Source organism: Nostoc sp. (genome assembly GCF_036916985.1).
In the GTDB taxonomy this organism is placed as follows: domain Bacteria; phylum Cyanobacteriota; class Cyanobacteriia; order Cyanobacteriales; family Nostocaceae; genus Nostoc.
In genome coordinates, this window is record NZ_JBALFD010000016.1 from 115,344 (window position 1) to 173,014 (window position 57,671).

Below are 57,671 nucleotides of genomic sequence, written 5' to 3' on the forward strand. Positions count from 1 at the left end.
ATTAGTGTCAGTCAGAATGCTATCCCATAAATCCTCTGCAAGTTGTATTCGTTCGGATACGCTTAATTGGGAAATATCAACGTTTAATAGGGGATGCATAGTTATTTACTATTGTTGACTAAACATCTACAATTTTAAGTCATTGCTCGATCAGATCCCCAGATCCCCGACTTTTTTGAAAAGTCGGGGATCTTGTCGCTTACGATAAATTTTCTCTTCTTTTTTAATTTATTTTTAGAAATGATCTTAAAACTCCTATAGTCCTATTAGAATATGACTATAGTCATGACTATGGTTATTATGAAATCAATTTCTAAAAGTAAACTCAAATCTCAACTTCTTGAGTTCTTACGACTTGTAGAGTCAGAAGGAGAAGAAATTGTAGTTACTGATCGCGGTAAGCCAGTCGTGAAAATTTCCAAATACGCACAAACACCTTCAACAGAAGAGTTATTTGGGGAGATGCGCGGGAAAGTGAAGTACTTTGAGGATTTAACTACACCAACCACTGAGGAATGGACGCAATTGTGAAGATAGTCCTTGACACTTGTGCCCTAATCTGGTGGAGTTTAGATCCAGTCAACCTTTCTGAACAAGCTAAAGAAGCGTGCAACCAGATGGAAAGGGATAAAAATGGTCTTGTCCCTTCCATAGCTATATGGGAAATTGCGATAAAAATCAAAAATAAAAAACTAGATTTAGGAGTCAATCTTAACGAGTACGTAGTAAGGCTGAAAAAGTCTAGTGTCGTTCAGATTGTACCCATTGATGAAAATATTTGGATGGAAAGTGTCAATTTAGAATGGGATCATCGAGATCCAGTAGATCGAGTTGTTGTTGCACTAGCGAGAAGTAATCAAGCTGCAATAATTACATCTGATAAGGAAATAGCAAATTTCTACTCAGAAGTGATTTGGTAGAAGTAAAAAAGATTACTCACTCCATCGCCTTAATTTGCTGATTAGCTTCATTCTCTGCTTTTACCATTGCCTGCTTTAATGGCTGTTGCCCCAGCAAAGCGCTAACAAACTGGTTATCAAAATTATTGACGATCACCCCTGGATATTTCCCCACCTGCCACGGTGTAGCATAATCAACACCTGCAACTAATGGCGATCGCAATGGGTCTTGGTCATAGCCCAAATTCTTTGCCACTGATTTACGTGTTGGCAAAGCAAACCCTGTTCCTGTCCACTTCTGCATCCCTTCTTTACCTGTGAGATAAGAAATCAACTCCCAGGCTTCGGCTTTGTGTTGTGCTTGCTTATTCATGACGTAGGCAACGGTAAAGACAATCGTGCCTTTTTTGTCATTAATAGTAGGCACTTGTGCGGTAGCAAACTCTACTTGGGGAAAGGTTTCAGTTAGATAGGGAATTGCCCAATTACCTTCAATCACCATTGCTACTTTACTTTGACCAAACATTTCACTACCTGAGTTTGTCCCCACATCAGATTTTTGTGCTGAGGAGCGGTCTTTTTGATACTGGTTTACTACCAACTCTAAACCCTGTAAACCCGTCTCACTAGCAAAGGTAGCATAACCATTTTGATCGATGAGTTGTCCACCAAAGGCTTTAATCTTATAAGCTTGACGCGCTAATTCTGGAATTTCCCCAAAGCCATATTTGTTAAGTTTGCCTGTCAATCGTTTCGAGTAGTTACGTAATTCATCCCAAGTCGCTGGCGGACTACTCAAATTTGCGGCGGCGAAGGCTTTTTTGTTATAAAACAGAGCCAGGGTGGAATAGTCTTTGGGAAATCCATAAATCTGGTTCTGATATTTAAAACTGTCGAGTAGGTTATCCTCAAAGTCTGCTAGGTCAAATTTGGGGGTGATATAAGCATCTAACGGTTCTAAGACATTTTGACTCATCAAGAAAGGAGCTTCCAGCGCATCCAGATAAAAGACATCAGGCGCGGCTTCTCCAACCAAACGAGTTTTAATTACATCCATGTATTGGTCGGAAATTACCTCATATTTGACCTTAATCGTTGGATGTTGTGCTTCAAAGTCTTGCAATACTTGTCTCAAGAGTTTTTGCTCAACGGGAGAGCCTCCCCAACCACTGAGTTTGATGGTGACTGCGGTAGATGCTAACGGTTTGGTTGGCAATTGTAGATTTTGACAAGCAATAATAGCGATCGCTATTACCAATCCCCAAAAATTAAATAATCTTTTCTTGCTCACAGATAGCTCGCAATCTCTTTCTTATTACTTATACCTTCTGTTGCTAAGGAGTGAGATTTTACTTATTTAAAATTCTTGTTTAGAATTGCAAGCTAAAATAACGAAAAATTATCAGCAACGCTAATTAATTCCTCTGCAACCGGATTTATCCAGGGTACTTCACCCATAAGCATAGATTATGGATTCTGTTCAGGTTGAAACAACTGCGCCACTGACTCTAGAAATTGCCCAGATTGCCTCACCACCAATAGCAATCTTTCCAAATTCTCGAATTCCCAAGGATAGTATTCGCACTAGTTTAAAAGCATCCACTGCGGATTCTGTCTTAGCATCGGTTTATTCTCTTGGAACTAGTGGCATTTTACTCAGCAATTTATTGGTGGAATTGGGTGCTAGTCCAGTGGTATTTGGGATGTTGTCTTCTATCCCGATGTTGGTCAATCTTATTCAGCCTTTGGGTGCTTACTTGTCTGAACGCAGCACCAGCCGTTTTCAATATTCGCTTCGGACGCACGGAATTGGTCGGCTGTTATGGTTGGTTTTAGTAATTGGGATTGTCAGCATCAATTGGGGACTAATTGATACTCAGCAGTTAGTAATATTGACACTCTTAATTGTTCTATTCAGCAATCTTTTAGGAGGATTAGGAACTGCATCGTGGCTAAGTTGGGTGGCAATGATAGTTCCCCGGCGATTGCGAGGCAGGTATTTTGGAACACGCAATAGTGCTGCTAACCTCACCACTTTGATTTGTGTACCAATGGCTGGACTAGTTGTATCACATTGGTATGGGGGATCTCTACAAGGTTATGGGATAGTCTTACTGGTAAGCATTGTTTTTGGAATTATAGGATTGGGGTGTCAATATTTCCAGGTGGATATAAATCCCCAATCGCAAAACACTTATTATGGCAAGTCAGCACAAACAAGTGAGATTCAATCAGACACTACAAAAGATGAATCTTCTGAAATCACTCAATCAACAGACTTATTACTTCTGCCTTCAAATTCAATTCATTTGCCACAAGACCAGTTAACTAACAGTATTTGGAAAAATTCTAACTTTTTGATATTTCTGCTGTATTTTAGCTTCTGGAATCTTGCTGTTAATCTCAGCAGTCCTTTTTTTAACCTCTACATGCTGGACACGCTGGATTTGGATGTGAGTTACGTGACTGTCTACAACAGCCTTCAGGCGGGGGCGACTTTGCTAATGCTTATTCTGTGGGGAAAATTAGCAGATAAGATTGGTAATCGTCCCATCCTCATCTGTATTGGGATTTTGGTTGGAGTCACACCACTCCTCTGGCTAGGAATTGGTGCTAATCGCCTTGATATCTGGTTGTGGCTACCTCTATTACACATCTTAGCTGGAGGTACTTGGGCGGCCATTGACTTGTGCAGCAATAATATACAATTGGCGATCGCACCAATTAAAAATCAGTCTATCTATTTTGCGATCGCAGCTGCCGTTGCTGGAGTGAGTGGTGCTTTGGGCACAACTATAGGCAGCTTTCTCGTCCAATTTGCTCAATCTGGAGGCTTACTGGGCTTGTTTGCCCTCTCTGGTCTATTCCGACTAGTAGCGCTTGTTCCACTGATGTTTCTTCAAGAGCCAAGGAGAGGGTGAGGGATTGGGGACTGGGGACTGGGGACTGGGGAGAAGCAAGGGAGCAGGGAGAAGAATTTTCCCCTCCGCCCCCCGCACCCTGCCCCTCTGCCTCTTTTCAATGCCCAATACAATACTTCAGTCTACGGCAGTAGAAGTCAAAGACATTGTTTCCCACAAAACCATGTGAGGTGTTGTTAGTACAGGCTGGTGTAGAGCAATCAGCTGGGCTAGGGTGTTCTTTAATTGAGTACGGGGTACAATATCATCGACAAAACCGTGCTGGAGTAAATCTTCAGCAGTTTGAAAATTTTCGGGTAGTTTTTCCCGCAGGGTTTGCTCAATCACTCGCCGACCTGCAAAACCAATGGTTGCCTTGGGTTCTGCCAAGATAATATCACCCAACATTGCAAAACTAGCGGTAACCCCGCCTGTTGTGGGGTTGGTCAAAACGGGAATATATAATAGTCGGGCATCTTTATGACGCTGTAGGGCTGCGGAGATTTTCGCCATCTGCATCAAGGAGAGCATTCCTTCTTGCATTCTCGCGCCGCCGGAGGTGCAGATGATCACTACAGGATATCGCCGTTGAGTGGCTTGCTCAATCATGCGGGTGAGTTTTTCTCCCACAACTGAACCCATACTACCGCCCATGAAGCGGAAGTCCATAACTCCAAGGGCAATGGGCAAACCATTGATTTGACCTAAACCAGTGTTAACCGCGTCTATTAAGCCAATTTTATCTTGTGTTTCTCGTAGGCGATCGCTGTAGAGTTTGCGATCGCGAAATTCCAGCGGATCGGTTGGACGCAAATGCTCGTCCATCGGTTTCCAGGTATTGTGATCTATCAATTGACGGATGCGTTCATCGCTGTCTACCCGATTGTGATGACCACATTCAACACAAACCATCTGATTGGCTTTCAGGTCTTTTGTATATGCCAAAACGCCACACTTAGAGCATTTATGCCAAAGTCCATCAGCAATTTCACGCTCTTGACGTTCGAGGCTGATAGATCCTGACTTCTTTCGATTTGCAAACCAATCAAATAGAGACTTTAAACCACGTGATTCTTCGTTGTTAGCCATTTTTTATTTTATTTTAAGTGGGTATGAGGTCGAAAACATGTCAAATCGTATTGGGTTGTCCTTAATCATTAGTCACTTGTCTTTGCTAATAGACTAATGACTACATCGTTAAACTACGCTTTTAAGCAATTCAGACCTTAATTTTCATCTTTGGTTGCCAGCTTAACGAAAATACTTATACCAATACAAGTCTCTTGCTCTTTTTTTCAGCAGACTTAATTATATGGACGTACTGACAAAGCTATGAGAATACCAACCTCCAAATAAGATGCTCTCTCCCTCCCACCCAAATCAATTGATTCGTATTTCTAGGTTGTGAACAAGCGGCATCTGTTGCACTAGTTGTACTTGCCAACGGTTAATCGTCGTTAAGAGGGTAATACAAGTCACAAGCTGAATATTATCAAAATGTGAAGGGCAGATGGGGTAATGTTGGTTACAGTCACGAATTTTGAAGAAGAATTCAGAAGTCAGAATTCAGAATTCAGAATCAAGACGCCCAATAGCGACACGCAAAACGAATCCTTGAGCGTCTGACTCGCTCTAGGAGCATTGAAAAGAGGCAGAGGGGCAGGGTGCGGGGGGCGGAGGGGAAAATTCTTCTCCCTGCTGCCCTGCTCCCTGCTCCCTGCTCCCTTCTTCCCCTACTCCCTATTCCCCACTCCCCACTCCCTTTAGTTCTAGTTCTAGTTCTAGTTCTAATTGTTCTTCCTTCTGGCTGGTGGAAAGTATTTGCGGAAGTTGTTCGATTTGGAAATACTGATGAAATTTTGGGGTTATTTGCAATGAGTAGGAACGAGAATCACTGTCTCGGCGCTTGCGGATGAAACCAAGTTCTACGAGTTCTGGAACGTGTTGATATACCCCTGAACCGCGCAGGTTAATCAAGTCGCTCTGGAGTATAGGACTATTAAGAGCGATCGCAGCTAAAGTCCGCAATGCACCTACACCCAATTCCACTGGTATCATAGTTTGCACTAAATCATGAAAGTCAGACCGTAGTTGCAAACTGTAACCATCTGGGGTTTCTATTACCTCTAGGGCGCTATCTCTGTGGGCATAATTGTCCATTAGTTCAATTATGCCTTCCTTGACAGTGGCGCGATCGCACGCGGCATACTCGGCGATTTCGCCGAGCGACAAGGGTTTACCCTTTAAATAGAGAATTGCTTCTATCTTCGTCGCTGTGGCTGTAATCATTTAGTCATTAGTCATTAGTCATTAGTCATTAGCAGATGACAACTAACAATCAACAATGTGTATAGGATTGTATCTTAATAACATAAGTCGAAGAATATTTTGACACTCTCCAATTAAAAACTGAGTATTGAGCATTGGGAACACACTTTTTTGTCCCCCCAATCCCCAATCCCTAATCCCCAATCCCTCTACTTGTGAGAATAAATTCTGCGATCGCTAAATCTTGTGGAGTGGTCACTTTTAAATTTGTCTCCTCTCCCTCGACAATTCGGACTTCGATGCCGCACTTTTCAAATAAAGCGGCGTCGTCAGTTACTTCCCAACCTTGACGGACACCTTCAGCATGACACTGTTTCAACAACTTGACATCAAATCCTTGGGGAGTTTGTGCCGCCCATAGTTGTCGTCTATCGGGTGTTTCTTGAATTATTCCTTGTTCATCGACAACTTTGATGGTGTCTTTGACTGGCACACCAGCAATCAAACCGGGACAATGGCGAATCGCCTCGGCACAAGAGTTAAATAAATCTGGTGTAGCCAAGCATCTAGCGCCATCATGAATCAACACTTGCTCTGCGTCTACTGGCAGAGATTGCAAACCATTGTAAACAGATTCTTGCCGGGTGGAACCGCCTTGAATCAATTCTACTGGTTTGGTCAGCTTCAGATCGGCGATAATTGCATTGAACTCTGGCCAATCGGTAGACTGAGAAATAATCCCGATCCAACTGATGCTACTGGCGGCTTCTGCGGCTAATAGAGTCCAAGCAATAATTGGTTGCGATCGCACTTTCAGTAGGAGTTTATTACGGTTACTCCCCATTCTTTTTCCGATTCCCGCAGCTGGAATTAGTAAATACACAGAATTCCTCAATCTTTAAGCTATATATTTTCCCCTAAAATAGGGAGCGAGTAAGCGTCAATAAATATTATGCGAGTAGTAGCCCTTGTACCTGGCGGAATTGGCGACCAAATTCTCTTCTTTCCGACTCTAGATGACCTGAAGCGCCATTACCCTAACGCTCAAATAGATGTCGTTGTTGAACCCCGGTCAAAGGCTGCCTACCAAGTGAGCAAGTCGGTTCACGAGGTACTGAACTTTGATTTTCAAGACCGTAATAGTCTGGCAGATTGGGGTAATTTGGTCGGCAGCATTCGCGATCGCGAATACGATGTTGCCATTGCTGTTAAGCAAAATTGGTTGGTGGGTCTTTTACTCTGGTTGACGGGAATTCCGATACGTATTGGCTACCAAGGCAAAGGATCGGGTTTTCTTACCCATACTGTGCCGTTCAAACCATCCCAGTATGCGGCAGCATTATACCACGACTTGCTGCAACCATTGGAAATAAATAGCCCCGTCCCAGAGTTAGCCGTAAATGTGCCAAAACCAAATATTGAGTGGGCACAAAAGGAACAAAAACGTTTAGGGGTGAATGAAACAGGCTATATCTTGATTAATGGCAGTTCTGGCCAGTTATCTAAGTCTAAAGAACTGGATAAAATCTACCCTGTTGAAAGTTGGCATCAAATTATTCATGGCTTCCAAGACAAGCAGCCGGATCTGCCTGTGTTGGTCGTTAAGGGGACTGATGATGAGCAATTTGTGCGATCGCTTCTGGAGTCTTCTCCAGATATCAAAGTAACTGCTCCAGATGATATTGGCAAGTTAACTGCCATAATTGCCGGCGCAAATTTGCTGCTGTCTACTGATAGTGAGGCATTACAACTGAGTGTTGCTGTCCAAACCTATACCATTGCCCTATTTGGTCCCACCGATCCGGTTAAGTTGCTGCCGAAAAATGATAAATTTCTGGCCATTGAATCCCCCACGGGAAAAACGGCGGATATTTCACCAAACGCAGTTTTAGAGAAGATTTGGGGCGGCTAAACCAGTCGTTTTTTGAAGAATTCAGAAGTCAGAACAAGAAAGGAAACGGGCGGTTAGAAACCGCGTCTATACAAACAAAACCCACCCCTGTGGGTTTCAAAGCCTTAATTTGACTTTAGTCCGCCTCCGCGGACTTTGCCTGTATAGCCGCGAATTCTATTCGCCAGGTCTTAATTTGACTGAATTATTTCTGATTTAAAATATCCCAAAAAAAGCATCATCTAATTCATAGCCCAGCATTTGGGCCATAGACTTCAGCCGCGATAGGCTGGGGATGTCCTGCTGTTTGAGCCAATCACCTAAGATAAAGATTTTGTGCATCAAAAATATCTCTAGGGCTTCGGGATTGTACTGAATACCTTCTTGGGAACTAAACTGGTGTGGTACAAGCATGGCGGCATAACGAGCAAATTCTCCAGCTTTCCAATCTAGTAAAAATGGCAACCAGGGATATTTGGCATCTAGGCGCACAAACCACAGCCGCACCTCTGGAATTTCTGATAGTTCCCGTGGATCGCCAGGTTCGAGATCGTAATTGATATCAAAACGTAGCTGCTGTTCATGGGATGTAACCCCATCTTGCAGCAGTTTTTCAATCACCGTTGACGCAGGCGACAGATCCAGATTGTTAATGAAGTCATTATTGAGTGCGATCGCAATTGTTATTGATTCAGCAGCCACTTTCTTGATGCTCAACTGTAGGATCGACAATATACAGTAGCAGCTTTCAGCGATTGACGCTACATTGACCTTTAAAAATCAATTAGTATTTACTGATACTTTTTTGCTGATAATTTGGTCAACCTACACAAGGTTTAGACACAAGTCTGACCTGCTCAAATTTATTTGATACTTTTGCTTAATTTTCGCTGGTTATCACAAAGATACATCTAGTTGCTAGCCTTGATATTATCTGTTGGCGATGCCTGCGGGGGCTACACCTACGCCACTCACTTCACTGATTTTTACTAAAATTAAATCTTGCTTTTATCGTTGCTATAATTACTCACACCTAACTAAATAATTACTACACGATTAATATGGTATGCCATGAGAATTAGCCTACTTGGGTAAGGCAATGCCTGCCCCAAGGTGGACATTTACAGCAATTTTAAGTTAAAGTTGTAATGAGTTTGTTTTAGATTAAGGTCTGACAAAGTAGCCGTCATACAAGCCAAAAAAAATCATTATCGCCATCTGTTACTTCCGCAGCATCAAAAGCCAAAACATAAGTACAGGTAAAACAGCGGTGTGCAATATCATTGCATATATTAAATAACCAATAAACATTTAGATGGGAAAATTCCCTCAACAGTTAACAAGCTGTAATATGCAAAAACAAACAATTACTACAAAACCAATTCGTTCCTTAGAAGATGCGCTTGAGCGCTGTCAAATCCTGGGTATGCGCGTCAGTCGTCAGCGTCGTTTTATTCTGGAACTACTTTGGCAAGCAAATGAACATCTTGCAGCACGAGAGATTTACGATCGCTTAAACCTACAAGGCAAAGAGATCGGTCATACTTCTGTTTATCAAAACTTAGAAGCATTATCAAGTCAAGGCATCATTGAGTGTATTGAACGCTGTGATGGGCGTTTGTACGGTAATATCAGTGACTCTCACAGTCATGTTAACTGTATAGATACAAATCAAATTCTTGATGTTCATGTAGAACTGCCAGAAGATTTTATCCGCAAAATTGAAGAACAAACAGGAGTGCGGATTACTGACTACAGTATTAACTTTTTTGGCTATCGTAATTCGCAGGGGGGATAGGGACTGGGGATTGGGGACTGGGGGACATGAGGGAGCAAGGGAGAAGAGTTTTCCCCTCCGCCCCCCGCACCCCGCCCCTCTGCCTCTTTCCAATCCCCTATTCCCCAATAGAATTATTGCCAAAAACTGTTTCATCATCGGCATCATCATCATATAAATCTACTGGCAAAATTGCGCCTTCGCAGCTTTCAATTTGTCCGATCGCAGGGGGATTTTTCCAATTCACATCAATGTTTGGGGTGATTTGGACGGTGTTTAAGAAAGGCTGCTGCGATCGCAAATGTTTCAGTCTTTGAAACGACTCTTTAGAGAACAAAGCACCATTATCAGCAGCAAATTTTTTCTCAGTATCAGTGAGAATTGCATCAAATAAACAGGCATTGGTGAGATTGGCAGAATTAAGATTTGTCCCCCTTAAATTCGCCTGTTGGAGGTTTGCGCCTGTAAGATTTGCCTGTTGCAGGTTTGCGCCTGCAAGGTTTGCGCCTACAAGGTTCGCACCTGTGAGGTTCGCCTGTTGCAAATTGGCTCCAGCTAAATTTGCCCCCATTAACTCCGCATTGGATAAGTTTGTTTGCTCAAGATTTACCCCAGTTAACGTCACTTGTAATAAAGAGGCTCCCGATAAATTGAGTCCAGCCAGAGACTTGATTCGGGTTGCGAAAGCACTTTTATGCAAAACTGTTGTCCTTGCAATTAGCACACTCAGCGCCTCTGGGTTGAATTCTGTCAAATTAACTGGATTCCCACAAAGCCAAAAAGGAATTTTTGTTTCTCGGTAGCAAGCACAAAGCAATAACAAGACATTCAGTCCCACCGCAGCATTCACCTGTTCAACATTCACAGGGTTTTGTAGTGCGTGAAAATTAGTTAAAGCGTTGTGGGCTATCCCCTCATCTAACCAACGTCCTTGACAGTAAGCACGCCAGAAATATAAAAGACGTTGAAACAAGACTTCAAATGAAAACTTGTGCTTTTGCTGGCGGCGTAATCCAGCGATCGCCAGTTCTTCAATTTCTTGGCTAAGTATGCCGTAACCTAGTAAATTATAAATATACTGTGCTGCGCTACTGGGAGAATCAAGCACAAAAGTTGGTGTACCATAAACCTCATCTTGGTACTGAGTCAGAAATTTAAGTTGGGCAGCAATAGCATCTGCACAAAGAAATTCTCCTAACTTGATGTATGAAAACTCAATTAAACTACTTTGTGCTGCGCTTTCGCCTGAGCTTTCTACATCCCGAATTTTAAAATAAAACCCTGGTAGAGTATTAAAATCACCAGCGACATTAATTTGATGACGTTGTGAGTGTAAAATTTTAAGAGCGATCGCTTGCATCTGCTCAAGTAAATCTTGAGGATGACGACCAGCAAGTAAATTAGCGATCGCTTCTGGAGTGCGGTGGATATGAGCCGATCCTGAACGCAATAGCATCGTCTTAATGCCACCACTTAGCGGATATCCCAATAACCATCGACTCAGACGATGATGAATCTCCCATAACAGAAAAGACTTTTGGGTATTAGCAGCTAACTGTAATAGTTCATCATCTAGCAATCCGTCGCGGTGCAAAATGCCCAACAAATGTAGCATTAGAGGTTGACGAACAAGTACAGATAATTCTCTTAATTTGGACTGGCTAGCAAATACCCCTGACTGTTTTAGCAATGTAAATAAATTTTGAGCAATGGGTAATGATTGCACTTTTGCCCACTGCTGAAACCATTGTTTAAGTTCGTCTACATCTAATGGCTGGATAATAATTCGCTTCAACAATAGCGGTAGTTCCGAGACAATTTCTGGTAAGGTTATGGAACGACTAGTCAACACAATTTTGTGTCGATGCTGAGATTGAAAGTTCAATAATTGCTGAAGAAAAATTGCTTGCGCCCTGATACCCTGAGCAGAATGGGGTAGTTCATCCAAACCATCCAGCAACAAGAGACAAGGGATATTTTCTTGCTCTAACCAAGTTGACAGATTAACACCAAAGGCAGAATTTAAGGTTTCGATGAAAGTTTTGCCGTATTTTACATCTCGTAACCGAATTACTATCGGCATCCAAGTCGGGTATAATTCTTGTGCAACTTGCGCCGCCCAAAGTTGGCAAAAACTAGTTTTTCCATAACCAGGTTCCGACTCGATTACAGCGATCGTTTCTAAATCAGTTAGCTGTTGCTCTGCCCATGTCTTTAAATCAACTGGTTTAACAGTTTTTTTATCCTGCTCAGAAATATTTTCCTCTATTGGTAAGCCTTTTTGTGGCACATAGATATCCTTGAGAGCAAAGGATTCCATCAGCAAAGGCTGACTGAGGTTTTGAATCAAACTTGCACGGTAATGTTCTCGGTGCAAATCAATTTTCTCACCGACTGTAGAACCAACTTCTGGGGCGACGAAGCTGGGAGATAATGAAATCCCCAATCGGAAAAATTTTTGTAGTTGGGCTAAAGGTGCAGCATTTTCGGTGACAACTACCAGCATATCACCCGGAAGTGAGTTGACCAAACGCTGTGTTAGGAGTTTAGCTTCAATTTCCTCTGTACCATTGGCAACTAACCAAGCGATGACAGCGCTATTTATTTGTTGCACTAGCAATGAATCTGCAACCAAAGATAGTGCTTGTTCAGCTTGAGTATCAGTCAATTTACCTGGAGTGAGAGTTTTCAGTAATCCTTGTAGTTGCGGATCTTGAAGGATGAATTTACCCACATCCTCTATCAATATGTGTGGCTGGACAGGTATACTTGCTCGGTCTAGCCACGGTCTTTGCAGCCTTGACTCCTGCTCTAAAATTGCTTGCAAAGCCTGGAGATAGGCAATCTGAAACGCTAGCCAGGTCCCTTCATTACGTTTTAATGGTTTTTTTTGGCTGAGGCTACGCAACAGGTTTTCTGTCAACCGGGAAATGACACTGATTTCTTCCCAAACAATATTTAAGGGCAGTTCTAAAACCTCTACCAAGGTACAGATATCAAAAGGTACAAGGCTTTTGACTTCCATATCCTGAACAATACGGTAGGCAATACCTGCCAACTGCCCCGCTGAAAACCCTTTGATTTGATTGATTGCGATATGGCGTTCTGCCAACCAGTGCCGAATACTCAGGTTCATTTAATTACATAATCAAGGCTGCATGAGGCAATTATGATCGATTTATCAGTTTGCGAAAACAGGTAACAATGATAAAGACTAAGTTTTGTATCAAAGTTGTTTTTTGATTGGTAAAAACACTGCTTGTGTATTGAGTGGATTATGAGCGATCGCCCGATAAAATTATTGTTAATCGACCAAGATCCCATTTTTCGTCTGGGATTACAGGTAGCTCTGGAAGCAATTCCTAACCTGGTAGCGATCGCATCAGTAGAAACTGATACCGTTGCCTTGCAGATTTTAGCAGAAATTGCCCAAAAAGACCCTAACCAGTTAAATTTGGTAGTTTTGGAGTTCGGTAATGGTCGCTCTACCACCAGTCAACAGCTAGGTTTACAATTCTGTCGCCAACTCAGAGCCTCATATCCCAACCTCCCAATTTTGCTCCTCAGTTCTGTCCAAGAACAAGGACTGCTATTAGCAGCAAAATCTATTGGTGTAAATGGCTACTGCCCCAAAGGTACACCACTTGCTGAGTTAGTCGCTGCTATCCAAGAGGTTGCAAATGGGGGTTCTTACTGGTTTGGCGATGCGGAAGCAATCATCACTCCTAATTCCCCACTCCCTAGTACAGACGCGATTAATCGCGTCTCTCCCCACTCCCCATTCCCCTTTTCTAAACTCAGAAATAATTTCCGTTTGTCAGGGAACACTAACATTGATGCCACCCTAGCCGCAGTAACAGCACAATTACAAGTTCCCGGATTACCAGTACTAGATCGAGCAATTCTAGCTGGACGGCGGCGAGAACTGTTAGCCGCTCGTTGGTTGCTAAATCGGTTATTGGTTTCATCACAAGAAAAGCAAGAGGAAATTCCGATCGCTGATGAGCCGCCTTTGACTCCTTCATCAAGCAGTGCCATTCAACAAAGGCAAACTGTGTCACCTTTACTTAGTCCAGGGACACTACAATCTGTCTTGTTTGCATCTTGCGTTACTAAACTTCAATTTCCTTTAAAAAATGTCACAGAGATACCTTTAGAAATTGACATCTTTCGTGAAGATAAAAAGCGGGAATTACTTTATCTAATTTTGCAAAAATTAGCTCAACAGTTGGATGAATTACGTGCTTCTAACATTGAGACAAATCAATTATATGAAGTCAAGAATATCTTAATTCGTGACTTGTGGCAAGTAGCAGTTACAGACTTTTTCGGGAAATTTTCTCGAATCCAAATAGGTAATCAAAATATAGAAATTGTTAACTTATTGCTACAAAATATAGAGGTTGTGCAAAGAGATATTCTCAATAAAATTCCGCTAATTTGTGAGTTGTATTCTTATCTGATATTTCAAATAGAATTGAATATTGATAATACCTCATATTCAGTAGTGAGTGCTGAGTCTAAGTCTCAGGCACTAATGATTTTAGAGAACTTGTTGATTCAGGTAGCGAATGGGGTAGTGCAACCATTACTAAATTCTTTAGCAGATGTAGAAGAGATTAAGCAAAATTTTTATGGGCAGCAATTAATTTCCACAAGAGAGATTGAAAGATTTAGAAATGATTTGTCATGGAAATATAGGTTGAGAAATTATATAAATGAACCAAAAGCAGTATTTGAAAGCCGTTATGAGCTATTTGTAATAGTGCCTCGTGGTATTGCCAATACTTCAGTTTATGCTCCTCGAAATCAGGAATTAGTAAGACTTTCTAATATTCCTTTAGTAGTGACATTGCTCCTAGAATTTAGTGATGCGATCGCACCGCGTCTAAAATCACTATTATCTTTTTTAGGTAGCGGTATAGTCTTCATTCTCACTCAAATAGTTGGTCGTGGTTTAGGTTTAATCGGTCGTGGTATTCTTCAAGGTATTGGTAGCGTTTCGTCAGTAGAAAAGAACTTTAGAAGAAATAGCAATCGACCCAAGTGAAGCACTAATAACAAATGACAAATAATGATTTTATCGGACTAGCAATTTCTTATGTTTACGCCACCAGTCTGCTTATCATTGGCGAGGGACTGCGTAGGCTATTTGGTGTGAAGCCAGATTTGACCCGCAAAGTAATTCATATTGGTGCAGGGATGTGGGTTTTCGGTGTCCTGCTGCTGTTTAAGCACTGGCAAATCGGAATTATACCTTTTGCTACCTTTATCGGACTAAATTACCTGTTTTACCGCTACCGAATTATCGGCGCAATGGATACCCAGGATAGCTCACCTGGTACAGTTTATTTTGCTATCTCAGTGACGCTGTTATTCGGGTTGCTGTGGCGGCCAGATGGGCCAGTAGATAGCGTTGCGATCGCGGTTGCTGGGATAATGGCAATGACCTGGGGTGATGCGCTAGCAGCATTAATCGGTAGACGCTTCGGACAGCATAAATACCAAGTGGGAAATTCTGTCCGTTCCTGGGAAGGTTCGGCAGCAATGTTTGTAGCAAGTACAGTGGTGATTTTCTTGGTGCTGTTGCTGCTACCTGGTTCGTCGCTGAGTCCCCTAGCAACACCTTTAGGTTTAGGATGGGCCTTATTAACGGCAGTGGTAACTGCTACTTTCGCCACCCTAGTAGAGGCAGTCTCACCACACGGTACAGATAACCTCAGCGTGCCTCTAGTAGCAGCCGGAGTAGTGTGGATAATGCAGGCATTTTTAAATAATTTGTAATTCGCCTCGTTCCCAGTCTCCGACTGGGAATGCTATCACGAGGCTCCGCCTCTAGGGGCTTGACGAGAGGTAGAACCTCTCGGAATACATTCCCAGCCTGGAGGCTGGGAACGAGGCAAAACGAGATTTTAAAGTCGATATAGTGTTATGCCCAATGCCCAATAACTCATAAATTCCAATTGCGGCGGAAATGGAAGAAACCTTCTAAAAACTCTTGCAAAGCAATATTGCTATTTAACTTTTGTTTACTCCACTCTTTTGCAGTCTGTTCCAGAATTACTGAGAAACTGGGATAGACGGGAGATAAATTTGCTAAATCTTTGACTTTAATTTTTTGTGATATTGCCAAGGCAATTAAATTAATTAATTCTCCAGCTTCTCCCCCCAATATCGAAGCTCCCAAAATTTCCCCATTGCGTAGCACAATTAATTTACACATACCAGTGGTTTCGCCGCAAATTTGGGCTGCTGCTACTGTTTTAAAATACTGTGGCAAAACTAAAACATCTCTACTAAATTGGCGTTTTGCTTGGGCTTCAGTCAAACCGACTTGCGCCAGCATCGGCACAGAAAATATCGCCCAAGGAGTGGAGCAATAATTTACTCGTAGCCTGGGGAAAAAGAGGGCATTATTCAGGGCAATTTTGGCTTCATAATTAGCAATATTGGCAAAGTCGTAACCACCAATTACATCACCACAAGCATAAATGCGGTGGTTAGTGGTTTGTAATTTATCATTCACCACTAAACTACGCCGATGCCATTTCACGCCTACTGTTGCCAAATTGAGAGATTCAAGATTTGGCTGTTGTCCAGTCGCGACTAAAATTTCATCAGTTTCAAAGGCCTTATCTCCTGCTTGAATCCACTTTTTATCCTCAATTAGCTTCACCTGAGTTACTGGTTTTTCGGTGAGGACGCGCACACCCTCGACTTCCAATTGTGCCTGAAGCAATATGGCTATCTCAGGCTCTAAATAGGGGAGAACATAAGGATGCTTGACTACTAACGTTACACTACAACCAAATCGCGCTAAAGTTTGAGCGATTTCAATGCTTTGGGGAATTCCGCCGATAATTACCCACTTTTTTGGTAATGTCTCTCCCTGTAAAGATTGCCAAATATTAGACAGGGTTAGATAGCCAGTGGCTTGCAATCCTTCAATCTCAGGAATTTCTGGACGTGAACCAGTGGCTAGCAAATAGTTACGGGCACGTAATAGGCGATTGTTAACTGCAAAAGCTAGTTGGGGAGAAGATTGAAATTGACCACTGCCAACTATGACATCGACTCCCTGCGCGGCTAGGATAGCTGGAGAATGCTGTTCTTTAAGATTTGAGGCGAGGCATTGAGCATACAGCATCGCTTCTTGCCATGCCATAGATATATGGCATTTTTCTGAGGTATTAGTGTGTGTGGCGTGAATACCAAAACCGGCTGCATTATTTAACTTCTGTGCCAGTTTAGCAATTTCCGTAAGAGCATGATGATGAGTAAACCCATAATCTACTTTGGGTTCCACCAGGGCAACTGTAGCACGTAGTTGGGTTGCAGCAAGGGCAGCGTAATATCCAGCAAGACTGCCACCAATAATTACAATATCGTAGTCAATTGTCATTTTTCATTGGGCATTGGGCAAAACAGTTCTGTTAGCGGTAGCGAGGCATTGAGCCAGTGCTGAGTAAATAAGTGAGATTCCCAACTCATTACTCATTACTCAGCACTCAGCACTCATTACTCAGCACTCAACGCTGTTAGTAAGCGTTGGTTATCGGACTCTTCACGTACAGCAACCCGGAAAAAGCGATCGCCTAGTTCTTGAAAGCTGAGGCAATCGCGGATTAAAATCTGATGATGTTTGAGTAATTGTTGCTGCAACTGCAAAGTAGACTGTTGAGACTCAACTAGTAAAAAGTTAGCGGCACTTGCTTGGGGGTGCAATCCTGGGATTTCAGCTAAACCCTGAAAGAGTTGGTTTCGTGCAGGTGGTAGCCATGCCCAGGTTTGCTGCTGAAACTCCGTATCTTGGAGTGCTGCAATTGCCGCCGCTGCCGCTAGTGTGTTTACAGGCCAAGGATCGCGCCATAACTGCCATTTTGCTAGACAATCGGGGTGTGCGATCGCATATCCTAATCGCAATCCTGGGAGACTGTAAAATTTGGTCAGCGATCGCAATACTACTAAATTTGGATATTCTTGTACCACCGGAATCAGGCTTTGTTCCTCATTGGGCGGCACAAAATCCATAAATGCTTCATCCACCACAACCAAAGCAAATTGCTCCAAGTAGGGCAATATAGACTCCCGCGAGAATAGCTTTCCAGTTGGGTTGTGGGGATTATTCAGCAATAATCCACAGTGAGTGCTGTTAGCGGCAGTGGAGCGTTGAACTACTGCTGTTAGCGGTAGCAGGGCATTGAGCCAGTGCTGAGTGCTGAGTAAAATCGATAACTCAGCACTCAGCACTCGTTGCTCAGAACTAATCAGGGGACACTCCAGCACTTTTGCGTCGTATGCCTTTAGGGTTCGGTAGTAGTCGCCAAAGGCTGGAGTTATTAGAATTGTCGCGGCTAATTGAGCTAATTCCCTACCGATTAAAGTGAGTAATTCTGCGGAGCCGTTACCCGGCAGAATCCACTCAGACGGCAATTGATGGAAGTGACTGAGAGCTAGTCTCAGTTCACTATAATTTGGGTCTGGATAGTGCTTAAGATTACCAATTTGGGACAGTATAGCAGCGATCGCGCTGTTTGGAGGTCCCAACGGGCTGATGCTAGCAGAAAAATCCAGAATAGCATCAGGGGGACAGCCAGCCAGTGCCGCTGCCCAGGCTAAATTTCCCCCGTGTGCAGGTTGCCGCATTAAAAAAGGGTTCCCGAAGACAGAACCTATGCTTTTGGGGGTGCTACCTTTTCTCTAAACAGTTTTCCTGCGGAGAAAGCAGGTACTCTCGTGGCGGGAATTTCCATCTTTTCATTTGTTTTCGGGTTACGACCTTCACGGGCTTTACGTTCCCGTGATTCAAATGAACCAAATCCCACCAATGTCACCTTATCACCAGAGGAAACCGCTTCAATAATCGTTTCCAAAGCGGCAGTTAAGACTGCATCCGCTTGTTTCTTGGTAACACTAGCTTTTTCAGCTACGGCATCAACTAATTCACCTTTGTTCATGTCAAACTCCTGAAGGTTTACTTGAGATTTCAGTACGTATGCAAATTAATACATCTTGTACCGAAAAACTTGTTCGCAGAAATACAAAAATCATCCTTTGGGAGTATTTTTACTCAAAACGGCTGTACATCCCATCGGCTCGACTTTTCAATGAATCATTCTAAGGTGTTGTAGCCTGATGTGGATAGATGAAAGCATTAATTTATATAGATTTCAGGATGTTTTGTAATTTTAGGGTAGTTGTTTCACTAAAAACCACCCCAAAAATAGGAAAAAATACCTATTAAAAACCACGATTTCCCAAAAAACTGGGAATTAGCGAGGTGGGAGATGGTTAGCGTTTGTTGGGATTAATTACCGATGTTAAAGAGTTATTGCTGAGATTAAGGAAATCCAACCCACATTCTGCACCCTCAAGTCTCACACAGCGATCAAATCGCAGTTAGTAGTACAAATAAACTATATATGATGCAAAAATCCTCTCTATGTGGCAGACGTTTTAAAGCATCTGGAAATATAGCCCTAAGAATCAGATTACGATTTGTAACATTTGTAGAATAGTATCTTAGAAAAGAAAAATTGGGAAATAATGTCGGATTTAAGAGCGGAATTAACAAAGATTTTGGATGAGGCAGAGTGGGAGTGGCTAATTCCTCATGTACAACGAGATGCAGTAATTTTGGTGGCACCTGATTTAAACTTGATAGATGTTGGAGTCGCGATCGCCAGTGATCACATTCCATCAGTGCAACAGTGGATTGATGAGCTATTGATTACCAAACCCACAACAGTACAGGTGGGAGAATGGAATCTTGAGCGTAGTAAGCGATTTAATACTCTCATTGTCCAGCCTTACGTTTTGGCACAAGAAATAGCCGCTGCTTAAATAACTTCTGTAGATTTGGCAGTAAATTTTGTAGCAGAGTTTTAGAACCTGCTACAAAACTTAATTACGTTAGCGTAGCGGTAGCGAGTATTCGTACCCTTACAGGGAAGCAAGCTACGCTTTTAGCGTCTCGTAGAGAGCATCATTACGAATTATTCTAATTAGTTTCTGTGTTGTTTTCGATGACAGTTGGTGTTGGGTTAGTTTCTAAAGAAAGATGGCTTGATTTACTAGTTATGACTTGGTTATTGCCGCGTACTAGCTGGCTGACTTGACCGATTAATTCGCCTAATTTGCCTTCGTCAAGTAAAGTATTAATTAAAGAAAGTCCACTTGTAGATAGTAGTAGTTTGTTAATATCTTGACTGCCATTACTACCATTAGCACCAGGGAATGAATAAATACGAGTATCTCCTAAAACTCCCGGTTGTGGTGCTAAAGCGGTGGCGATTTCTGGTAATTTATCGGCTAATTCTGGCCAGATAGTTGTCAGAATTTTGGCAGTGAGATTGGCGTTACTGATAGAGTTTTCGGCGGTAATTTTTGCTTGAATACCTTCTGCTTCTGCTAAAACTTTATCGCGGTTAGCTGCTGCGAGGGTGCGAATTGCTTCAGCTTCTAATTCGGCTGCTTGTTGAGCGATTTCTGCTTGACGGCGACGGCGGAAAGCATCGATTTCTACAACGTTGCGATCGCTAATACTCCGTTCTTCGGCTTCTCGTTCCGCAGCAATCACCGATAGGCGTTTGTTGCGTTCGGCTTTTTCAACTTCACCTGCTGTCTTAACTGATTCCTCTGCTTTTGCTTGTTGTGCTTGTGCAACAAAGCTTTCGCGTTTTTTGTTAGCAATAGCGATCGCTACATCTTCTTGAGCTAGTTTTGCTTCTCGTTCTGACTCAGCTATCCGCACTTGTGCTTGTAGCTTTCCAGATTCTACACTTTGTTCGCGTACAATCTCTGCAAGCTCAGATTCTTGTTTTTGCAGTGCTTGTGCTACCTTTAGCTGTTTATTCCGCTCTTCTAGAGAAATATCAGCTTCAATTTGGCTTTGCTGCACCGATAACTTTTTGCGAATTTCTTCTTCTTCAATTGATTGTTCTTGCAAAATTTTGGTACGCCGTACTGTTGCAGCCTCCCTATCTTTCGATTCTTGAATTTCGCGTTCTTTCTGGGCTTTTAGTGCTTCTACTTGCAATTTTTGCTCTAGTTTAGAACCTTCTTGTTCTTGGGCAATTTGTAGCGATCGCTTGAGGGCATCTAGTTCTTTTTGCTCAATTGTCACTTGGGCTACTAACTCAACTTCCCGCTTTTGTTGAATTGAACGTTGAATAATTTCGGTTCGCAAGCGCACGCCTTGAGCATCAAAAAAGTTATCTGGATCGTAAGTAACACTTTCTAATATTTCGGAAATGGCGATGTTATTTAGAGTTAATCCGACTTTTTTCAAATCGGTGCCAACTAAGTTCAGTACCTCTTGAGCAAACCCCAATTTATCAGAATCTATTTCCGCTAAATCCTTAGTTTTGGCTGCTGCTCTAATTGCATCATCTGCTCTTTTTTCTAAAGCATTTTTAATATCTTCAGGAGTAATTTTGATGCCATTTTGAGATAGTCTAGCGGCTGCGGTTAAAACATCATCTTCAGAGGCATTAATACATACATAAAAAGTGACTCGAATATCTGCTCGTAAATAATCTTTAGTCCGAACTGCGAGTTTACCAGTACGTTCCACATCAATGGAAATTTCTCGCAGAGGTACACGAGTTAACTGATGAAATCCCGGTAAAACAATGCAACCACCATAGAGAATTACTGATTTCTTTTTGATAAAAAGACCCCCAGTTCTCACGAATGCTTCGTTGTTGGGTGTCACTACATAAACCCGCGTGTAAGCAAACAGGCTAAATAGTAGTAATAAAACTAAAGCAGCAATAACTCCAGGAAACACTAATCCCCCACTAATTTGGGCAACAGTCGGCTGGATTATGACTGGGAGTGTTTGGGAAATTAATGTTGTTTGCTTTTGTTGTGGTTGCAAATTAATTTGTGGAACTTCAGCGATTGTGATGCTAGGTAAAGATTGGATAAAAGTTAACCAAAAAAGCATATTTTTTCCTCTCACTAACTTTAATTTTTATGGGGTGAGTTAGTTAACCAATGTTCTTGATCGGGACTATCTTTAGCAATAACTAGGTAAATTTGTGCCTTGTGTTCAATGATTAAAACTTTTTCTCCACGTTGCGGGGCAATCGTCGCCCAGTCTGGTAAAACAGCACTAACTGTCAAAAGATTACGTTTTGTATCTAGCACATCTACTTGTCCAATTCTGCCTAGATTTTCGGTAGGAATGTAAGCAGACGTAACAATCCCAATGCAACCTATCAAGCGATCGCTACTTGCATCTTCACCAAAATCGGCAAAAATCTTGCCAATTGGTCTTGCTATTAATCCTCCCATTAATAAACTGATAATCAGCGAACCAAATAATATAATAATCCCAATTAAACCAGTAATATTACTATTGGAATTTCCACTAATCCAAACATTTAACATCCAACCCAAAACACCCCACAGACTCAAATCTGTTGCCAATAACAATATGAGTGGTGCTTTCCCAATACCTACCCATCCCAGGAATTGTCCAAAACCCAATTCGCTATTGCTATCTGCATCGAAGTCTGCATCTACATCAACATCTGCATCAATATCTTGCCCTCCCCCGCCAGAAATTATCATAAACAAGAATAGTAAGACTCCGATTCCCAGAAATATCCAATAGGGCAAGTTGGCTGGGCTAAACAGCATAATATTTCGTAAATGATCTGTGCTGGTAGTTTTGTAACATCTAATCTATTTGAATTTATTTGATTAATACTACAAATGTCAATATAACAAGCTACATTATTTATTTCCTGACCATTTGACCAGAAAAATATAGATTTAATTTTATTTAAAAAAAGAATATTTTTCTTAAAATTTTGAATAAAATATTAACCAAAATCTTAATCAATAAAAAATAATTTTATGTCTATAAAAAGTCTCTTTTTTAAGATAAGTAGTCCTGCTGTATGTTTATATAAGGTAAATAAGAATGGTTAACTTTTTTAAGATAATGCCTCCGCATACAATGTATTATAAAAAACATCGGCAGATAAAAATCCAGGTAAGCAGAGAGCAAAATAACTGAATTTTGCGGAAAGTCTATGGTAAGATTTCGCAGAGTGGATTGGCTTAAGGCGTTGCCGCAGCCCAAACCATGCCTCAGACTAAAGCAAAATTTTCTTCTTTAAGATTTATCCATCTAGGAACTATAATTGTTACGATAATTTCAGATTAGATGTTGAAACCTTGATCCAATCTGAAACCTTAGAACTATTAGAATGGAATCGCCTCTGCCAGCACCTTGCCACCTTTGCGGCAACTAAGCTAGGGGCGACAGCTGCGCGTCATCTGAAAATACCCGATTCTCAGATCCAAAGCGAACAGTTGTTAGAGCAAACCAAAGAAGTCTACCAACTGGAAAATCGCCTGACTACGGGACTGTCATTTGAGGGAATTCAAGATATTGGCGATTCCTTAGAACGTGCAGAACGCAGTGGGACTTTGACAGGGGATGAACTGTTAGCGATCGCCACTACCCTCGCTGGTGCGAGAAATTTGCGCCGTGTCATTGACAATCAGGAAGATTTGCCGATACTCACTGATTTAGTTGCCGATTTGCGGACTTATCCCGAACTAGAACAGGAAATTCACCGTTGTATTGATGAACGGGCCCAGGTAACTGATCGCGCGAGTCAAAAATTGGGAGAAATTCGCACAGACTTGCGCCGATTACGCAGCCAAATTACTCAAAAACTGCAAAATATCTTACAGGCAAAATCTGGCGCAGTTCAAGAACAGCTAATTACGCAACGCAGCGATCGCTTTGTCATCCCTGTAAAAGCACCCCAAAAAGATGCCATCCCCGGTATTGTTCACGATACCTCTACTAGTGGTGCAACACTGTACGTAGAACCGAATTCAGTAGTGCCTCTAGGCAACCAACTACGGCAGATCATCAGAAGAGAACAAGCCGAAGAAGAAACTATTCGCCGCATTTTGACAGAACTTGTCGCCGCAGTCAAACCAGATTTAGAAAGATTGTTAGCGATCGCCACCACCTTAGATTTGGCAACCGCGAGATCGCGATATAGTTACTGGCTAGGGGCGAATCCCCCGCGATTTATCCACCGGGAAGACAAGGAAATCATTACCTTGCGGAACTTACGACATCCTTTGTTAGTGTGGCAGCAACAGCACGAACAAGGGCAACCAGTAATTCCCGTAGATTTGTTGATTAGTCCGCAAATTCGGGTAGTGACAATTACCGGGCCAAATACTGGCGGTAAAACTGTAAGCTTAAAAACCTTGGGATTAGCAGCATTGATGGCGAAAGTGGGTTTATTTGTCCCCGCCCGCGAACCAGTAGAAATACCTTGGTTTGATAAAGTGCTGGCAGATATTGGCGATGAACAATCCTTACAGCAAAGTTTATCCACATTCTCTGGACACATCCGCCGAATTAGTCGGATTTTAGAAGCATTGGGGACTGGGGACTTGGGACTGGGGACTGGGGAAAAGGAAATTCCTAATCCCCAATCCCTAATCCCCATTACCCCTTATCCCCAGAGGGGGCCCCACCTTCCCCAATCCCTAGTTTTACTTGATGAAGTCGGCGCAGGAACCGATCCAGTAGAAGGTAGTGCCTTAGCGATCGCCTTGTTGCAATATCTCGCTAACCATGCCCAGCTAACTATTGCTACCACTCACTTCGGCGAACTGAAAGCCCTAAAATACGAAGACGATCGCTTTGAAAATGCCTCTGTAGAATTTGACGAAAGTACTCTCTCGCCAACTTATCGTCTGCTGTGGGGCATCCCCGGACGTTCTAATGCTTTAACTATTGCCCTGCGCTTGGGATTAAAACCTGAAGTAGTACAACAGGCAAAAACCCAAGTGGGAGAGGCTACAGACGAAGTTAACCAGGTGATTGCTGGCTTAGAAGCGCAACGCCGCCGCCAAGAAACCAAAGCTGCCGAAGCCCAAGTTTTGTTGCAGCAAGCGGAACGTTTATACAAAGAAGTATCCGCAAAAGCCGCAAGTTTGGAGGAGAGAGAAAGCAGTTTACGGGCTTCACAAGAAGTAGCAGTGCAACAAGCGATCGCTCAAGCAAAAGGTGAAATTGCCCAAGTGATTCGCCGTTTGCAGAAAGGTACGCCCACAGCCCAAGAGGCGCAGCAAGCCACCAACGCTTTGAATCAAATTGGCCAGCAATATCAGCCAGCAACACCAGCAAAACCAAAACTTGGGTTTATGCCGAAAGTAGGCGATCGCATCCGTGTTCCCAAATTGGGACAGGTAGCAGAAGTAATCACTGCCCCTGATGAAGATGGCCAGTTAAGCGTTCGCTTTGGGCTAATGAAAATGGCTGTGAAGTTAGAAGATATAGAATCTTTAGATGGTCAAAAAGCCGAACCAGTCGTCAAACCCAAGCCAGCCCCAGCAGCAGTAACCCCTCCACCGCAAAGCGTTCCAGAAATTCGGACTTCCCAAAATACCATCGATTTGCGTGGTAAACGGGTAGCTGATGCCGAATACATTTTAGATAAAGCCATTTCGGAAGCTACAGGCCCAGTCTGGATTATTCACGGGTATGGCACTGGTAAGCTACGACAAGGCGTTCACGCCTTTTTGCAACAGCATCCCAGAGTGAACAACTACGAACCAGCAGAACAAGCAGATGGCGGCACCGGTGTTACCGTTGCTCACATGAAATAAAGAGCAGGAAATTTGCTTCACTTCGTACCCTACGGGAACGCCAAAGGCGAACGCAATGACTGTAAATAAATATTTTTGTCCACCTACTTACCCTGCTCCCTCATCTCCCTCTACTTCCCCATTACCCAAGTTGCAAAACTTGCACCTCTTCTTGTGGCAAAATTAATGTTCTACCGATGGGTAGAACAGCTAAAGCATTGGTTTGAGCTAAATTAATTAAATTACCAGAACTATGACTACCACCAGCTTTGTGAAATTCGTAAACTCCATTAATTAAATGCAATTTACCCCAAAGGTAAGTTTCACGCTTGCCATCCGATCGCAATTCATCATGCGATCGCACTTTCAAAAATACTGATTCCCAACTTTCAGTAATTCCCGAAAGTTTTTTAATTGCTGGTAGCACAAACCGCCAAAATGTCACCAATACAGCCGCAGGATTCCCTGGTAAACCAAAATAAAGCGGGGACTGGGGACTGGGAAAGGTGGCGACGGTGAGGGGTTTTCCTGGCCTCATTTCTACAGCCCGAATGTAGATTTTTGCTCCTAGCGATTCGAGAATTTTGTCAACATAATCATAATCTCCCACTGAAACACCACCAGAAGAGATGACTATATCAGCGATCGCAACGGCGTGGCTAATAACTTTCTCCAGAGCAACTGGATCATCTTTCACAATGCCTAAAATTAAGGGTTCTGCGCCACTTTCTTTTACCAAAGCTGCGATCGCATACTGATTAGAATCCACAATTTGCCCTGGTTGTAACGGCTGATCAATTGTTGCCAACTCATCACCAGTAGATAAAATTGCTATCCGTGGACGGCGGTAAACACTTAATTGCGGACACTGTGCTGCTGCCAATACGGCAATTTCTGAGGCATTTAACTTAATTCCTGCTGGTAGTAGTTGTGTTCCAGCTTGATAAAAAGATGCTTTGTGTCTGACAAATTCTTGCGGTTTTGGTGCAGCCAGGATAAATACGCGGTTTTCCTCCCGGCATGTCTTCTCTTGCATCACTACAGTATCCGCACCTGCTGGGATCACCGCACCTGTGAAAATACGTGCGGCTTGCCCTAGTTGAATCGTAGACTGAGGCTGATACCCAGCCGGAATATCTTCAACAATTTCTAAAATGGCTGGTTGTTCGGCACTAGAGTGCTGTACATCTTCGTAGCGAACTGCATAGCCATCCATTGCCGAATTATCCCAATGGGGAAAATCTAGCGAACTGGTGACAGGTGTTGCCAAAATGCGACTATCTGCTGTGAATAAATCGACAACTTCTGTATCCCGTTGACGATCCAACGGTTGTACCAAATTTAAAATAATTGCTTCTGCATCGCTGACTGATAACATAGCGATCGCCTCCGACTTTCTCTTTTATCCCTGTAAAGTAACACTGACCAATTTTAGATTTTAGATTTTAGATTTGGGATTTTGGATTGATTTCTGCTTGAGAGTAAATCCTAAACTACACACTGCCAGTAAACCAATAATGATGTTTCCTTCGGGGACTTTGAATACCTGAACCAAATTGTTACTTAAATCTAGTATTTGCTTTGTGCCTGCTGTATCTCTATTGTTAAAACCAAATTCTCTAACTAGAACCTCATTACTAAAACCTTCATCTATGAGTGCGAGATTATTATTCAGCCATGTGTCACCAGGAAGCTCATCATCCTTGCCAACATCAAAGGGGCCAAAGATTTGTTGCGTAGTGTTATCAAAGTTGAACCTCAGAAAACTGTAGTTAGATACACCATTCAGCACTGGAGTAAAACTATTTATGAGATTATTCAATGGATCAAAAAAGGAAATTGAGAGGGACTGTAAGTTATTTGTAGCTCCCGAACCTGACTCAGAAATGATGTTGGGAGCAGTTGTTGTATCGTAGTTAAATGAACCTTGAGCTAAATAACCGGTGTCTCCCTTCCAGTTAAATTTGAATTCAGCAGCATGAACTAGGTTGTTGGTGGTTATAGCGATCGCTAATCCTAAAGCAGTAGTCGTCACTAGACTAATAGCTGTTTTTGTAAACAGATGCATCATGATACAACTTCCAAATTAGTTAAAATTAAGTTTTTAGGACTTACGCATTGACAATAAACATCAAATATGTAGTATGTAAAAAAAACATATTTGTCGTAGGGGCAATACCCTGCGGGAAGCCGCTTCTCTACGAGACGCTCCGCGAACGCGTCTACATGAATTGCCCCTACAGCGTGGTCTATTGGCAATCATATTAATATAAAAAACAGGAGTAATTATTATTCTCCAACCCCTAAATAAAAATACCTATTTTGTATGACTATCGAACGACTTCCCCAAAAACACTATCCCAAGGCTGAAATTGGGCGGCGAGGTATGGCATTAGGACTAGATTTCCTTGGTGTCTGGTTAGTCAGTTCCCTGCTGGGAGGCGGCGATATCGGGATTCAATTTGTGGAAATCTTAGTTTTTGTCATACTTTGGCTAGTTTCACGGGTACTGGTGCCATACAACAATCAAGGGCAAAGTTTAGGGCGTTGGGCTTTCGATTTAAAGGTGTTGGAAGTCGAAGATGGTGAAGTAGTGGGTAGAATTCCAGATTTGCTCTCACTGGTGAAGCGAGAGGCGATTATCGGCTTGGGTGCTTTATTAGTGTCAATTGCCCTGAGCAATATTAGAGCCAATCCCACTGCTATACTGCTAGTATTTCCCCTAGCGATCGATTGTGGCACTGCCTTCTCTGATACCCAGATGCGGCAGGCTTTGCACGATCGCTATTGTGGAACTTTCATCGTCTCGTCGCGCCGTGGCTACTCGCTCGATATAAAAATTAAAAGATTAGTTGATAATATGCGGCGGAATGTGAGAAGATAGTCATTTGTGTTTATTCTCTTCAGGCTCCACTGTTTGTAAGATTATGGCTAAGAGTAAAGGCGCCCGTATAATTGTCACACTAGAGTGTACAGAGTGTCGGACAAATTCAGATAAGCGTTCTGCTGGTGTTTCACGTTATACCAGTACAAAGAATCGCCGCAACACGACTAACAGGCTAGAACTGAAAAAGTTCTGCACCCACTGCAACAAACATACCGTTCATAAGGAAATTAAGTAAAGATGAGTTATTTCCGTCGTCGTCTTTCTCCGATCAAGCCAGGAGAACCAATCGATTATAAAGATGTTGATTTATTACGTAAGTTTGTCACCGAGCGGGGTAAGATACTGCCACGTCGGATTACAGGGCTGACATCTCAGCAACAGCGAGAGTTGACATTAGCAATTAAGCGATCGCGGATTGTGGCTTTGTTGCCATTTATCAATGCAGAAGGCTAAAACAATTTTGGATTTGGGATTTTAGATTTTGGATTATTAAAGAGAAAGTCCAAAATCTCAAATCTGAATCAGAGAGTGTAAAATAGATTGCTGAATGAAAAACCCTTGGATTTAGGATTTAACACCAGTTATAAGATCCAAAATCCAAAATCTAAAATCTAAAATTATTAGAGTGCGAGAGTTGTGGAGAAGGGGACGCTAGTTGAATTTAGGGTTCAAGGCGATCGCCGTCTGGGCATCGTAGAACGTCCAGACGGGAAAACCCGCTGGTTTGTGGTAGACGAACGTGGTCAATCCCACAGCCTCGCGCCTAGACAAATAACCTATACAGTTACCGGACAGACTTACAAGACCTCTGAGATTGCCAGCTTTTTGGAGCAGGTCAAGCCTTATTTAGACCCATCTAGCTTAGAAGTAGCTTGGGAATTACTGGTTGAAGATGGGGAAACTGTTACTCCCGACCAAATGGCGAATCTGCTATTTTCCGAATCAGCCGCGCCTCTTTGTTATGCCGCCTATTGCTTGTTATCAGACGATAAACTCTATTTCAAGCAAAAAGGAGACGCTTACGAAGCCCGAACTGCTGCTCAAGTTGCAGAACGCCAGCACCAAGTAGAAGTAGAGGCACTAAAAGCTAAGGGACAGCAGGAATTTTTAGTTCGTGTAGAGCAGGCGCTCAAAGGTGAAGCCGTAGAGTGGGGGCGTCACGATCGCCAGCGCTTAGAAGGACTAGAGAAATACGCAGCGTTAATCGCTGATACCGTGCGGACGGGGGTTAATTATGACTCCTTGGCTCGCGCTTATCCGCCCAGTGCTGCCGTATTAGAAACAATGACCATGCTGGGACGACCCACAACGCCCCAAGGGGCCTTTCAATTATTGGTAGATTTGGGTTACTGGAGTCCTTATGAAAACTTGTTCCTGCGTCGTTCTTCAATTCCGATTCAATTTCCTCATAAGGTATTAGAAGTGGCGCAACAGCGTTTGGATTTCCCGCCAATTGACTCAGATACAAACCGCCTTGATCTGACTCACCTGAAGGTGTACACCATTGATGATGAAACGACCACAGAGATTGACGATGGTCTGAGTTGGGAAGTACTACCCGATGGACGGGAACGCCTCTGGGTGCATATCGCCGATCCCACTAGATGGTTAGTACCGGAAGATGAATTAGATTTAGAAGCCAGAAAGCGCGGTACTACAGTCTATTTACCGACGGGGATGATTCCCATGTTTCCCGAAGTATTGGCAACTGGGCCAATGAGTCTGATTCAGGGAAGAATTTGTTGCGCCCTCAGTTTCGGAATTATTTTAGGTACAACTGGGGGAGTACAAGATTATAGCATTCATACCAGCTTGATTAAGCCGACTTATCGCCTCACCTACGAAGATGTCGATGAAATGCTGCAATTACGGGTACAAGCAGAACCGGAAATTGCGGCGATCGCTATTTGGGCACAGCGGCGGAGAGCTTGGCGTTACGCCCAAGGGGCAATTAGCATCACTATGCCCGAAGCGACGATTAAAGTCAAAGGTGAGGAGATCCACATTGATATTTTAGACGATTCCCCATCGCGGCAACTGGTAGCAGAAATGATGATTGTTGCCGGTGAAGTTGCGGCTCGTTATGGTAAAACTCATAACATACCTTTGCCCTTCCGTGGTCAACCGCAACCAGAATTACCTCCAGATGAGGAATTGCTGCTACTTCCAGCCGGATTCGTTCGCGCTTGTGCCATGCGTCGTTGTATGCCCAAGAGTGAAATGAGCATTACGCCTTTGCGTCATGCTGGTTTGGGTTTAGATACTTACACCCAAGCCACCTCTCCCATCCGCCGCTACAGTGACTTACTCACCCACTTTCAAATTAAAGCCCATTTGCGGGGTGAAGTTTTGCCATTTTCCGCAGATCAACTTAAAGAAGTGATGATGACTGTCACCAGTATCACCCAAGAGGTGACGATGGTGGAACGACAAACTAATAGATATTATGCTCTAGAGTATTTACGCCGTCATCCAGAAGAAACTTGGGATGTGACAGTGTTGATGTGGCTGCGAGAAGACAGCAACTTAGCCCTAATTTTGTTAGAAGATTTGGGCTTGCAGTTACCAATGGTTTTCAAACGTTCTGTGAACTTGGGCGAACAGATAGTAGTGAAAGTTAGCCACGCCGATCCACAAAAAGATATGATCCAATTTCAAGAAATAATTTATCAAGAAGCTCAAACAGCGGCGAATTAACTAATTTGTCATTAGTCATTAGTTATTAGTTATTCGTAATACTTGCTACAGGCTAGTATTATCAATTACGAATTATTTTAGCCTTGCTCCAATCCCTTTCGGTTACGATATAGAGTAAACGGAATGAGGGAATAATTGTGAATATATCTTTGACCCCAGAACTGGAGCAGTTGGTTAAGGATAAGGTTAGTAGTGGTCGATATCACTCAGTAAGTGAGGTGATGGGTGAAGCATTGAGATTGCTAGATGAACGCGATCGCGTTCAAGAAAAGCGTCTAGCAGAATTGAAAGCTAAAATCCAAGAAGGTATTGAAGCTTCAGAGCGTGGTGAAGTAGTTGATGGTGAAGAGGTCTTTGCAGAAATTGAAGAAGATATCCGACGCGCTGAAGCTCAAATGCAACAAGCTGAGGCTGCTAAATAATGAGTCGGTACGTTTTAACAATTCCAGCCAAGCAAGACCTCAAAGAGATTAATCGCTATATTATCCGCTACAATCCTGATGCAGCTCGAAGACTCAATGAAAAAATCAAACAGCAGTGTAAACTGTTGGCTGATTTTCCTAATATGGGGCAAAGTTCCGATAATTTTGCCAGTGGTTTACGGAGTTTCCCAGTAGAAGATTACTTAATATTTTATCGCCCTATTGATGGTGGTGTGGAAGTTGTACGTATTGTCAGTGGTTATCGGGATTTAGAGACAGTTTTTTTAAGTGAGGATATTCCTTAAGATTGCATTTGACAAGTGCGATCGCTATCTCTAGCCAATATGTCAAAAAATCATCACAAAGTAATTATATTTGATACCACCATGTGTGATGGAGAATTGACGCCTGGTGTAAAAATGAATTTACAACAAAAAATTACTATCTCCCAATTGCTCGAAAAAATGGGCTTATGATCGCGGCTTTTCTGGCATAGCATTCAATGATGGTTGGACAACTTCATTACCTGGGTCTACTGCCTTTGCTCCTCTTGAAGCTTGTCTTATAGCATTCAATGATGGTTGGACAACTTCATTACCTACCAAGGCACTGGTATTAGTACTGTTATTCAAGCTATTCGCTAGTTTTCTACGAAGTGACTCTAAAAACATAGTATCATTACCAAGATCGGAAGCCTCATCTTCATTGGTATCTTCGATTTCATTGAGTCGCTCTTGGTATTTCTCAATCAGGCGATCAATGGCTTCAATAATAAACTTTATGTCTTTAAACGACAGATTCATTTTAATTTTCCTAGATACAATAGCGATCTGGACACAAAAACCTTAGTTAAATTAAAAATAAAAAATTCTTTAATATTGTGAGCATTAACTTACTTTATAGAATAATTCACCTACCAATTTCAAGGCTGCTTTGTATTCGTCTATCAACATCGCTCTAGAAGGTTTCCATAACCAGTGGTGATGGTGGTCATTGACCAATTCTATTTGCTCTGGAATTTCAGTATTAGACTCTAATTTCCACCAGTTCTTACCAGATCCTTGAGTGGTAAATGTAGATACTCCTCCCGGCGATGTCCCGTCTGGTAAAGTAGTCACGACCCAGGCTTGACCATCTTTATTATAGCTGGCAATATCCTTGTCAGGTCTAACATTCTCCATTCTAGGAGAATTAGCATTACCTTGCCGATAGAGAGCAATTGGTGTTTTTGCCATTCAGTGAGTGTCGAGTTAGGACTATCATACTTTGAATAGCATACTGGTTTTAGTAACGGGTAATAAGTAATTTTTTAACTCTTACCTATTAACCGTTACCACACTTAACTGACTACCGCTTCAGCTTTTTCCTCAGTTTTTTCCTTCACTAGCACATAAGGTGTTTCTGCGCCTTGTGCTAGATATTCTGCTAGCTGGCTTTCAATTTGATCGCGGACTATTTGGCGATACTCTAGAAAATGCTCGTTGTGGGCGCAAGCAGAGATGTAATGCTCAATAACTCCAGGGTTACGCTTGAGAATGCTGAACAAATGATGCCAGAATTTCCAGCGGGTTTCCCGTTTGATGCCTTGTCGCCAAATCACAATCAGCAAGGCTTTCACGACAATCCACTCTGGCATTTTCGCTGGTGCTTTCCAACTTGGCAAACCCATCATCAAGAAGCAGCGGTAGGTACGATCCAAGTATTGCACTGGGTCGTATAAAGTACAAAATGCCTCAATATATTCTCGTGCAAGTTCTTCTAGGGGACGAGTGGGGACGAAGTTCATCAATGTTGTTTGATTGATGTTGGCAATATTGGCATTTTGATTTTCCCGTAATCGTCCTTCCTTTTTCAGGCGATGCCAAAGGGCGGTATTGGGTAACGCTTGCAACATAGCAAAGGTAGTAGAGGGAATTGCTGCTTGTTCGGCAAAGCGGACAATGCGATCGCCTGCGCCTGCTTTTTCGCCATCAAAGCCGATAATAAACCCAGCCATTGGGCGCAATCCTGCTTTGGTGATGGTTTGCACTGCTTCAGTTAGAGAACTGCGAGTATTTTGAAATTTCTTGGTCATTTGCAAACTATCTTCATCCGGCGTTTCAATTCCCAAAAACACCGCCGAGAAACCGCACTCAACCATCAATTCCAACATTTCTGCATCTTGTGCTAAGTCAACTGATGCTTCAGTGTCAAATCGGAAGGGATACTTATGTTCTGCCATCCAGACTTTTAACTCTTTCAGCAACAATTTTACATTTCGTTTGTTGCCAATAAAGTTGTCATCCACCATGAACACACCCCGCCGCCAACCCAGTTCATAGAGGTAATCTAACTCTGCTAAAAGTTGGGCTGGGGCTTTGGTGCGTGGTTTGCGCCCGTAGAGAACAATAATGTCGCAAAATTCGCACTGGAAGGGACACCCGCGCGAAAACTGCACCGACATCATGTCATAAGCATTCAACTCTAATAAATCAAAGCGGGGTATTGGTGTGCTTGTGACATCAGGTTTTTCTGTGGCGCGGAAAGTCCCAGAAGTTTCACCTCGTTGAATTGCCTCAATAAACATGGGCAGCGTGATTTCCCCTTCATCCAGAATCAAAAAATCTGCGCCAACATTTTCAACTTCGTGAGGTACAGAGGTGGGGTAGGGGCCGCCAACTGCGACTAGCTTGCCACGTTTTTTTGCTTCTTGGATTTGGTCAAGTAAATCTTGTTTTTGGACAATCATCGCAGAGAAAATTACTACATCTGCCCATGCCCACTCTGCTTCTGTTGCTGGGCGGATGTTGCGATCGACTAGCTTGAATTCCCATTCTTGGGGCAGAATCGCGGCTACTGTTACTAAACCTAGAGGTGGTAGTAAAACCTTGCGATCGACTAACTCCAAGATTTTTTCATAAGACCAAAAGGTTTTGGGAAATATTGGATACACTAACAGGATTCGCATGTAGTATCAATCCTCACACTTTGATTGTTATCCCACTCTAACGAAAATAAAGAGCTATTGACTTTTTATTAAAGTTGTTTTATTTTACCACTGATGTTTTTACCTGAATGGGGAGGAAGGAGCAGAGGGGAAAGAGGTAATTTTTCATTCTTCTCTATACCTAATTCTCAATTCCCAAGTTTGTAGCTTTTTTAAACGCAGAGGAACGCAAAGTGAAGCGCAGAGGGACGCAAAGTTTTAGCGGTAGATCCTGCATTGAATATGTTATTTATCTGCTGATATTTGACAAATGCTGTCAAAAGCTACAGATTACATCCAATTTTTAGCCCGTTTTATCCCACTAATTTTTAAAACATCACTCATGGTTGCACAGTAATTTGGCAAGCCGAAACTATCGGGATTGATGAATTTTTCATAAGTAAAATGCCGATAGTTCATGCAAAACCGATCCCAAGCGGCCATCTGAATGCGAAACAGAACAATAATTAAATTAGCCAAGGCTAAAGATATGGGAATACGAAAGTAAATCTTTTTGCCCAAATAAGTGCAAACTTCTTCTATTGCTTGATTAGCAGTTAACGGTGTTTGACCTAAAACAAGCCGATGTGGTTGATCGTTTTCGGGAGGATGATCGATTAAATATCGCACGACAGTCGCAATATCTCGTCCGTGGATAAAGTGAAAACTGCCATCTGCTTGCAAAAAGCGAATCAAATTAATATATTTCGTAACTTCTGGAATGCCAGATGTGACAGCAGAATAGGGTTTATTGGCATCACCGCCCACTACTAAAGTGGGAAATACTGTGGTAATTTTAGGTGCGATCGCTAATTTTTCTTTTTTCTGTAAGCAGTCATATTTGGAACGGATATAATCTGTCCCAATTTCCCCAGCTTCTTGCAATGGTTGATTGTACCGATCTAAAACGCTGGCTGTCGAAAAATAAATCACCTGCTGACAACGTTCTGGATCTAGTAGTTCGAGCAACTCTATAGTCTTGACGACATTAATATCAAATGTCTCATCACCACCCCAAGCTGTGGCTGTGAGTACTGCTGTATCAATTGTGGATAGCAAATCGGCAAACTGGCGAATATTCTGCATATCGCCTTGCAAAACGTTGATACCTGGACGTGCGCTAGGATCAACTTGCAGTTTGCTTGGGTTCCTAACTAGTAGATACAGTTCGTGATCTGTTTCCTTAATTAAGGCTTCTGTTAAATAATGACCTACACAACCACTTGCACCAGTTACTAAAATCCGTTTCTGGCTCATAGAGAATTTTTCAAAATTTAGGAGTTAAAACTAAAGAGTAAAGAATAAAGTTAAAAGTTCCAAATCAGGAGCTACTCTGGAAATTTTAGATTTTGAATTTTGGATTTTGGATTTAAGTAAAAATCTAAAATCTAAAATCTAAAATCTAAAATTGTATGACTCCTAATTCTTAACTCCTGCAAGGTTAAGTTCCTTTGCGGTTTCAAAGAAGAAAGCGACATTTTCTTCGGGAGTTTCTGGTAAGACACCGTGACCGAGATTGAGAATATGACCCCAATTGCCAGCTTTGCGAACGGTATCGAGGATGCGATCGCGGATAAACTGTTTAGAGCCGAATAGCACACCTGGGTCAAGATTTCCTTGAACTTTAACTTGCTTACCCAATCTGGCTCGTGCATCTGCCATATCTACTGCCCAGTCTACACTGACAATATCAGCGCCAGATTGTGCCATTCTTTCCAACACACCCGCACTACCGCTTACTAGCAAAATCAGAGGTGTTTCGGGATGAGTTTGCTTGACTTGCTGGAAAACTCTCTGCTGATAGGGGAGAGCAAAGGTATCATAATCTTGAGGGCTCAATTGACCTGCCCAAGAATCGAACATTTGGATAACTTGAGCGCCAGAGTCAATTTGGTAGCGGGCATAAATGGCGATCGCATCTGCTAATTTAGCTAACAGTTGATGCAATATCGTCGGATCTGAGAATGCCAGATTTTTGATAATGGAGTAGGTTTTAGAACCTTTTCCTTCTACCGCATAAGCTGCTAACGTCCACGGCGCACCCACAAAGCCCAACACCGTTGATTTATCGCCTACTTCCGAACGCAGCGCTTGCAAAATCGTTTTGATGAATGGTAGCGCTGCTTCTGGTTCTAAGGGATGCAAATTATCAATTTGTTCTTGAGTGCGGAGGGGTGAATGAATGATTGGCCCTTTACCTTCCGCGATATCCATGTCAATGCCCAAACCAGGTAATGGGGTGACAATATCAGAAAATAAAATTACTCCATCTGGTTGGAAAGCTCTCCACGGTTGCAAGGAAACTTCAATTGCTACATCTGGAATTTCCGAGCGATCGCGAAACGAAGGATACTTATCTCTTAAGTCTCGATATGCTTTCATATATCGTCCCGCTTGTCGCATCATCCATACAGGGGGACGATCTACTACTTCACCACGAGCAGCCCGTAAGAGATGAGGAGTTGTTGAATAAACACTCATTTATCACTTCATCCTAAGTCACAACTTTTATGCCACTGTTTAGCTTATCATTCTGGGATTACGCTTTTTCAGCAGGTTTGGAGATTGGGGGCTAGGGATTGGGGACTAGGGACTGGGGATAGGAATTGGGGACTGAGGAGTAAGAAATAGGATAAAACAAGAATCAAGATTGGACTGAGGATTGGGAATTGGGAATTAGGTATGGTTATTATCCTTATCCCCTAGTGGTCTGTCCCATTAATTTTATTGGGCTGCTAGATCCCCGACTTCTTCAAGAAGTCGGGGATCTGAACACCACTAACCTCTCAAAACTTTTAGGACAAAGCACTAGTCCCCAGTCCCCAGTCCCCAGTCCCAGTACCCAATCCCCCTAACTCCCTATGCAAACTGACTCTAACAGTCCCGACCATCTTGGATCTGCTAGTAACGAGCCTAATCCAGGAAAATATTTGATTCCGCGATCGCAGCGACAGAGGTTCTTTATTCAGTTTACCTTAATGACTCTCATTGGATGGGTTGTGGGTGGCGTTGCTAGTATCGCTTTAGAGAAAATTATTCTCCACAGTGTCTCATCTAATATTGCTACCCAAGCACAAACATGGAGCATTTTGGTCAGAAGTCTCAGTAATGTTGTATTTGCCGTGATTTTCGCTGCTGACCAGAGCCTTGTCCTTTACAGATATTTACCGGGTTGGCAGTGGCTATTTGCTACTAGCATCGGTTGGCTGATTGCCAATGGCGTTTCTACAGCCTGGATTAACTACATTTCAACAATTGCCTCATCATCTCCTGAAGATACTTTGATTTTTGGATTTTTGTCTGCGATCGCTTATATTATTTCTGGTATTTGGCTAGGAATTTGCCAATGGCTGGTATTGAGGCGATACACAGCAGACATTTGGTGGTGGAATTTTTTACCCTCAATCTCTTTCTTCTTGATTACTATTTTGGTTTGGTTGCTTTTTATTGTGCAAAATTTGATTCCAGAAACCTACCGTACTTCCATACTATATTGGAGTGGACAAGGACTGACAGCAACGATTCTCGGAGCCATACCGGCAATTGGTTTGTGTACATTGAAAAGAAATTTACACCCTAAAACTGGAGTTTCTTCGTGACTTTTATCAATATATTCCCTAATCTTAATGTTTATGACCATCTGAAATTTAATTTTGAATTTTGAATTTTGAATTGATTCATTTGTCATCCCAAATCAGTTCTAAACGCTCTTGTGCTATTTTGAGAGCTTTTTCAGCAGACTGTCCTAGCAATGTCGCTTCTATCGCTCGACCAAGACTGTCAGAAATACGGCTATATCCAGCAATAATCGGTTGAGAACGTGCTACAGGTAGTTGGTCAAAAAACACTTTTAACATTGGTTTTTCGGTGATAAATTGCTGATAAGCTTTGCTTTGAGCCGATGTGAGGGTAACTGGCAAAAAACCCGTCCCTATACACCATTCGGTTTGGAATTCCTCGCTCAAAACATACTCTAAAAATTTGAGTGCTGCTTGCTCTCTTGCTGGTGTAGTCTTCATCACAAATAAATTTCCGGTACCTGTGACTGTAGCAGGTCTGACACTTGCTGGTATGGGTAATACTTGATGATCGACCTCAGATTTCATAATTAAAGTCCAAGGGCCTGTTATTTGCATCGCAACACGACCCGCAATAAAAGCGTCTTCTTCATAACCTCGTTCTGGGGCAGAAAGCAATACTGAACCATCTTTCATGAGGTCTTGCCAAAATTTTAAGGCCGCGATCGCACCCGCATTTGTTAAATTGGGGCGATTATTGATTACAATCTCTCCCTCAGCACCAAGTAAAAACGGGAACCAACTAAATACAGTCCATCCTCCTTTTCCTAAAGGCAGTAATATGCCATACTGTTCGGGACGGCGATCGCCATTGCGGTCTATAGTTAATTTTTTGGCAACTTTTCTCAACTCATCCCAAGTCTTGGGTAATTCTGTAATTCCCGCAGCTTCAAAAAGTTTAGGACGATAAAAAATCCCAATATTACTGGTGTGCATTGGCACTGACCAAATATGACCATCTAGCTGCATTTCTTCCAGCAGATTAGGTCTAATGTCTGACTTGAGAGGCGATTTATCTAACCAATCTTCTAAAGGTCGAATTGCCCCTAATTCCACAAATTGACCTGTATATTCAGGATGGAATGCCAGCATATCTGGTGGCACATTGGCAACCACTGAGGTCAATATTTTTGGTAATTGAGGTTCACTCTCAAAGATAGATTGCACCTGAATCTTAGGATGAGTCTGATTAAATTTATCTACTAGTTTTTGAAAAATATCTCGATTTGCAGGGGGATTAATGGCTTGCCATAGTGTCAGATGAATTACCCCATCTTCCTTTTGTCTTATCCCCTGACAACTAGATAAAAATATCAGACAAAAGCTTAGAATGATTCCTAAAATAAAAAACTGCCGAACCGATTTTCTTAACGAATACCAAAAATCTCTAATTTTGGGAGCTAAAAAATTAGTATTCATACAAAGTCTTTAGACATAAATCTTAGGTAAAATAGCATATTATTCAATATATACTCATTTTGAAATAACTTGCTCTATCAAAACTTCTAATCTTTTAGCACAGCTAGCCACACTAAATAATTGTGCAATTTCTTTAGAGCGTTCAATCTTCTCCTGAGGAGTTTTTACATGGTCAATAATGGCTGCTGCTAATGCATCTACATTACTTGGTGGTATTATTGTTCCACATTTAAGTACTTCAGAAATCTCACGTGGACCAACTGGGCAATCAGTGGCAATAAATGTTACCCCACTAGCTACAGCTTCTACAAGAACTAGTGGTAAGCCTTCAAAATGGGAAGCAAGTATAACTGCTCTAGACTGTGAGAAATAAGCTCTAGGATTGAGAACAGAACCCGCAAATAGCACAATTTCATCAATATCCAAAAACTTTGCTAGAGCTTGTATCTCTGTCTCTAAATCACCTTCCCCTAACAAAATTAGCCGAATATTTAAGTGATTTTCACTAACTTTAGCAAATGCGTTGAGTAAGGTTTTATGGTCTTTTTGATGGTGAAATCTAGAAGCACATACAAAGGTAATCAACTGCGAATTGTTAAACCAAGATTTGGCTGTAGGATGAAGAGATTGGTTACTAATATCATCTATAGCTGGATTATAGGATATCACAATTCGATGATGCTTTAACCCAATATTTGCGAATCTTTGATAGAGAGAATTGCAAACAAATATTAATCCACTAGCTTGCTGAAGCGCAAGCATATCGATTCTGCTAGCAAGACTGATAAATAAGTTTTGAATAAATGCGCTAATGGGGTTTATTTTACGTTCAACCTGTGATTCAGAAATATAATCGCTGTGAATATAGCTAATATAAGGAACAGAGAAAGTGCCAGGAATGAATTTAGATAGATAAAAGAGTTTAGTGATAAATGCAGTATGACAAACAATAATATCCGGTTTTTGTTCAGCAATCACTCTGCTTAATTTTATTGCTACCCATATTTGGTGTATCATCCCACCAATAATAAATAGAGTACCTGCAACTTTCATCACAATCACAGTTTTGGCTGCTTTAAAAGATACTATCCATTGTGACTCTAAAACAGTAAGCACCACAGTAGAAACTTCATAGCCAGCTTTGGTCTGAGAAGAAATTAGTGAATCAGCAACTTTTGGCGCTCCACCAATGTTATTCAAAACTATATGACAAATATGCATAGTTGCAGGTAGCGTTATACTGAGGGGATAGAGTCGAAGAAGAATTCAGTAGCGGAGCCGGAGACGTTTCCGTTAGCTCCGGTCATAATCAAGACGCGACTCGAAAATACTCGCCATCCGCTAGTCGTAAAGAATTCATTCTGTTAGCGGTAGCGGGGCGTTTAGCCCATTCTTACTACTGATATTCTGTCCGATAAACCGAATTCAAGTTTTTAGGTTAATGAGCGCTGTTCCAAAACATCCTTGGTAATGCTTGTTTCTGCTCTTGTATAAACGTAGGTTTGCGGTTCTGTAAATTTTTGAGTTTTGAAAATTTTTTCTGCTCGTTTCCAAAAGTCTGTATCTTCTCCATAGGGAATATTATTAAATCCTTGCAATTCAAAAAATACTCGCCTCTTACCAAAAAATGTCGGGCCTAAAACACATTCGCGTAAATTAATTATCTTACCTGGTTGAAAATAATCGGCTACAAAAATCTCTTCTTCAGAAAAAAATCCTCCTTCTATCAAGTCAATTTCTGGATTAGCCTGCATGTATTTAAGTCGCAATTCTAGATGATTGGGTTTATATGTATCATCGCTGTCAATAAATGTAATGTATTTGCCAAAAGATGCTTGAACTCCGGCATTTTTAGAGTACCCTAATTTTTTGTTTTGGTGTTTTAAATAACGTATATTATTAAATTTTTGTAAATATGGATTGACAATTTCAAAAGTATTATCTTTACTACCATCGTCAACTACCAACAGTTCCCAATCTTTAAAAGTTTGCTCAAGGACACTATTGATGCAAGTATTCAAATATTTTTCTCGGTTGTAGGTACAAAGTATAACTGAAATTTCGGGACTGAAGTCAAAGACAATAGGACTCATAAGAGTTTAGATGTTCAATTTGTAACTAGTTGGAAATTGTTCACACTGACAATTCAGCATCACAACCAAATAATGATGCTATTTGTGATTTATTCACTAAGGGATAGCTACACTCACCATTCGCGGAGCGTCTCGTAGAGAAGGCATCGCACAATACTTGTTTACAGTAAAGGTAAGTAAATTTTACCGTGATTTACACTATACTGCTTGACTTCCTGAGGCAATTTTGCAGACTTTATAAAACACTACTTAAACATTATTGTCCTGAAGATAGCATTTACCTTATTTTTCTTTTTGGGACTATAGCCTAGATTAGTAGGCGTGTCTATACAATTACAAGTGCTTATAGCGGTTCCCACTCAAATGCGGTACAAAATTATATCGTAAGTAGGGGCAATTCATGTAGACGCAAAGTGGCTTACCGCAGGGTATTGCCCCTACTATACCAGATGATTAATCGCATTTGGCAACCTGTTGCTAAGATTGAAATTTGCTCTGCCTCTCTGAACTGTGCTACTATTACTGACTGTTATGCATCTACAGTATTTATCAATGCAGCCATCAAATTTGGAAATTAATAGAAACTTCTGGAACGAGTATGCTAAACAGTGGAGTAAATATAATTTTCAAATTCCTAACGATCAAATTTCACAGCCTGAAAAAGATTCTTCCATAAGTTATTTAGGTGATGAATGGGGGATAGCAGAAGATGTGGAAGAAATTCTTAGTGAATATATTTTCCCATTTGTAACTAAAAACAGCACAGTTGCAGAGATAGGTGTTGGTGGTGCTAGAATTGCAGCTAAAGTAGTTGAAAATGTCGAAAAGCTATACTGTTTTGATGTAGCACCAGCAATGCTAGATAAGGCGAAAGAAAGGATTGGACACTATCCTCAGGTTGAGTTTCATTTAATGGAAAACTCTGAATTTGAAGCCGGGTTGGGTGAAAAATTTGATTTTATATATTCTTTCGATGTTTTTGTACATTTGGATATACCAACAATTTGGAAATATTTAAACAGTATTTATAAAATACTCAAAGAGGGTGGGAGAGCTTTTATTCATACTAGCAGTATAACCACACCAAATGGTTGGACAAGGTTTTGCAGCAAAGCAGATAGTGAACAATTGTATTATCCAACTTCACCAGAAGCAATTAAGTGGCTCATAGAAAAGGCAGAGATGACTGTGATTAAAGAGTCTACGCCAGATGGAAACAACTTTTATCTGGAACGTGATTATTTGGTGGTGATACAGAAATAGCTCAACTTTTGATCGCAAATCGTGGGTTATTGACCGAATACAATTATAACTATAGCAATCCGATAGCGAAGCGGTAGCGAGTCAGACGCTCCTGCGTCGCTAACGCTGCGCTATCGAGCGTCTTTGATTTCTGAATCACTCGTAGAGGTAAGGGACTGGGGATAAGCAGTAATGGGGACTGGGAAGAAGAAATAAAGGTGTACTGAGGTTTTGTTCAAAAATCAAATATGAGTCCTATATGCGATCGCCTCTATATTCTACCCTGTAAATGCTTCTAATTCTTGCAAGTCCTACTAGTACCGCAAGGCAGAATTCAAAATTAAAAATGAATGTTGTTATGGGATATTTGGTTTCACCCTTTTTTAATTCGCCAACAGTCTCATGGAATTCGCCCAAAACTTTTCAAACATCTTCTAAGATTGAATTTCTGAGTCTCTCATAGGTATTTTAAAGTTATCCCTACACCCTATAGCAACCTCTGACTTTTCTAAATACTGTGAATAGTCAGACTCCAATTTATCTCAAACACCGTCACAAAAAATTAGTGTTTTTCATTGCGGGCTTTCAGACTAAAATTTTTGTAATAATTTCATCTTTATTGCCAGCTGCAAAATTAGCGAAGTGCTTTGCTAAAGGTGGTACAACTACTAAGGGATTGCTAAATCCAGAAAAAATATGAACGCGTTTAAATCCGGGGATAGCACCAATTAAAGGGAGTCTATTATTACCAAATGCTACTAAGCAGTGATACCAAGTCCCTGGTAAATTCTCCAATGCTGGTAAAATTTGACCAACACTTCTTCGCAACCATTTTTCGCTTGTCTCTGAGTTTACCTCAGCTTGAGGATCTGCGATCGCACGGCTAATTTGACCAATGCGGATACTACCATCTTGAAACTGGATTGCACCCGCATCTAAAATTGGTGGTACTAACTCATTGCCAAGTTCATCCCATAATGCATCAATTTGAGTCGATTCAGCTTCTAGTTGAAACCGTTGCACATTAGCTGGCATAACTAAGGTGCGTAACCTGACATCAACGGGTGGGGTTTCAATGATTTCTGCGTGGGTGAAATATAACTTAATGGAAATACCAGCAGATTTGAGAAGCTGGCGGCTGAGTCCACCGGCACAAATGACAACGTTAGCGCTGTGAAAAGTTGCAGTGGTGGTTTTGACGCTATCTTGTAATACTTGCAATACTTGAGAAATCTGTATTTCACCCCCAGCACGTTCAAAAGCTTGGATGTAAGCTTGTGCAGTTTTTTGTGGGTGAATATGACCATGTTTGACAGTTAAAGCCCCAGATATCGCCTCTCGATTTAGCAGCGGTTCCAACTCAAAAGCTTCTTGAACGCTGAGTAAACGGGGAGGAATGGCAAAATGATTATATGATGCAGCAGTTGCTTCTGGGTCAGAATCGGCTGAAATAGTTAGTAATAAATCTAACTCCCGAAATTGGATATCAGCGTCTAACTCTTGAGGTAGGATATGGTAACGTGCGATCGCTTCTTCGCACAATAGCCGAGTTAGTGGTGTACTACCCGACCAATAGGCAAGCCCACCATAACTATAGCGAGTTGCATTCTGTGATGTACTATATTGCTCCAACAAAAGTACAGAAAAACCAGTTTTAACCAATTCATAAGCGAGTGCAGCACCCGTAATTCCACCGCCAACCACAATCCAGTCGTAGGTTTTCATATTAAATGCCTTTCTTAATTACGAATTACCATAAGTTGCTTGTAAACGACTTAAAAGATATTCTCCCGCAAGGATAGAGGGATAAATAGGCGATTGTTCTTTCTGGCAACTTTCCAGACAAGCAATTTCTGTATCATCATTAGGATGACAGAAAAAAGCGATAGAATATCGGGACTGCTTCACCCTGTTATCACTGGGAATCATCACTTGATGCTTGGTTGAGCAAAATATATCATTTGTCCACCGTTGCATTAAATCACCAGTATTGACTACTACAGTATCAGGAATTGCAGGTGCGGCAATCCACTCTCTAGAAGCTGTCTGTACTTCTAACCCACCAATATCATCTTGGAAAAGTAAGGTAATACTGCCATAATCGGAATGCTCACCAGCACGCACTTGTCCGGGTTTAGGTGGTATTTGTAATGGCGGATAATGTAATAGTCGCAAAGTATGATTTTGTTGATTGTGTCTGATAGTAAAATAATTTTCTGGCAATTCCAACGCCAACGCATAAGCTTGTAATATCGTGTTGGCAAGTTCTGTGCAACTATCATAAAAAGTGACAATAGAAGCATCTATCGTTACAGCTGCTTGTTTGTTTACATTCAACGCCTCTTTCAAGTCGCCTGGTTTTTTGGGGTCAAGACATTCTCTCTCAATACCAACGTAACCTGTATTACTAAATTCATCACTCCAAGCTTGCTTTTGCTTAACTTCTAAAGGTAAATTAAAGAAATATTTGCTGTGATTGAATACTCCCTTGATTAGGTTTTGTGATATTCCCAAATTTTGCAAGTACATAAAACCAATTTCATGACAAGCTTGATAAATTTGTTTGACAACAGCTTGCCGATTTGCTGGATTGCCATGAGTAAAGGCAGTTAAATCAATTACTGGAATAGTGACCATTGATATTTGTATCTTTTTATTTTGTTTAATTATTTAGCGGAGACATAAACTTTGCTTAAAATTATCCAGGTAGAAACTGACGAACATAAACCTCATATACAGGAAGTGTTTTGGGAATATTTTCATGAGACTAAGTTGATATTCAGCGATCAATTCGGCATCAATTTAGATGTTAATACATTCTTTGAGCAAATGAATCAACTGCACGAATTTCTACCCCCTTCAGGACGCTTGCTTTTAGGAGAATACGAGTTAAAAATAGCTGGCTGCGCTTGCTTGCGAAAGATTGGTGAAGATATTGGCGAAATTAAAAGAATGTATGTAAAACCAGAATTTCGTAGAAAAGGAATCGGTCGGTCTTTATTAGAAGCTATCATCAATGAAGCTGCCTACATTGGTTACTCAAAGATACGTTTAGACAGCACCCCTTTTGCGAAAGACGCACAAGCACTTTATCGTCTATTTGGCTTTCAGGATATCGAGCCATATTTGGAAAAAACAGAGATTCCTTTAAAATATCGAGCAAACTGGGTTTTTATGGAATTAGTTTTAAAATGATTAACATCCGTTATGAAACTCTGGCAGACTATACAAGAATAGCTGAGGTGAATACATTAGCCTTTGGGCAGGAAAACGAGGCTAAACTCGTGGAAGAAATTCGCCGTTCTGACCGCTATATTTCAGAACTTTCTCTAGTTGCAGAGGTTGAAAATGTTGTAGTTGGTCACATTTTATTTAGTTATATTGACTTGGTGGGTGAAGAAACATTACAGGTACTCGGTCTAGCGCCTTTAGCAGTTCATCCACAGTTTCAAAGACAAGGTATTGGTAGTGGATTAATAAAAGCAGGGTTAGAAATAGCAGAGGCAAAGGGAGAAACCATAGTTATTGTACTAGGTCATCCAGAATTTTATACTCGCTTTGGCTTTCAACCTTCAGTTGTTTATGAAATCGAGTCTCCTTTTCCAGTACCAGAGGATGTCTTTATGGTTAAACCACTGCAAAGCTATCACCAGAAATATAAGGGAAAAGTTGTTTATCCACCAGCTTTTCATGGAGTATAATTCAAGTTTATGAAAGTAAGAATTCTTGGGTAATAAATTCTCTGGCAATTTTTCTATTAGTAGGTAAGTATAATATACTCCAGAAAATTCTCTGATTGCAGAGTTTGAAAATATTATATTCGGTCATTTTACTACAACTTATTAAGTTTTTTGAGAGCAAAAAATAATGAACTAATATGTAATGTTTGCAGAAATCTACCATCATCAATAAGTTGGATTAAATTCTCTAGTGGCAACAAAACGACATCAATCTGTTCTGTAACATCTAGCTTTAAATCAGATACATGTTCTACATCTGTTGCTAAAAAACAATGTGTTAAATTGGTATGATTAGCTGGGTTTGGTGATAATATACCAGTTTCAATAAAATTATTGCTAGTGTAACCAGTTTCTTCCAATAATTCACGTTTTACAGCTTCTAATGGTAAAACATCTTCAGCCTCTACAGCACCACTGGGCAATTCTAAAATTGTTTTTTTCAGACCGTGGCGATATTGCTCTACTAAAACAACCTCCTGATTTTTGGTTAAAGCTACAACATTAACCCACGTTGGATATTCCAGAACATAATAAGGGTCAACTATTGTTCCATTAGGCATTTGGCAAGTATCAGATCGTACTGAAATCCATCTGTCTTTTACTATGTACCTAGATTTTAATACAACCCAATCAAATGAATTTTCCATATTTAAACATCTATTTGTCTGCTTTTTATAGTAATCATTTCTAATGATTTAAAATCTGGCAAAGGTAGTACTATAGCCATCGGATTCTCAAGTTGCTGCCAGAAATGAAATGGCTCTTCAGCAGTAAAATTAGCAATAAATAGCGTCATTACCGTGCCATGCGTCACAATTATGACATCACCATTTGGGGTTTTAGCGATAATATTTTCTACAGCTTGCTGGAAGCGTTGATAAGCTTGCGTTGCTGTTTCCAATCCCATCACTAATTCATCTGGTGTGGCAAAAAAAGCAGCTAGGGTTTCAATAAACTTTTTTTCTTCAACAAAACTAAGATTACTACGGTCATGTTCATGTAATCCTCCCACAACTTCAACTGATTTATCAAATTTCTGGGCAATAATTTGGGCAGTTTCTATAGCTTTTGGTTCAGTACTAGTAGCGATGATTGCCGGTTGGTAATTTGCTAATTTCTGCGCTAACAAGTGAGAACGATATCGCCCTTCTGCTGACAAATGCCACTCTTTAGCAGGCACACCCACTATTTTTTCAGGGAGCGAATGTCTAACTAGAATTAATTTTTGGACATTTTCTCTTAAAATCACTGTCATTTGAAATTCATTGAATACGTGTTGCTAGAATCACTGAATTTTTTGCTGTCACGCGGATTTCTGTGGCAGGTGAGAACGTGCAACAGGCGACCAACTTCTGAGAGTGAGGATTGGGTAAACTCAAGTTGTGCAGCTAGGGATTCGGCCTGCTGCACTAATGATGGACTAGAGGCGATAGGATAGGTTGTCATATCTACTTCTTGACCAAAACTTCTCGCAGAACCACTGCTAAATCCTGCAATGCACGTTCACCATCTCCCACAAAGGTTGAACCGTGCATTGTCGCCAGTGTACGCGGCTTGATATCTGCTAATTCCTGGAGAATGCGATCGCTATGTGTTGTATATGGTATGTAATTGGGAAAAGGACTTGCTTCATAATTGGCGATTGTTTGACGGAACCGTTCAATCACATCAGACTCAGTTATTGCTTCCACATCTCCAAACTGGTGGAAGAGGTCTGAGCAAAACAGTGTTTTATGAGTAGTTTCAAAGAATAATCCTGCATCCCAACCGTGGGGAACTTGTGGTGTATGGTGAAACTGAAAACTATATTTACCAGTGTTCAAAACTTCAGCTTGTTGCATAATCTTGGATGGACGGATTGCAAAATCATCTACGCTCACAAAGGCTGCTATGGGGCTACAAACTGTCTGAGAATTTGGCGCAATGGACAGCCATTCATTTAGCGATCCACATTCATCAGCTTCAAAATGGCTAAAGCTAATCCAGCGAATTTGTGATGGGTCAATAATCTTTGCCACTGCATCATGTACTAGTGGAAACATCCCTTTTAGACCCGTATGAAATAATAATGGTTCTTCATCCTTCACTAAAAACTGGATGAATTGCATATCTATTTTTGGGTCATAGGTTGAGATGCGATAGATATCTGGGGCAATTTCGGTAATGCTAGTCACGTCGTTTCGCTCCAAATTCAAAATTCAAAATTCAAAATTAATGATCCCTATAAATAAATTTAGTTGCTCTGTATCCTTTTCGCTTTCAGTCATAGTTTTAAAACTCACACTGGTAATAATGAAACATGGGCTGAAACTACCTTCCATCCTCCGGTAAACCTGTACCAAGTCTGGCTTTGTCGTCCGAAACGCTCTACACCATTGATAGATAATGCGGTGAAATTCTAAAGTCACTGTTGCGGCATCTTTCCCAAAGGCTGCAACCTTGAGATTCGAGATTTCTCGCTCTATTTTTGGGTTTGGTCGATTCTGGCGAAAGTTGCGAACTTCATCGCCGCCATAGAGGTTTTCTGTGATGCCAAAGCGCACTACTTCGGGTGCATCCCAAAACAAACTATCCATCACCTCCAAATTGTTATTAGCAAGGGCTTCTTCATACTTGAGGTACAAATCAGTTACTTCAGCGACAACAGTAGGGTCATTTATAGTAGTCATTGTTGTTATCAATTTTTGGTGTTATGGCTGATTATGCACTCTTTCAAATAGCCAGAGCTATTTTTCTTTTAAGCTCCTTCAGTGCGTAGATTCAGACGAATCAGATCGCGGAAGCTGGAAATTTGCTGCATAAATAAAATTGAGCCTGCAATACAAATACTTGCACCAAGGATGACAGTATTGCTACTACCAATTTTACTTGCTAGTGCGCCAGCTATTAAGTTGCCGATAGCAAATGCGCCTGTAGATGCCATAACGTAAAGACCTGTAATTTGCCCGCGATTTTCATCAGTCACCAACAGTTGAAGCAAGGTGCGTCCGGCAATTAGCTGCAAAATAAAGCTGAAACCAGCTGCAAATAATGAGAGCAGTGAAAGCCAGAATACACGGGATAGGGCAAAGACAATCAAGCTTACTCCCATAAAACCTATACCCAAGGCTAGAACTTTACCCGACTCCAGTACATTGCTATGCTTAGTTAAATAGATACCACCTGCTAAGGTTCCCAAACTGGAAGCTGTCATCAAAAAGCCGAAGGTGTTTGGGCCACCCTGCAAAATATCCTTAGCAAAAATCGGCCCCAAAGCTAAATAAAATCCCCACACACAGGAGGCTAAAGCCGAACCAATCATGACAGATCGAATTGGCAAAAACCCGAAGGCGTAGTTAAAACTAGCTTTCAAATCTTCTAAAGGTTTGTGTGTGGAAATAACAGCTTTTTTGGGGGCAAGGTTCATTGCAAGAAGGGCAATAATTACGGCGATGTAACTGATACTATCGAGCAGAAAACAAAGCCCCGATCCCACTGCCGCAATTAACAAACCTGCGATCGCAGGCCCAACCATAAGTGAAACACTGACAAGAGAGGAGTACAAAGCAATCGCATTACCGAGATTTTCCTTACTGACCGTTTCTGGTAAAAATGCCTGTCGGGTGGGAATATCGAAGGCGTTGATTATCCCTTGCAACACACCAAGAAATGCAATCTGCCAAACGTTAATAGTACCGCTCAAAGCCAGCCATGTCAGAGCCAAAGACTGAAGCATCCCCAAAGCTTGGGCGACAAGCAGAATGCGATGGCGGTTCGTGCGATCGGCGATAATTCCACCCAGAGGAATCAACACAAGTGTGGGAATTTGGCTGGCAAAGCCTACTAGACCTAGTAACCAAGGGGAATCGGTGAGGCGATATACTAACCAACTAGTAGCCACTTGAGTCATTGACGTACCAATCAGAGAAATTGCCTGACCTGTGTAGTACAGGCGAAAATTTCTGGAACTAAAAGCACGCAGCATGACTTGTGATTTGTTTGATGCTTCCATACATCACCCCGTAAGAGTTATGAGTCCTTGTAGTAGTTAGTATTAGGACTTAAGTACAAGAAAAAAACGAACCGCAAAGGACGCAAAGGACACAAAGAAAGAAAGAAAGAAAGAAAGAAAGAAAGAAAGAAAGAAAGAAAGTAAAGAAGTTAAAAGGGCTTGGTACAACTTCACTAATAAAATGGTTTTAACCGTGAATAAAAAAGTAGGTAGTCATGCTGAAGGCAACAATCATCACAAATTTCCGAATTAAGTGCGGTTCAAGTTTACGAGCATAATGGGCGCTTAAGTAACCACCAAGAGAGCCACCGACTGCCATCAAAATAGCTTGATGCCAGGCAATTACACCTGCAAAAATAAATGGAACGATCGCAATACCATTGATACAACTCCCTAAAAATGTTTTAAAAGCATTCATTTTGTGGATACTTTTGATACCTAAAAATGTCAGAGTCGCCAGCATTAAAATCCCTAAACCTGCGCCGAAGAAACCGCCGTAGATGGCGATCGCTAGTTGAGCCAGTGCCAAATTAAACAAGGGTACAGATTCCGGTGATGTATTCTGGCTTCGACGCTGCAACCATTTTTTGAACGGTTCGCCAAAGGTAAACACAACTGTTGCTAGCAGTAATAGATAGGGAATCAGCTTTTTAAAGACATCTGGCGAGGTATACAATAAGGCGATGGAGCCAATCATGCCACCAACTAAGCTGACACCACATAGAAGTAAAAAATCTCGCCGCTCGATGCCCAAATCTTGACGATATGCTCCAGCACTGGCGAGAGCTGCCACCCAAATTGCAGTATTATTGGTGGCGTTAGCTGCGATCGGGGGTACACCCGTAAAGATGAGAGTTGGAAATGTGATAAAGCTTCCACCACCCGCTACAGCGTTTAACCCACCTGCAATAAAAGCGGTACTAAACAACAGCAAGCTATGGATAAACGTTAATGATGGCGGCATTATTTTTAATTACGAATTACGAATTACGTTAGCGACGCAGGAGCGTCATTACGAATTATTAATCTGAGAATATCACTTGGAGAATGGGCAATCAAGTCAGCACCATGAGCTTTCAATTCCTCCTCAGTTCCATAGCCATAGGTGACGCCTATTGAAGCGATGTGATGGCGTTTGGCTCCAACGATATCATGTGAGCGATCGCCTACCATCACCACAGTAGAAGGTAAAAGCTTTTCTGTTAATAAAATATGGTGAATTAAGTCACCTTTTATGCTCCGTGTTCCATCAAGTTCACTACCATAAACACCATCAAAAAGCAACGATAAACCAAAATATTCAATAATTTGTGTTGCATAAATATATGGTTTAGAAGTCGCAACAAAGGTTTTATAACCAGCAAAACGAAAGGCTTTTAAAACTTCTGGAATTTGGGGATAAAGGGAGTTTTCAAATAATCCAATTGTTGCAAAGCGATGACGGTAAAGTAAAATCGCCTGTTCAATTACTGTACCATCCAAGGTATTGAGTAATTGCGAAAAGCTATCTTTCAGTGGTGGGCCAATACACCAATGTAATTCATCAGCATCCGGTGATCTGTAACCGAGTTCAGAGAGCGCATACTGAATGCAACCAGTGATGCCAAGCTTAGGATCTGTCAAAGTCCCGTCAAGATCAAAAAGAATAGCGGAGAAAAGCATATTTTAATTCGTAATGATGCCCGAATACTTGCTAATGCTACGCTAACGTAATTCGTAATACGGTAGCCTGGAAGAACCCAGCAATTCACACACTGTATCATGTTACCTAAACCCAAAAAGTACTGGACACCTTCAAATTGGGCAAGTTGGAAGCCTTTTGGCATTGGCGAACAGTATCCCAATAACTTTTGGGAGGTATTTCGGGCAATTTGGCTGTCTCGTGACAAACTACCCTACGCCTGGAATATTCTCGATAAAGGTGTCTGCGATGGTTGCGCTCTTGGAACAACCGGGATGAAGGATTGGACTTTAGATGGTATCCATCTCTGCAATGTCCGGTTACGGCTGTTGCAGATGAATACGATGCCAGCTTTTGACCCTGTACTATTGGAGGATATTTCACAGTTACAAAAGCAAAAAAGTGCCCAATTACGCGACTTGGGACGGCTTCCTTACCCAATGATTCGTCAACGAGGAGAAAAAGGGTTTCGCCGTGTTAGCTGGGATGAAGCTTTAGAGGTAATTAGCGATCGCATCCGCTCCACTACAGCAGACCGTCTGAGTTTTTATATTACCAGTCGCGGTACTGTCAACGAAACTTATTATGCTACCCAAAAAGCTGTGCGGGCAATGGGAAGCAATAATATTGATAATGCTGCCCGTATTTGCCATTCTCCCAGTACAGCAGGCTTGAAAGCTGCTCTCGGTGCTGCGGCTACAACTTGTTCTTATAAAGACTGGATTGGAACTGATTTATTAGTCTTTATTGGCTCGAATGTTGCTAATAATCAGCCTGTTACCGTCAAGTATCTCCATTACGCCAAGAAAGCTGGCACTAAAATTGTAGTTATTAACACTTACCGCGAGCCGGGAATGGAGCGCTACTGGGTTCCCTCAATTGTCGAAAGTGCTGTTTTCGGTACAAAGTTTGCTGAAGACTTCTTCTTAATCAACATGGGCGGGGATATAGCATTTTTAAATGGTACGATTAAACATATTATTGCTAACAACTGGGTAGACCAGTCATTTATAGATTTACACACAGTTGGCTTTGCCGAACTCCAAACATCTTTAGAAAGCCAATCTTGGGAAGAATTAGAGCGGCTTTCTGGGACATCCCGCGAGTCAATGTACGCCTTTGCCAAAATGGTCAAAGAAGCGAATAAAGCCGTATTTGTTTGGAGTATGGGCATTACTCAGCATGAATGCGGTGAAGATAATGTCCGAAGTATCATTAACTTAGCTCTCACCAAAGGTTTTGTCGGTCGGGAAGGCTGCGGTTTAATGCCAATTCGCGGTCACTCTGGGGTGCAGGGTGGTGCAGAGATGGGATGTTACGCGACAGTATTTCCTGGTGGTAAATCTATCACCCCAGAAAATGCTGCCCAATTGAGTCAACATTGGGGCTTTGAAGTGCCAGCAAGTAAAGGTTTAATTGCCCCAGAAATGATTAGCGCCGCACATCAAGGAGAAATAGAAGTGTTGGTTTCTGTGGGCGGGAATTTTTTAGAAGTGCTGCCAGAACCGGATTATGTAGAAGCGGCGCTGAAGAAAATACCATTGCGGGTACATATAGATATTGTTCTCTCTAGCCAAATGTTGGTCGAACCTGCTGATACTGTGGTGCTTTTACCTGCGACGACTCGCTATGAAATACCAGGGGGAGTTACAGAAACTAACACCGAACGCCGGGTAATTTTCAGTCCAGAAATTCCGGGGTCGCGCATTGGGGAAGCACGTCCTGAGTGGGAAGTGTTTTTAGAATTGGCAAGGCGGGTAAAACCAGATTTGGCAGATAAGCTAGCTTTTGCTGACACAGCTGCTATCCGTCAAGAAATTGCTCAAGTCGTCCCCCAATATGCTGGTATTCAACATTTACAGCAAGCTGGCGATCAGTTTCAATATGGTGGCTCACATTTATGCTTTGGTTGGAATTTTCCTACAGCAGATGGTAAAGCACACTTTGGGGTATTATTGCCACGTCAAAGAGAATTACCAGAAGGCTATTTTTTATTAGCAACCCGCCGAGGCAAACAATTTAATAGTATGGTGCAGGAACGCAAGGATGCAATTACTGGGGCAATGCGAGAGGCGGTGCTAATGAATGCTGATGATGCTGTACAGTTGGGTTTAAAAGATCGCGATCGCGTCATTCTTAAGAATGATTTAGGCGAGTTGTTCTGTCAAGTCTACATTGCCCCGATTCAGTCAGGAAACTTGCAAGTACATTGGCCAGAAGGGAATGTGTTACTAGATAAAAGTAAGCGATCGCTCGAAGGTGTACCTGATTATAATGCAGTAGTACGCTTAGAAAAGCAAACCTAATATTAACGCTTTCCAAATGCTACGCTCAATTTAACATCACTCCAAAACTTGCAGCCATGTCTGTCGCCAAAGATTTTGAAACCCCAGAAGATGTTATATTTCCACCAGGGGATTTAGAAAGTAACGAACCACCATTGGAAACATACCTACATTTGCAGCAAATGCTGCTATTGATAAAATGTATTGATTGGTGGTGGCAAGACCTCAATCGTATTAATGACTACTTTGCTGCCGGCAATATTAGCATTCATTACAGTCCACGCCAGCGTAAATCCGAAGACTTTCGGGGGCCAGATTTCTTTGTTGTTTTAAATACTGAACGTAAACTCCGTGATAGTTGGGTTGTTTGGGAAGAAGACGGCAAATATCCGAATTTGATTATAGAACTGCTTTCAAAGTCAACCGCAGCGATTGACAAGGGCTTAAAAAAACAAATTTACCAAGATATCTTTCGCACTCCTGAATATTTCTGGTTTGACCCCAAAAATCTAGAATTTGCTGGGTTTATTTTGGTGGGTGGTACGTATCAACCTATAGAACCCAACCCACAAGGATTGTTGTGGAGTCAGCAGCTAAGTTTGTACTTGGGCGTTCATAATAAACGGGTACTTACTACTTTCTTAAGAACACCAATTATTGATAAATGAACATTGATACATAAATTTTATCATCCTAGTAGGGTGAACATGATAATGTCAGCCCTACAAGCATAATTACAAATTACTATTATTTCTTCTCGACAATATCCAGACCTGTCCTAGCTACTGATTTAATATCAACATTCTGATTGTTTAGCAGCACTATTATGGTGGTATTTTGATTGGGTAAATATGCAAGCAATGTTACGAAGCCATAAGCTGTACCACTATGCCCAATTGCTTTTGCTAAAGGAGATGAAAACCTTTCTACACCCAACCCATAGCTATAGCCTTCGCCATTATCTCGAAATTTCAGCATTTCTTTCATCATTTTCGACGAAAGTAAGGTTTTTTTGACAAATAATGCTTTGGCGAATTTGGCTAAATCCTCTGCTGTTGAAACTAATCCCCCATCTCCTAAACCATTGCCATCATTGACTTGGGCGTAGCTATCTAGCTTACCATCCTTATTGCGATCGCCATAACCTGTAGCTACTTCTCCAATTGCCGGTTCGCGCAGTTCTGTGAAGGTATGTTTTAATCCTAATGGTTTTAAAATCTGACTGCGGATTGCTTGGGCGAGAGTTCCTTTTGTAATATTTTCAACAATCAGTTCCAAAAGAATATAGTTGCAATCAGTATAAATAAATTTTTCTCCAGGATTTGCCTGCGGTTCTTCCTGGTACATATACTGAATAGCTTCTCTGGCTGTCCAAGGCTGTGAGCGACTTCTTTTTGCAGTAGCTTGAATAAACTCTTTTGTTTCTAGGTATTCAGCAACACCACTAGTATGGTTGAGCAGTTGACGAACTGTAATTTTGTCGCTGTTGACAATATGAGGACTGATGTCCGTTGGTAGGTAGGTTGCGATCGCCCCATCTAATTCTATCTTTCCTTGCTCCACTAATTTCAGAACAACCACTGCCATAAAAGTTTTACTCATACTGGCAATAGAAAAGCCATCTGTGGGTTTCATCCGGGTTTTACTTGACAAGTCATCCACACCAGATGCTCCTAGCCAAGAGCCTTTAGGTGTAATAATATACATTACTGCGCCAGGAATTCGCTGTTCTGCAACTATCTCATTTAAAAGGGTCTGTAGTTGAGAACTTTTTCCGACGGTGGAGGTAGGCATAACTTGTTTAGCAAGAGATTTTCCAATTACTCTCTGACTAATGTTATCACCCACTAAGTATCCTGCAAAACCAAGGGAAATTACAAAGACTGTTGCAAATAAAATTTTACTGAAAGCCAAAAATCTTAGGTTCATTTTACTTCCTAAACAGCAACCTAGCCGATCTAACTCAATAGCACAAAGTAATTGGTAAGCATCAAACTGACACCTGATATACAAATAGCATTACTCTGTTTCCAGATTAGTATCAAAATTTAAATTCACCAACTCCCAAAAATATGACAATGCCAACTAAAAGCAAAACCAAAGCCACTGTTTGGGTAATGGAAAAAGGTCAAGTACATCCTCGTTTAGATCATCTCACTACAGAAGAACCTTTAGAAATCCGTCTTGTTCCTTTCCAGAAGACGGTAGCTGTTACTATGCGGACACCTGGAGCAGATTTTGAACTAGCTGCTGGTTTCCTCTACAGTGAAGGAGTTGTTAGCCGCAGGGAAGATATTCGACGTATTAGCTACTGCGTAGATGAATCGGTAGATGGTGAGCAGCGCCATAATATTGTAAATGTAGAACTGCGGGATGGGTTAATTCCAGACTTACAGCCTTTGGAGCGTCATTTTTATACTAGTAGCGCCTGTGGGGTGTGTGGTAAAGCTAGCCTTGAGGCTTTGCGTATGCGAGAATGTCCGGTGATTCCTTCTGGCCTAACAGTAACACCTGAGATTATCTATAGCTTACCAGAGAAGCTCCGGGCTGCTCAAAGTATCTTCACTGCTACAGGGGGTTTACACGCTGCGGCTCTCTTCGATGCTCAAGGAGAACTGTTAAACCTGTGGGAGGATGTTGGGCGACACAATGCTTTAGATAAATTGATTGGTACAGCTTTGCTCAGTGACGAGTTGCCTTTAAATAATTGTATTGTTCTGGTGAGCGGACGCTCTAGTTTTGAGATTTTGCAAAAGTCTACAACTGCTGGAATTCCCATTGTCTGTTCTGTTTCCGCTCCTAGTAGTTTGGCGGTGTCTGTCGCTAAGGAATTTGGGATTACCCTAATTGGATTTCTGCGCGGAGAACGGTTCAATATTTACACTGGTTTACAAAGAATAAACGCTACTTAAGAACACGGTTTTTTAATTAAGAGTAACTTTTGTAGAGTGTGTTAAGCTCTTCCATATTTAAATTGCATCAAATGGGCACTCATGTTGCCCACCCCACAAGAGTTATAAAACCTCGTTTCCAGCCTTAGGCTGGAAATGCAACTCAAAAGCGGCTCTGCCGCAAGTTCGAGAGGCGGAGCCTCAAAGACGAGCATTTCCAGTCTCCGACTGGGAACGAGGCAATATAAAAGCTAGTTATAGACTTGCTTTCACGTTAAGTTGACACCAATGGCAAGATGTCTATCCCACAAGAGTTATGTTTAATTCGATTATGCAAATTAGATATTTCTTAGCTTATCGTTGAGAGTACAACACCGCACTGATGAAGCAAAAGTTTTGTATTTTG

54 protein-coding genes and 1 pseudogene (1 of these 55 only partly in view) are annotated in these 57,671 nt (G+C 41.6%); 22 read left to right on the plus strand and 33 right to left on the minus strand.

All coding sequences use genetic code 11. The annotated features are described in order from the left end of the window. Positions 1-99, minus strand: partial view of an addiction module protein gene (locus V7L07_RS05575; RefSeq protein WP_335055784.1) — the start only. It extends 123 nt beyond the left edge of the window; the window shows 99 of its 222 coding nt (coding positions 1-99); the start codon lies at positions 97-99; the stop codon falls past the left edge of the window. 201 nt (positions 100-300) lie between these two features. Between V7L07_RS05575 and V7L07_RS05580 the strand changes: the two genes are divergently transcribed. Beyond that, positions 301-531, plus strand: a complete 231-nt coding sequence (locus V7L07_RS05580; protein WP_104908431.1) for a type II toxin-antitoxin system Phd/YefM family antitoxin — start codon at positions 301-303, stop codon at positions 529-531. Beyond that, the gene (locus V7L07_RS05585; protein WP_335055786.1) at positions 528-920 is read left to right on the plus strand and encodes a type II toxin-antitoxin system VapC family toxin; all 393 of its coding nucleotides are present in this window, start codon (positions 528-530) and stop codon (positions 918-920) included. The genes V7L07_RS05580 and V7L07_RS05585 overlap by 4 nt, the downstream gene beginning before the upstream one ends. A 16-nt stretch (positions 921-936) precedes the next feature. On the opposite strand, the gene V7L07_RS05590 is transcribed toward V7L07_RS05585, so the two are convergent. Continuing rightward, the gene (locus V7L07_RS05590; protein WP_335055788.1) at positions 937-2,190 is read right to left on the minus strand and encodes an ABC transporter substrate-binding protein; all 1,254 of its coding nucleotides are present in this window, start codon (positions 2,188-2,190) and stop codon (positions 937-939) included. A gap of 178 nt (positions 2,191-2,368) precedes the next feature. Here V7L07_RS05590 and V7L07_RS05595 point away from each other — a divergent pair, with 178 nt between their 5' ends. Continuing rightward, positions 2,369-3,820 (plus strand): MFS transporter, encoded by a 1,452-nt coding sequence (locus tag V7L07_RS05595; RefSeq protein WP_335055790.1) that lies wholly within the window; start codon positions 2,369-2,371, stop codon positions 3,818-3,820. Between the two features lie 117 nt (positions 3,821-3,937). On the opposite strand, the gene accD is transcribed toward V7L07_RS05595, so the two are convergent. The 3 genes from accD to ispD all read right to left on the minus strand — a co-directional run bounded on the left by accD (position 3,938) and on the right by ispD (position 6,950). Continuing rightward, the gene (accD, locus tag V7L07_RS05600) at positions 3,938-4,888 is read right to left on the minus strand and encodes an acetyl-CoA carboxylase, carboxyltransferase subunit beta (protein WP_335055792.1); all 951 of its coding nucleotides are present in this window, start codon (positions 4,886-4,888) and stop codon (positions 3,938-3,940) included. 651 nt (positions 4,889-5,539) lie between these two features. Further along, the gene (gene scpB / locus V7L07_RS05605) at positions 5,540-6,088 is read right to left on the minus strand and encodes an SMC-Scp complex subunit ScpB (RefSeq protein ID WP_335055794.1); all 549 of its coding nucleotides are present in this window, start codon (positions 6,086-6,088) and stop codon (positions 5,540-5,542) included. Positions 6,089-6,260: 172 nt separating this feature from the next. Continuing rightward, positions 6,261-6,950: a 2-C-methyl-D-erythritol 4-phosphate cytidylyltransferase gene (gene ispD, locus V7L07_RS05610; RefSeq protein ID WP_335055796.1), complete on the minus strand. Its 690-nt coding sequence runs from the start codon at positions 6,948-6,950 to the stop codon at positions 6,261-6,263. Positions 6,951-7,019: 69 nt separating this feature from the next. Between ispD and V7L07_RS05615 the strand changes: the two genes are divergently transcribed. Continuing rightward, the gene (locus V7L07_RS05615) at positions 7,020-7,979 is read left to right on the plus strand and encodes a glycosyltransferase family 9 protein (RefSeq protein ID WP_335055798.1); all 960 of its coding nucleotides are present in this window, start codon (positions 7,020-7,022) and stop codon (positions 7,977-7,979) included. Positions 7,980-8,174: 195 nt separating this feature from the next. On the opposite strand, the gene V7L07_RS05620 is transcribed toward V7L07_RS05615, so the two are convergent. After that, a complete protein-coding gene (locus tag V7L07_RS05620; RefSeq protein ID WP_334767536.1) occupies positions 8,175-8,645 on the minus strand; it encodes a CRR6 family NdhI maturation factor in 471 nt (156 codons plus the stop codon). A gap of 664 nt (positions 8,646-9,309) precedes the next feature. Between V7L07_RS05620 and V7L07_RS05625 the strand changes: the two genes are divergently transcribed. Next, positions 9,310-9,756, plus strand: coding sequence for a Fur family transcriptional regulator (locus V7L07_RS05625; protein WP_335055800.1), 447 nt, complete (start codon positions 9,310-9,312; stop codon positions 9,754-9,756). Positions 9,757-9,853: 97 nt separating this feature from the next. On the opposite strand, the gene V7L07_RS05630 is transcribed toward V7L07_RS05625, so the two are convergent. Beyond that, positions 9,854-12,871 (minus strand): pentapeptide repeat-containing protein, encoded by a 3,018-nt coding sequence (locus tag V7L07_RS05630; RefSeq protein ID WP_335055802.1) that lies wholly within the window; start codon positions 12,869-12,871, stop codon positions 9,854-9,856. Positions 12,872-13,012: 141 nt separating this feature from the next. On the opposite strand from V7L07_RS05630, the gene V7L07_RS05635 reads away from it, so the two are divergent. Both V7L07_RS05635 and V7L07_RS05640 read left to right on the plus strand, forming a co-directional pair. Continuing rightward, the gene (locus V7L07_RS05635; RefSeq protein WP_335055804.1) at positions 13,013-14,785 is read left to right on the plus strand and encodes a DUF3685 domain-containing protein; all 1,773 of its coding nucleotides are present in this window, start codon (positions 13,013-13,015) and stop codon (positions 14,783-14,785) included. Positions 14,786-14,799: 14 nt separating this feature from the next. Next, positions 14,800-15,519, plus strand: a complete 720-nt coding sequence (locus V7L07_RS05640) for a diacylglycerol/polyprenol kinase family protein (protein ID WP_335055806.1) — start codon at positions 14,800-14,802, stop codon at positions 15,517-15,519. Positions 15,520-15,685: 166 nt separating this feature from the next. Here the strand turns inward: V7L07_RS05640 and V7L07_RS05645 are convergent, their stop codons facing one another. The 3 genes from V7L07_RS05645 to V7L07_RS05655 all read right to left on the minus strand — a co-directional run bounded on the left by V7L07_RS05645 (position 15,686) and on the right by V7L07_RS05655 (position 18,692). Continuing rightward, positions 15,686-17,137, minus strand: a complete 1,452-nt coding sequence (locus tag V7L07_RS05645) for a dihydrolipoyl dehydrogenase family protein (protein WP_335055808.1) — start codon at positions 17,135-17,137, stop codon at positions 15,686-15,688. Positions 17,138-17,253: 116 nt separating this feature from the next. Further along, positions 17,254-18,381, minus strand: coding sequence for a threonine-phosphate decarboxylase CobD (gene cobD, locus V7L07_RS05650; protein ID WP_335055810.1), 1,128 nt, complete (start codon positions 18,379-18,381; stop codon positions 17,254-17,256). Positions 18,382-18,407: 26 nt separating this feature from the next. Continuing rightward, positions 18,408-18,692 (minus strand): HU family DNA-binding protein, encoded by a 285-nt coding sequence (locus V7L07_RS05655; RefSeq protein WP_010998076.1) that lies wholly within the window; start codon positions 18,690-18,692, stop codon positions 18,408-18,410. Positions 18,693-19,281: 589 nt separating this feature from the next. Between V7L07_RS05655 and V7L07_RS05660 the strand changes: the two genes are divergently transcribed. Then, positions 19,282-19,578 carry a DUF2288 domain-containing protein gene (locus V7L07_RS05660; protein WP_334767537.1) on the plus strand — a complete coding sequence of 99 codons (297 nt, stop codon included), beginning with the start codon at positions 19,282-19,284 and terminating at the stop codon, positions 19,576-19,578. A gap of 157 nt (positions 19,579-19,735) precedes the next feature. Here V7L07_RS05660 and V7L07_RS05665 read toward each other — a convergent pair whose 3' ends face one another. Next, positions 19,736-21,685: a flotillin family protein gene (locus tag V7L07_RS05665; protein WP_335055812.1), complete on the minus strand. Its 1,950-nt coding sequence runs from the start codon at positions 21,683-21,685 to the stop codon at positions 19,736-19,738. Positions 21,686-21,705: 20 nt separating this feature from the next. Beyond that, positions 21,706-22,383 (minus strand): DUF1449 domain-containing protein, encoded by a 678-nt coding sequence (locus V7L07_RS05670; RefSeq protein WP_335055814.1) that lies wholly within the window; start codon positions 22,381-22,383, stop codon positions 21,706-21,708. Positions 22,384-22,926: 543 nt separating this feature from the next. Here V7L07_RS05670 and V7L07_RS05675 point away from each other — a divergent pair. Beyond that, positions 22,927-25,395, plus strand: a complete 2,469-nt coding sequence (locus tag V7L07_RS05675; RefSeq protein ID WP_335055816.1) for an endonuclease MutS2 — start codon at positions 22,927-22,929, stop codon at positions 25,393-25,395. A gap of 121 nt (positions 25,396-25,516) precedes the next feature. Here V7L07_RS05675 and V7L07_RS05680 read toward each other — a convergent pair whose 3' ends face one another. Together V7L07_RS05680 and V7L07_RS05685 are read right to left on the minus strand one after the other, a co-directional pair. Then, positions 25,517-26,752, minus strand: a complete 1,236-nt coding sequence (locus V7L07_RS05680; RefSeq protein WP_335055818.1) for a molybdopterin molybdotransferase MoeA — start codon at positions 26,750-26,752, stop codon at positions 25,517-25,519. 60 nt (positions 26,753-26,812) lie between these two features. Beyond that, a complete protein-coding gene (locus tag V7L07_RS05685) occupies positions 26,813-27,445 on the minus strand; it encodes a PEP-CTERM sorting domain-containing protein (RefSeq protein WP_335055820.1) in 633 nt (210 codons plus the stop codon). A gap of 255 nt (positions 27,446-27,700) precedes the next feature. Between V7L07_RS05685 and V7L07_RS05690 the strand changes: the two genes are divergently transcribed. The 6 genes from V7L07_RS05690 (at position 27,701) to V7L07_RS05715 (ending at position 31,685) form a co-directional block, all read left to right on the plus strand. Then, positions 27,701-28,258 (plus strand): RDD family protein, encoded by a 558-nt coding sequence (locus V7L07_RS05690; protein WP_334695239.1) that lies wholly within the window; start codon positions 27,701-27,703, stop codon positions 28,256-28,258. A 43-nt stretch (positions 28,259-28,301) separates the two neighbouring features. Beyond that, the gene (gene rpmG / locus V7L07_RS05695; protein WP_094333178.1) at positions 28,302-28,496 is read left to right on the plus strand and encodes a 50S ribosomal protein L33; all 195 of its coding nucleotides are present in this window, start codon (positions 28,302-28,304) and stop codon (positions 28,494-28,496) included. A gap of 2 nt (positions 28,497-28,498) precedes the next feature. Beyond that, entirely contained in the window at positions 28,499-28,714 is a 216-nt protein-coding gene (gene rpsR / locus V7L07_RS05700; protein ID WP_012411240.1) for a 30S ribosomal protein S18, read from the plus strand. Positions 28,715-28,897: 183 nt separating this feature from the next. After that, positions 28,898-30,958 carry a ribonuclease catalytic domain-containing protein gene (locus V7L07_RS05705; protein WP_335055822.1) on the plus strand — a complete coding sequence of 687 codons (2,061 nt, stop codon included), beginning with the start codon at positions 28,898-28,900 and terminating at the stop codon, positions 30,956-30,958. Between the two features lie 137 nt (positions 30,959-31,095). After that, positions 31,096-31,380, plus strand: coding sequence for a type II toxin-antitoxin system ParD family antitoxin (locus V7L07_RS05710; RefSeq protein WP_179064761.1), 285 nt, complete (start codon positions 31,096-31,098; stop codon positions 31,378-31,380). After that, entirely contained in the window at positions 31,380-31,685 is a 306-nt protein-coding gene (locus V7L07_RS05715; protein ID WP_335055825.1) for a type II toxin-antitoxin system RelE/ParE family toxin, read from the plus strand. Before V7L07_RS05710 ends, V7L07_RS05715 begins: the two co-directional genes overlap by 1 nt. Positions 31,686-31,850: 165 nt before the next feature. On the opposite strand, the gene V7L07_RS05720 is transcribed toward V7L07_RS05715, so the two are convergent. From V7L07_RS05720 to hemE, 5 genes are all read right to left on the minus strand, one after another. After that, entirely contained in the window at positions 31,851-32,183 is a 333-nt protein-coding gene (locus V7L07_RS05720; RefSeq protein ID WP_335055827.1) for a hypothetical protein, read from the minus strand. A gap of 84 nt (positions 32,184-32,267) precedes the next feature. Beyond that, the gene (locus V7L07_RS05725) at positions 32,268-32,615 is read right to left on the minus strand and encodes a hypothetical protein (protein WP_335055829.1); all 348 of its coding nucleotides are present in this window, start codon (positions 32,613-32,615) and stop codon (positions 32,268-32,270) included. Positions 32,616-32,719: 104 nt separating this feature from the next. After that, positions 32,720-34,327, minus strand: a complete 1,608-nt coding sequence (locus tag V7L07_RS05730; protein WP_334730993.1) for a B12-binding domain-containing radical SAM protein — start codon at positions 34,325-34,327, stop codon at positions 32,720-32,722. A gap of 309 nt (positions 34,328-34,636) precedes the next feature. Beyond that, complete coding sequence (locus V7L07_RS05735) at positions 34,637-35,602, minus strand: NAD-dependent epimerase/dehydratase family protein (protein WP_335055831.1); 966 nt, start codon at positions 35,600-35,602, stop codon at positions 34,637-34,639. A 162-nt stretch (positions 35,603-35,764) separates the two neighbouring features. Further along, the gene (gene hemE, locus V7L07_RS05740; protein WP_335055834.1) at positions 35,765-36,826 is read right to left on the minus strand and encodes a uroporphyrinogen decarboxylase; all 1,062 of its coding nucleotides are present in this window, start codon (positions 36,824-36,826) and stop codon (positions 35,765-35,767) included. Between the two features lie 380 nt (positions 36,827-37,206). Here hemE and V7L07_RS05745 point away from each other — a divergent pair, with 380 nt between their 5' ends. After that, positions 37,207-37,944 (plus strand): hypothetical protein, encoded by a 738-nt coding sequence (locus tag V7L07_RS05745; protein ID WP_335055836.1) that lies wholly within the window; start codon positions 37,207-37,209, stop codon positions 37,942-37,944. A gap of 78 nt (positions 37,945-38,022) precedes the next feature. Here the strand turns inward: V7L07_RS05745 and V7L07_RS05750 are convergent, their stop codons facing one another. The 3 genes from V7L07_RS05750 to V7L07_RS05760 form a co-directional block, all read right to left on the minus strand. After that, on the minus strand, positions 38,023-39,342 hold the full coding sequence (locus V7L07_RS05750; RefSeq protein ID WP_335055838.1) for an ABC transporter substrate-binding protein: 1,320 nt from the start codon (positions 39,340-39,342) through the stop codon (positions 38,023-38,025). A gap of 54 nt (positions 39,343-39,396) precedes the next feature. Then, positions 39,397-40,542 carry a glycosyltransferase gene (locus tag V7L07_RS05755; RefSeq protein WP_335055840.1) on the minus strand — a complete coding sequence of 382 codons (1,146 nt, stop codon included), beginning with the start codon at positions 40,540-40,542 and terminating at the stop codon, positions 39,397-39,399. Between the two features lie 233 nt (positions 40,543-40,775). Continuing rightward, positions 40,776-41,435 carry a glycosyltransferase family 2 protein gene (locus V7L07_RS05760; protein WP_335055842.1) on the minus strand — a complete coding sequence of 220 codons (660 nt, stop codon included), beginning with the start codon at positions 41,433-41,435 and terminating at the stop codon, positions 40,776-40,778. Positions 41,436-41,987: 552 nt separating this feature from the next. Between V7L07_RS05760 and V7L07_RS05765 the strand changes: the two genes are divergently transcribed. Further along, positions 41,988-42,698 carry a class I SAM-dependent methyltransferase gene (locus tag V7L07_RS05765; protein ID WP_335055844.1) on the plus strand — a complete coding sequence of 237 codons (711 nt, stop codon included), beginning with the start codon at positions 41,988-41,990 and terminating at the stop codon, positions 42,696-42,698. A 564-nt stretch (positions 42,699-43,262) separates the two neighbouring features. Here the strand turns inward: V7L07_RS05765 and V7L07_RS05770 are convergent. Both V7L07_RS05770 and V7L07_RS05775 read right to left on the minus strand, forming a co-directional pair. Next, on the minus strand, positions 43,263-44,402 hold the full coding sequence (locus V7L07_RS05770; RefSeq protein ID WP_335055846.1) for an NAD(P)/FAD-dependent oxidoreductase: 1,140 nt from the start codon (positions 44,400-44,402) through the stop codon (positions 43,263-43,265). Between the two features lie 18 nt (positions 44,403-44,420). Then, positions 44,421-45,314, minus strand: coding sequence for an isopenicillin N synthase family dioxygenase (locus tag V7L07_RS05775; protein WP_335055847.1), 894 nt, complete (start codon positions 45,312-45,314; stop codon positions 44,421-44,423). Positions 45,315-45,365: 51 nt separating this feature from the next. On the opposite strand from V7L07_RS05775, the gene V7L07_RS05780 reads away from it, so the two are divergent. Further along, a complete protein-coding gene (locus tag V7L07_RS05780; protein ID WP_335055849.1) occupies positions 45,366-45,872 on the plus strand; it encodes a GNAT family N-acetyltransferase in 507 nt (168 codons plus the stop codon). Beyond that, the gene (locus V7L07_RS05785; protein WP_335055851.1) at positions 45,869-46,378 is read left to right on the plus strand and encodes a GNAT family N-acetyltransferase; all 510 of its coding nucleotides are present in this window, start codon (positions 45,869-45,871) and stop codon (positions 46,376-46,378) included. The genes V7L07_RS05780 and V7L07_RS05785 overlap by 4 nt, the downstream gene beginning before the upstream one ends. A 131-nt stretch (positions 46,379-46,509) precedes the next feature. Here the strand turns inward: V7L07_RS05785 and V7L07_RS05790 are convergent, their stop codons facing one another. The 8 genes from V7L07_RS05790 to V7L07_RS05825 form a co-directional block, all read right to left on the minus strand. Next, positions 46,510-47,064 (minus strand): NUDIX hydrolase, encoded by a 555-nt coding sequence (locus V7L07_RS05790; protein WP_335055853.1) that lies wholly within the window; start codon positions 47,062-47,064, stop codon positions 46,510-46,512. A gap of 2 nt (positions 47,065-47,066) precedes the next feature. Continuing rightward, positions 47,067-47,672: a histidine phosphatase family protein gene (locus tag V7L07_RS05795; protein ID WP_335055855.1), complete on the minus strand. Its 606-nt coding sequence runs from the start codon at positions 47,670-47,672 to the stop codon at positions 47,067-47,069. Next, the gene (locus V7L07_RS05800; RefSeq protein WP_335055857.1) at positions 47,669-47,863 is read right to left on the minus strand and encodes a hypothetical protein; all 195 of its coding nucleotides are present in this window, start codon (positions 47,861-47,863) and stop codon (positions 47,669-47,671) included. Before V7L07_RS05800 ends, V7L07_RS05795 begins: the two co-directional genes overlap by 4 nt. 2 nt (positions 47,864-47,865) lie before the next feature. Further along, positions 47,866-48,591, minus strand: a complete 726-nt coding sequence (locus tag V7L07_RS05805; RefSeq protein WP_335055859.1) for a hypothetical protein — start codon at positions 48,589-48,591, stop codon at positions 47,866-47,868. A gap of 24 nt (positions 48,592-48,615) precedes the next feature. Beyond that, positions 48,616-49,086 (minus strand): AtzH-like domain-containing protein, encoded by a 471-nt coding sequence (locus tag V7L07_RS05810; RefSeq protein WP_335055860.1) that lies wholly within the window; start codon positions 49,084-49,086, stop codon positions 48,616-48,618. Positions 49,087-49,154: 68 nt separating this feature from the next. Further along, a complete protein-coding gene (locus V7L07_RS05815; RefSeq protein ID WP_335055862.1) occupies positions 49,155-50,408 on the minus strand; it encodes an MFS transporter in 1,254 nt (417 codons plus the stop codon). A 187-nt stretch (positions 50,409-50,595) separates the two neighbouring features. Continuing rightward, positions 50,596-51,372, minus strand: a complete 777-nt coding sequence (locus tag V7L07_RS05820; protein WP_335055864.1) for a sulfite exporter TauE/SafE family protein — start codon at positions 51,370-51,372, stop codon at positions 50,596-50,598. 23 nt (positions 51,373-51,395) lie between these two features. Continuing rightward, positions 51,396-52,070: an HAD family hydrolase gene (locus V7L07_RS05825; RefSeq protein ID WP_335055866.1), complete on the minus strand. Its 675-nt coding sequence runs from the start codon at positions 52,068-52,070 to the stop codon at positions 51,396-51,398. Positions 52,071-52,169: 99 nt separating this feature from the next. Here V7L07_RS05825 and V7L07_RS05830 point away from each other — a divergent pair, with 99 nt between their 5' ends. Both V7L07_RS05830 and V7L07_RS05835 read left to right on the plus strand, forming a co-directional pair. Next, a complete protein-coding gene (locus V7L07_RS05830; RefSeq protein WP_335055868.1) occupies positions 52,170-54,395 on the plus strand; it encodes an FdhF/YdeP family oxidoreductase in 2,226 nt (741 codons plus the stop codon). Positions 54,396-54,451: 56 nt separating this feature from the next. After that, positions 54,452-55,003: pseudogene (locus V7L07_RS05835) on the plus strand (Uma2 family endonuclease); the annotation flags it as partial. 118 nt (positions 55,004-55,121) lie between these two features. Here the strand turns inward: V7L07_RS05835 and V7L07_RS05840 are convergent. After that, positions 55,122-56,303 (minus strand): serine hydrolase domain-containing protein, encoded by a 1,182-nt coding sequence (locus tag V7L07_RS05840; protein WP_335055870.1) that lies wholly within the window; start codon positions 56,301-56,303, stop codon positions 55,122-55,124. A gap of 143 nt (positions 56,304-56,446) precedes the next feature. On the opposite strand from V7L07_RS05840, the gene fdhD reads away from it, so the two are divergent. After that, positions 56,447-57,286, plus strand: a complete 840-nt coding sequence (gene fdhD, locus V7L07_RS05845) for a formate dehydrogenase accessory sulfurtransferase FdhD (protein ID WP_335055872.1) — start codon at positions 56,447-56,449, stop codon at positions 57,284-57,286. Positions 57,287-57,671 lie beyond the last annotated feature (385 nt).

Bases quoted from the DNA above. Each gene is read 5' to 3' on its own strand.
- V7L07_RS05615 (WP_335055798.1), top strand. From the start codon at position 7,020: ATGCGAGTAGTAGCCCTTGTACCTGGCGGAATTGGCGACCAAATTCTC.
- V7L07_RS05625 (WP_335055800.1), top strand. From the start codon at position 9,310: ATGCAAAAACAAACAATTACTACAAAACCAATTCGTTCCTTAGAAGAT.
- V7L07_RS05665 (WP_335055812.1), bottom strand. From the start codon at position 21,685: ATGCTTTTTTGGTTAACTTTTATCCAATCTTTACCTAGCATCACAATC.
- rpsR (WP_012411240.1), top strand. From the start codon at position 28,499: ATGAGTTATTTCCGTCGTCGTCTTTCTCCGATCAAGCCAGGAGAACCA.
- hemE (WP_335055834.1), bottom strand. From the start codon at position 36,826: ATGAGTGTTTATTCAACAACTCCTCATCTCTTACGGGCTGCTCGTGGT.
- V7L07_RS05580 (WP_104908431.1), top strand. From the start codon at position 301: ATGAAATCAATTTCTAAAAGTAAACTCAAATCTCAACTTCTTGAGTTC.
- V7L07_RS05775 (WP_335055847.1), bottom strand. From the start codon at position 45,314: ATGGTCACTATTCCAGTAATTGATTTAACTGCCTTTACTCATGGCAAT.
- V7L07_RS05735 (WP_335055831.1), bottom strand. From the start codon at position 35,602: ATGAGCCAGAAACGGATTTTAGTAACTGGTGCAAGTGGTTGTGTAGGT.
- V7L07_RS05670 (WP_335055814.1), bottom strand. From the start codon at position 22,383: ATGCTGTTTAGCCCAGCCAACTTGCCCTATTGGATATTTCTGGGAATC.
- V7L07_RS05825 (WP_335055866.1), bottom strand. From the start codon at position 52,070: ATGCTTTTCTCCGCTATTCTTTTTGATCTTGACGGGACTTTGACAGAT.
- V7L07_RS05795 (WP_335055855.1), bottom strand. From the start codon at position 47,672: ATGACAGTGATTTTAAGAGAAAATGTCCAAAAATTAATTCTAGTTAGA.
- V7L07_RS05690 (WP_334695239.1), top strand. From the start codon at position 27,701: ATGACTATCGAACGACTTCCCCAAAAACACTATCCCAAGGCTGAAATT.
- V7L07_RS05630 (WP_335055802.1), bottom strand. From the start codon at position 12,871: ATGAACCTGAGTATTCGGCACTGGTTGGCAGAACGCCATATCGCAATC.
- V7L07_RS05680 (WP_335055818.1), bottom strand. From the start codon at position 26,752: ATGTTATCAGTCAGCGATGCAGAAGCAATTATTTTAAATTTGGTACAA.
- cobD (WP_335055810.1), bottom strand. From the start codon at position 18,381: ATGCGGCAACCTGCACACGGGGGAAATTTAGCCTGGGCAGCGGCACTG.
- V7L07_RS05640 (WP_335055806.1), top strand. From the start codon at position 14,800: ATGACAAATAATGATTTTATCGGACTAGCAATTTCTTATGTTTACGCC.
- V7L07_RS05815 (WP_335055862.1), bottom strand. From the start codon at position 50,408: ATGGAAGCATCAAACAAATCACAAGTCATGCTGCGTGCTTTTAGTTCC.
- V7L07_RS05790 (WP_335055853.1), bottom strand. From the start codon at position 47,064: ATGGAAAATTCATTTGATTGGGTTGTATTAAAATCTAGGTACATAGTA.
- V7L07_RS05725 (WP_335055829.1), bottom strand. From the start codon at position 32,615: ATGGCAAAAACACCAATTGCTCTCTATCGGCAAGGTAATGCTAATTCT.
- V7L07_RS05635 (WP_335055804.1), top strand. From the start codon at position 13,013: ATGAGCGATCGCCCGATAAAATTATTGTTAATCGACCAAGATCCCATT.
- V7L07_RS05760 (WP_335055842.1), bottom strand. From the start codon at position 41,435: ATGAGTCCTATTGTCTTTGACTTCAGTCCCGAAATTTCAGTTATACTT.
- V7L07_RS05745 (WP_335055836.1), top strand. From the start codon at position 37,207: ATGCAAACTGACTCTAACAGTCCCGACCATCTTGGATCTGCTAGTAAC.
- V7L07_RS05660 (WP_334767537.1), top strand. From the start codon at position 19,282: ATGTCGGATTTAAGAGCGGAATTAACAAAGATTTTGGATGAGGCAGAG.
- accD (WP_335055792.1), bottom strand. From the start codon at position 4,888: ATGGCTAACAACGAAGAATCACGTGGTTTAAAGTCTCTATTTGATTGG.
- V7L07_RS05770 (WP_335055846.1), bottom strand. From the start codon at position 44,402: ATGAAAACCTACGACTGGATTGTGGTTGGCGGTGGAATTACGGGTGCT.
- V7L07_RS05800 (WP_335055857.1), bottom strand. From the start codon at position 47,863: ATGACAACCTATCCTATCGCCTCTAGTCCATCATTAGTGCAGCAGGCC.
- V7L07_RS05715 (WP_335055825.1), top strand. From the start codon at position 31,380: ATGAGTCGGTACGTTTTAACAATTCCAGCCAAGCAAGACCTCAAAGAG.
- V7L07_RS05730 (WP_334730993.1), bottom strand. From the start codon at position 34,327: ATGCGAATCCTGTTAGTGTATCCAATATTTCCCAAAACCTTTTGGTCT.
- V7L07_RS05655 (WP_010998076.1), bottom strand. From the start codon at position 18,692: ATGAACAAAGGTGAATTAGTTGATGCCGTAGCTGAAAAAGCTAGTGTT.
- V7L07_RS05840 (WP_335055870.1), bottom strand. From the start codon at position 56,303: ATGAACCTAAGATTTTTGGCTTTCAGTAAAATTTTATTTGCAACAGTC.
- V7L07_RS05810 (WP_335055860.1), bottom strand. From the start codon at position 49,086: ATGACTACTATAAATGACCCTACTGTTGTCGCTGAAGTAACTGATTTG.
- scpB (WP_335055794.1), bottom strand. From the start codon at position 6,088: ATGATTACAGCCACAGCGACGAAGATAGAAGCAATTCTCTATTTAAAG.
- fdhD (WP_335055872.1), top strand. From the start codon at position 56,447: ATGACAATGCCAACTAAAAGCAAAACCAAAGCCACTGTTTGGGTAATG.
- V7L07_RS05785 (WP_335055851.1), top strand. From the start codon at position 45,869: ATGATTAACATCCGTTATGAAACTCTGGCAGACTATACAAGAATAGCT.
- V7L07_RS05685 (WP_335055820.1), bottom strand. From the start codon at position 27,445: ATGATGCATCTGTTTACAAAAACAGCTATTAGTCTAGTGACGACTACT.
- V7L07_RS05595 (WP_335055790.1), top strand. From the start codon at position 2,369: ATGGATTCTGTTCAGGTTGAAACAACTGCGCCACTGACTCTAGAAATT.
- rpmG (WP_094333178.1), top strand. From the start codon at position 28,302: ATGGCTAAGAGTAAAGGCGCCCGTATAATTGTCACACTAGAGTGTACA.
- V7L07_RS05720 (WP_335055827.1), bottom strand. From the start codon at position 32,183: ATGAATCTGTCGTTTAAAGACATAAAGTTTATTATTGAAGCCATTGAT.
- V7L07_RS05820 (WP_335055864.1), bottom strand. From the start codon at position 51,372: ATGCCGCCATCATTAACGTTTATCCATAGCTTGCTGTTGTTTAGTACC.
- V7L07_RS05645 (WP_335055808.1), bottom strand. From the start codon at position 17,137: ATGACAATTGACTACGATATTGTAATTATTGGTGGCAGTCTTGCTGGA.
- V7L07_RS05765 (WP_335055844.1), top strand. From the start codon at position 41,988: ATGCAGCCATCAAATTTGGAAATTAATAGAAACTTCTGGAACGAGTAT.
- V7L07_RS05750 (WP_335055838.1), bottom strand. From the start codon at position 39,342: ATGAATACTAATTTTTTAGCTCCCAAAATTAGAGATTTTTGGTATTCG.
- V7L07_RS05830 (WP_335055868.1), top strand. From the start codon at position 52,170: ATGTTACCTAAACCCAAAAAGTACTGGACACCTTCAAATTGGGCAAGT.